This is a genomic window from Candidatus Oscillochloris fontis (assembly GCF_004138135.1).
Lineage (GTDB): Bacteria > Chloroflexota > Chloroflexia > Chloroflexales > Chloroflexaceae > Oscillochloris > Oscillochloris fontis.
Genome location: NZ_RYFD01000014.1, coordinates 1 through 57,671, shown reverse-complemented (window position 1 = coordinate 57,671; position 57,671 = coordinate 1). Strand labels below are relative to the sequence as shown.

53 protein-coding genes (1 of these 53 running past the window's edge) are annotated in these 57,671 nt (G+C 57.3%); 30 read left to right on the top strand and 23 right to left on the bottom strand.

The genetic code is table 11. From position 1 onward, the window contains the following. The 3 genes from EKD03_RS07590 to EKD03_RS07580 form a co-directional block, all read right to left on the bottom strand. Positions 1 to 46: the start of an ArnT family glycosyltransferase gene (locus EKD03_RS07590; protein WP_129629211.1), read on the bottom strand. Its footprint begins 1,493 nt before the window's first position; the window shows 46 of its 1,539 coding nt (coding positions 1-46); its start codon is at positions 44 to 46; its stop codon lies beyond the left edge, outside the window. A 381-nt stretch (positions 47 to 427) separates the two neighbouring features. After that, a complete protein-coding gene (locus tag EKD03_RS07585; RefSeq protein ID WP_129629209.1) occupies positions 428 to 991 on the bottom strand; it encodes an SH3 domain-containing protein in 564 nt (187 codons plus the stop codon). Positions 992 to 1,004: 13 nt separating this feature from the next. Next, complete coding sequence (locus tag EKD03_RS07580) at positions 1,005 to 1,904, bottom strand: GNAT family N-acetyltransferase (RefSeq protein ID WP_129629207.1); 900 nt, start codon at positions 1,902 to 1,904, stop codon at positions 1,005 to 1,007. An 83-nt stretch (positions 1,905 to 1,987) separates the two neighbouring features. Here EKD03_RS07580 and EKD03_RS07575 point away from each other — a divergent pair, with 83 nt between their 5' ends. The 9 genes from EKD03_RS07575 to EKD03_RS07535 all read left to right on the top strand — a co-directional run bounded on the left by EKD03_RS07575 (position 1,988) and on the right by EKD03_RS07535 (position 12,136). Then, entirely contained in the window at positions 1,988 to 2,467 is a 480-nt protein-coding gene (locus EKD03_RS07575; protein WP_129629205.1) for a dual specificity protein phosphatase family protein, read from the top strand. Next, a complete protein-coding gene (locus tag EKD03_RS07570) occupies positions 2,464 to 4,494 on the top strand; it encodes a hypothetical protein (RefSeq protein WP_129629203.1) in 2,031 nt (676 codons plus the stop codon). The genes EKD03_RS07575 and EKD03_RS07570 overlap by 4 nt, the downstream gene beginning before the upstream one ends. A gap of 55 nt (positions 4,495 to 4,549) precedes the next feature. Further along, positions 4,550 to 5,704 (top strand): glycosyltransferase, encoded by a 1,155-nt coding sequence (locus tag EKD03_RS07565; RefSeq protein ID WP_129629201.1) that lies wholly within the window; start codon positions 4,550 to 4,552, stop codon positions 5,702 to 5,704. A gap of 3 nt (positions 5,705 to 5,707) precedes the next feature. After that, positions 5,708 to 6,910: a glycosyltransferase family 4 protein gene (locus tag EKD03_RS07560; protein WP_238613434.1), complete on the top strand. Its 1,203-nt coding sequence runs from the start codon at positions 5,708 to 5,710 to the stop codon at positions 6,908 to 6,910. Continuing rightward, positions 6,907 to 7,821, top strand: a complete 915-nt coding sequence (locus tag EKD03_RS07555) for a glycosyltransferase family 2 protein (RefSeq protein WP_161569210.1) — start codon at positions 6,907 to 6,909, stop codon at positions 7,819 to 7,821. The genes EKD03_RS07560 and EKD03_RS07555 overlap by 4 nt, the downstream gene beginning before the upstream one ends. 101 nt (positions 7,822 to 7,922) lie before the next feature. Then, the gene (locus EKD03_RS07550) at positions 7,923 to 8,891 is read left to right on the top strand and encodes a hypothetical protein (protein ID WP_129629197.1); all 969 of its coding nucleotides are present in this window, start codon (positions 7,923 to 7,925) and stop codon (positions 8,889 to 8,891) included. Then, entirely contained in the window at positions 8,888 to 9,682 is a 795-nt protein-coding gene (locus tag EKD03_RS07545; protein WP_129629195.1) for a nucleotidyltransferase family protein, read from the top strand. The genes EKD03_RS07550 and EKD03_RS07545 overlap by 4 nt, the downstream gene beginning before the upstream one ends. A 165-nt stretch (positions 9,683 to 9,847) precedes the next feature. Then, positions 9,848 to 11,350, top strand: a complete 1,503-nt coding sequence (locus tag EKD03_RS07540; protein WP_129629193.1) for a hypothetical protein — start codon at positions 9,848 to 9,850, stop codon at positions 11,348 to 11,350. 423 nt (positions 11,351 to 11,773) lie between these two features. Then, positions 11,774 to 12,136, top strand: a complete 363-nt coding sequence (locus tag EKD03_RS07535) for a hypothetical protein (protein ID WP_129629191.1) — start codon at positions 11,774 to 11,776, stop codon at positions 12,134 to 12,136. 61 nt (positions 12,137 to 12,197) lie between these two features. On the opposite strand, the gene EKD03_RS07530 is transcribed toward EKD03_RS07535, so the two are convergent. Together EKD03_RS07530 and EKD03_RS07525 are read right to left on the bottom strand one after the other, a co-directional pair. Then, positions 12,198 to 12,761, bottom strand: coding sequence for a class I SAM-dependent methyltransferase (locus EKD03_RS07530; protein WP_129629189.1), 564 nt, complete (start codon positions 12,759 to 12,761; stop codon positions 12,198 to 12,200). A gap of 81 nt (positions 12,762 to 12,842) precedes the next feature. Further along, positions 12,843 to 14,222, bottom strand: coding sequence for a Kelch repeat-containing protein (locus tag EKD03_RS07525; protein WP_129629187.1), 1,380 nt, complete (start codon positions 14,220 to 14,222; stop codon positions 12,843 to 12,845). 275 nt (positions 14,223 to 14,497) lie between these two features. On the opposite strand from EKD03_RS07525, the gene EKD03_RS07520 reads away from it, so the two are divergent. The 9 genes from EKD03_RS07520 (at position 14,498) to EKD03_RS07475 (ending at position 24,325) form a co-directional block, all read left to right on the top strand. Beyond that, a complete protein-coding gene (locus tag EKD03_RS07520) occupies positions 14,498 to 15,295 on the top strand; it encodes a cyclic di-GMP-binding domain-containing protein, MshE-related (RefSeq protein ID WP_238613433.1) in 798 nt (265 codons plus the stop codon). A 276-nt stretch (positions 15,296 to 15,571) separates the two neighbouring features. Then, positions 15,572 to 15,817: an FmdB family zinc ribbon protein gene (locus EKD03_RS07510; protein WP_174842834.1), complete on the top strand. Its 246-nt coding sequence runs from the start codon at positions 15,572 to 15,574 to the stop codon at positions 15,815 to 15,817. A gap of 2 nt (positions 15,818 to 15,819) precedes the next feature. Next, positions 15,820 to 16,791 (top strand): sugar phosphate nucleotidyltransferase, encoded by a 972-nt coding sequence (locus tag EKD03_RS07505; protein WP_129629183.1) that lies wholly within the window; start codon positions 15,820 to 15,822, stop codon positions 16,789 to 16,791. Positions 16,792 to 16,799: 8 nt separating this feature from the next. Beyond that, positions 16,800 to 17,900: a hypothetical protein gene (locus tag EKD03_RS07500; RefSeq protein ID WP_129629182.1), complete on the top strand. Its 1,101-nt coding sequence runs from the start codon at positions 16,800 to 16,802 to the stop codon at positions 17,898 to 17,900. Positions 17,901 to 18,071: 171 nt separating this feature from the next. After that, positions 18,072 to 19,088 carry an ABC transporter ATP-binding protein gene (locus EKD03_RS07495; RefSeq protein ID WP_129629180.1) on the top strand — a complete coding sequence of 339 codons (1,017 nt, stop codon included), beginning with the start codon at positions 18,072 to 18,074 and terminating at the stop codon, positions 19,086 to 19,088. Positions 19,089 to 19,105: 17 nt separating this feature from the next. Then, positions 19,106 to 20,215, top strand: a complete 1,110-nt coding sequence (locus EKD03_RS07490) for an ABC transporter ATP-binding protein (RefSeq protein ID WP_129629178.1) — start codon at positions 19,106 to 19,108, stop codon at positions 20,213 to 20,215. A 266-nt stretch (positions 20,216 to 20,481) separates the two neighbouring features. Beyond that, positions 20,482 to 22,191, top strand: coding sequence for a peptide ABC transporter substrate-binding protein (locus tag EKD03_RS07485; protein ID WP_129629176.1), 1,710 nt, complete (start codon positions 20,482 to 20,484; stop codon positions 22,189 to 22,191). Positions 22,192 to 22,345: 154 nt separating this feature from the next. After that, positions 22,346 to 23,350 carry an ABC transporter permease gene (locus EKD03_RS07480; protein ID WP_129629174.1) on the top strand — a complete coding sequence of 335 codons (1,005 nt, stop codon included), beginning with the start codon at positions 22,346 to 22,348 and terminating at the stop codon, positions 23,348 to 23,350. A gap of 9 nt (positions 23,351 to 23,359) precedes the next feature. After that, positions 23,360 to 24,325 carry an ABC transporter permease gene (locus EKD03_RS07475; protein ID WP_129629172.1) on the top strand — a complete coding sequence of 322 codons (966 nt, stop codon included), beginning with the start codon at positions 23,360 to 23,362 and terminating at the stop codon, positions 24,323 to 24,325. A gap of 69 nt (positions 24,326 to 24,394) precedes the next feature. Here the strand turns inward: EKD03_RS07475 and EKD03_RS07470 are convergent, their stop codons facing one another. Both EKD03_RS07470 and EKD03_RS07465 read right to left on the bottom strand, forming a co-directional pair. Further along, a complete protein-coding gene (locus tag EKD03_RS07470) occupies positions 24,395 to 25,135 on the bottom strand; it encodes a YggS family pyridoxal phosphate-dependent enzyme (protein WP_129629170.1) in 741 nt (246 codons plus the stop codon). After that, on the bottom strand, positions 25,132 to 25,704 hold the full coding sequence (locus EKD03_RS07465; RefSeq protein WP_129629168.1) for a hypothetical protein: 573 nt from the start codon (positions 25,702 to 25,704) through the stop codon (positions 25,132 to 25,134). Before EKD03_RS07465 ends, EKD03_RS07470 begins: the two co-directional genes overlap by 4 nt. A gap of 567 nt (positions 25,705 to 26,271) precedes the next feature. Here EKD03_RS07465 and EKD03_RS07460 point away from each other — a divergent pair. From EKD03_RS07460 to EKD03_RS07440, 5 genes are all read left to right on the top strand, one after another. Further along, a complete protein-coding gene (locus tag EKD03_RS07460) occupies positions 26,272 to 27,681 on the top strand; it encodes a branched-chain amino acid ABC transporter substrate-binding protein (RefSeq protein ID WP_129629166.1) in 1,410 nt (469 codons plus the stop codon). Positions 27,682 to 27,893: 212 nt separating this feature from the next. Beyond that, a complete protein-coding gene (locus EKD03_RS07455; protein WP_174842833.1) occupies positions 27,894 to 29,063 on the top strand; it encodes a branched-chain amino acid ABC transporter permease in 1,170 nt (389 codons plus the stop codon). A 2-nt stretch (positions 29,064 to 29,065) separates the two neighbouring features. Continuing rightward, a complete protein-coding gene (locus tag EKD03_RS07450; protein ID WP_129629164.1) occupies positions 29,066 to 30,388 on the top strand; it encodes an ABC transporter permease subunit in 1,323 nt (440 codons plus the stop codon). A 44-nt stretch (positions 30,389 to 30,432) separates the two neighbouring features. Further along, entirely contained in the window at positions 30,433 to 31,209 is a 777-nt protein-coding gene (locus EKD03_RS07445; RefSeq protein ID WP_129629162.1) for an ABC transporter ATP-binding protein, read from the top strand. A gap of 16 nt (positions 31,210 to 31,225) precedes the next feature. Next, on the top strand, positions 31,226 to 31,942 hold the full coding sequence (locus EKD03_RS07440) for an ABC transporter ATP-binding protein (RefSeq protein WP_129629160.1): 717 nt from the start codon (positions 31,226 to 31,228) through the stop codon (positions 31,940 to 31,942). A gap of 113 nt (positions 31,943 to 32,055) precedes the next feature. Here the strand turns inward: EKD03_RS07440 and EKD03_RS07435 are convergent, their stop codons facing one another. The 9 genes from EKD03_RS07435 to EKD03_RS07395 form a co-directional block, all read right to left on the bottom strand. Beyond that, the gene (locus EKD03_RS07435; RefSeq protein ID WP_129629158.1) at positions 32,056 to 32,316 is read right to left on the bottom strand and encodes a hypothetical protein; all 261 of its coding nucleotides are present in this window, start codon (positions 32,314 to 32,316) and stop codon (positions 32,056 to 32,058) included. Between the two features lie 184 nt (positions 32,317 to 32,500). After that, complete coding sequence (locus EKD03_RS07430) at positions 32,501 to 32,830, bottom strand: ribbon-helix-helix domain-containing protein (RefSeq protein WP_161569209.1); 330 nt, start codon at positions 32,828 to 32,830, stop codon at positions 32,501 to 32,503. A 51-nt stretch (positions 32,831 to 32,881) separates the two neighbouring features. Continuing rightward, the gene (gene alr / locus EKD03_RS07425) at positions 32,882 to 35,404 is read right to left on the bottom strand and encodes an alanine racemase (RefSeq protein WP_129629154.1); all 2,523 of its coding nucleotides are present in this window, start codon (positions 35,402 to 35,404) and stop codon (positions 32,882 to 32,884) included. A gap of 233 nt (positions 35,405 to 35,637) precedes the next feature. Continuing rightward, positions 35,638 to 36,261, bottom strand: coding sequence for a ribonuclease HII (locus EKD03_RS07420; protein WP_129629152.1), 624 nt, complete (start codon positions 36,259 to 36,261; stop codon positions 35,638 to 35,640). 112 nt (positions 36,262 to 36,373) lie between these two features. Continuing rightward, positions 36,374 to 37,042, bottom strand: a complete 669-nt coding sequence (locus EKD03_RS07415; RefSeq protein ID WP_129629150.1) for a class I SAM-dependent methyltransferase — start codon at positions 37,040 to 37,042, stop codon at positions 36,374 to 36,376. Then, complete coding sequence (gene rplS, locus EKD03_RS07410) at positions 37,042 to 37,395, bottom strand: 50S ribosomal protein L19 (RefSeq protein ID WP_129629148.1); 354 nt, start codon at positions 37,393 to 37,395, stop codon at positions 37,042 to 37,044. The genes EKD03_RS07415 and rplS overlap by 1 nt, the downstream gene beginning before the upstream one ends. 330 nt (positions 37,396 to 37,725) lie before the next feature. Then, positions 37,726 to 38,007 (bottom strand): hypothetical protein, encoded by a 282-nt coding sequence (locus EKD03_RS07405; RefSeq protein WP_129629146.1) that lies wholly within the window; start codon positions 38,005 to 38,007, stop codon positions 37,726 to 37,728. A gap of 214 nt (positions 38,008 to 38,221) precedes the next feature. Beyond that, positions 38,222 to 39,562: an ammonium transporter gene (locus EKD03_RS07400; RefSeq protein WP_238613432.1), complete on the bottom strand. Its 1,341-nt coding sequence runs from the start codon at positions 39,560 to 39,562 to the stop codon at positions 38,222 to 38,224. 503 nt (positions 39,563 to 40,065) lie between these two features. Then, positions 40,066 to 42,264 (bottom strand): cyclic nucleotide-binding domain-containing protein, encoded by a 2,199-nt coding sequence (locus EKD03_RS07395; RefSeq protein ID WP_238613431.1) that lies wholly within the window; start codon positions 42,262 to 42,264, stop codon positions 40,066 to 40,068. 262 nt (positions 42,265 to 42,526) lie between these two features. Between EKD03_RS07395 and bcp the strand changes: the two genes are divergently transcribed. Further along, positions 42,527 to 42,994: a thioredoxin-dependent thiol peroxidase gene (gene bcp, locus EKD03_RS07390; RefSeq protein ID WP_129629142.1), complete on the top strand. Its 468-nt coding sequence runs from the start codon at positions 42,527 to 42,529 to the stop codon at positions 42,992 to 42,994. A 58-nt stretch (positions 42,995 to 43,052) separates the two neighbouring features. Beyond that, positions 43,053 to 45,143, top strand: a complete 2,091-nt coding sequence (locus EKD03_RS07385; protein WP_129629140.1) for a hypothetical protein — start codon at positions 43,053 to 43,055, stop codon at positions 45,141 to 45,143. Between the two features lie 253 nt (positions 45,144 to 45,396). On the opposite strand, the gene EKD03_RS07380 is transcribed toward EKD03_RS07385, so the two are convergent. The 5 genes from EKD03_RS07380 to EKD03_RS07360 form a co-directional block, all read right to left on the bottom strand. Then, positions 45,397 to 46,521: a trans-sulfuration enzyme family protein gene (locus EKD03_RS07380; RefSeq protein WP_129629138.1), complete on the bottom strand. Its 1,125-nt coding sequence runs from the start codon at positions 46,519 to 46,521 to the stop codon at positions 45,397 to 45,399. 144 nt (positions 46,522 to 46,665) lie between these two features. After that, positions 46,666 to 47,736 carry a calcium/sodium antiporter gene (locus EKD03_RS07375; RefSeq protein WP_174842832.1) on the bottom strand — a complete coding sequence of 357 codons (1,071 nt, stop codon included), beginning with the start codon at positions 47,734 to 47,736 and terminating at the stop codon, positions 46,666 to 46,668. 202 nt (positions 47,737 to 47,938) lie between these two features. Continuing rightward, a complete protein-coding gene (locus tag EKD03_RS07370) occupies positions 47,939 to 48,238 on the bottom strand; it encodes an RNA recognition motif domain-containing protein (protein WP_129629136.1) in 300 nt (99 codons plus the stop codon). A 371-nt stretch (positions 48,239 to 48,609) separates the two neighbouring features. Continuing rightward, a complete protein-coding gene (locus tag EKD03_RS07365) occupies positions 48,610 to 50,109 on the bottom strand; it encodes an amidase (RefSeq protein ID WP_129629134.1) in 1,500 nt (499 codons plus the stop codon). Beyond that, positions 50,106 to 51,560, bottom strand: a complete 1,455-nt coding sequence (locus EKD03_RS07360) for an NAD-dependent succinate-semialdehyde dehydrogenase (protein WP_129629132.1) — start codon at positions 51,558 to 51,560, stop codon at positions 50,106 to 50,108. The genes EKD03_RS07365 and EKD03_RS07360 overlap by 4 nt, the downstream gene beginning before the upstream one ends. A gap of 214 nt (positions 51,561 to 51,774) precedes the next feature. Here EKD03_RS07360 and can point away from each other — a divergent pair, with 214 nt between their 5' ends. Next, positions 51,775 to 52,443 carry a carbonate dehydratase gene (gene can / locus EKD03_RS07355; protein ID WP_129629130.1) on the top strand — a complete coding sequence of 223 codons (669 nt, stop codon included), beginning with the start codon at positions 51,775 to 51,777 and terminating at the stop codon, positions 52,441 to 52,443. 201 nt (positions 52,444 to 52,644) lie between these two features. Here the strand turns inward: can and EKD03_RS07350 are convergent, their stop codons facing one another. Then, a complete protein-coding gene (locus EKD03_RS07350) occupies positions 52,645 to 53,481 on the bottom strand; it encodes a hypothetical protein (protein WP_129629128.1) in 837 nt (278 codons plus the stop codon). A 224-nt stretch (positions 53,482 to 53,705) separates the two neighbouring features. Between EKD03_RS07350 and EKD03_RS07345 the strand changes: the two genes are divergently transcribed. The 3 genes from EKD03_RS07345 to EKD03_RS07335 all read left to right on the top strand — a co-directional run bounded on the left by EKD03_RS07345 (position 53,706) and on the right by EKD03_RS07335 (position 56,662). Further along, entirely contained in the window at positions 53,706 to 54,371 is a 666-nt protein-coding gene (locus tag EKD03_RS07345; protein ID WP_129629126.1) for a MerR family transcriptional regulator, read from the top strand. Between the two features lie 213 nt (positions 54,372 to 54,584). Beyond that, positions 54,585 to 55,922 carry a BCD family MFS transporter gene (locus tag EKD03_RS07340; RefSeq protein WP_129629124.1) on the top strand — a complete coding sequence of 446 codons (1,338 nt, stop codon included), beginning with the start codon at positions 54,585 to 54,587 and terminating at the stop codon, positions 55,920 to 55,922. Between the two features lie 8 nt (positions 55,923 to 55,930). Beyond that, complete coding sequence (locus EKD03_RS07335; protein ID WP_129629122.1) at positions 55,931 to 56,662, top strand: DsbA family protein; 732 nt, start codon at positions 55,931 to 55,933, stop codon at positions 56,660 to 56,662. Between the two features lie 196 nt (positions 56,663 to 56,858). On the opposite strand, the gene EKD03_RS07325 is transcribed toward EKD03_RS07335, so the two are convergent. Continuing rightward, positions 56,859 to 57,224: a hypothetical protein gene (locus EKD03_RS07325; protein WP_129629120.1), complete on the bottom strand. Its 366-nt coding sequence runs from the start codon at positions 57,222 to 57,224 to the stop codon at positions 56,859 to 56,861. Positions 57,225 to 57,392: 168 nt separating this feature from the next. Here EKD03_RS07325 and EKD03_RS18950 point away from each other — a divergent pair, with 168 nt between their 5' ends. Beyond that, entirely contained in the window at positions 57,393 to 57,518 is a 126-nt protein-coding gene (locus EKD03_RS18950; RefSeq protein WP_274542403.1) for a hypothetical protein, read from the top strand. The last annotated feature ends 153 nt before the right edge of the window (positions 57,519 to 57,671 follow it).

Genomic DNA, 57,671 nt, shown 5'->3' with positions numbered 1-57,671 from the left:
TCACGACGGAAAACACGAGCAGTACGGTTTTGTTAATCTTTTTCATTATGTAATCACCGTTATCTATAATATACTATGATACTTTTTCTTGATTAAAGCATCACGAATACCAGCATACAGGGTGTGTATTAGGTTGCATTATAGCATAAGGATACCCAGAGACTCGCCACCGCAGCCTAAGTAGAGACGGCATTGTAGTGTGAACCAAAAAACGGCTGCCGTGTGGCAGCCGTGCAAGAGGGGGGGAACCTGGTTAGCTTTGGGATGTCTGCAAGAGAGCTCTACCGCTAACCATGATCTATCTGTGGCCGATTGTACCAAAACGAGTTACACGCGAGATCAGCCTTGAGGCGGAGATGCTGAGGGGGAAAATCCCCACATGCCGTAATCTTCCGGGAAGCTTCAAGCTTCCCGGAAGATCGGGATACTACGGACTCAGCGGCCCCAGCAACGACGCACTCACCCACCCCACCACCCCCACCGCAGCCCGTTCGGCCACACATGGATTGGGGGCACTTATTACGCGCAGGCGGTACCAGCGCGCCCCGTTGGCCAGAGTCTGCTCCTCCAACACCTCCACCTGATCATTCACACACACCTGCCCAACCACCGTCTCAGGTGCCACCCGTGGCTCACTGCGCAGATTCCCGCCATTGATCACCGTTGCCCGGCCCAGAATAGGCTCGGCAGGCAGTGCCGGGGTCTCTGCAATCGCCGCCAAAGTAGGCGCGATAGTAGGTGTAGCTGCACGTGCAGTACGGGTAGCAATTGCCGCCGCAGTCGTCGTTTCAACCCTCCGCGATGCCGCCGCCGCCGTCTCTTGAGCCTGTTCACGCCCATAGTTCCAGGCAAAAAAACCAGCCCCACCCAAAATACCTAATGCCAGCATAATCAGCAGAATATTCGCCAATGTCTGAAGCGGGCCACCCCGGCGTGGAGCACCCGGACGAAAGTGGCGATCCCAATCGCGAGGATCTATTTTTGGTGGCACACGACCTCCTCAATCATTCACACGGCTGACCCAGCCGATAGGACAAGACCGGTTGGCGCTCGCCGGTGGGTGTAAACCCAAACCACCGGTAGAGTCGCTGGGCATGCGCATTATAGGCTTGTGTATTTAACGTAACCACCGTCGCTCCTTGACCAGCCGCGAACGAAACGACCGAGGCCAGCAGACGCACCCCGATCTGTACACCTTGGTGCCCCGGTTCCACCGCGATCCGCACCAGATGCAGCAAGCGCCCGGCGAAGTGGCTGGTCGCATAAGCATAGCCAACCACCTGGCCTTCCCATTCGGCGATCAGAAAGAGTGGCCCCTGAATAATTGCAGGAGCCAGAATCAGATCATCCTTCGTCCACTGCGGCTCAAAACAGGCGCGATCAATGCGCAACACCGCCTCAATATCTCCACTCAGGGCCGGGCGAATATGCACCGCTGGATTCCCCAGATCGGGGATGTGCAGATCGCGCTTCTCATACACTACCACATCGGTCTCTTGCGCATAGCCCTGTTGAAGCAACGCAGGGACAAGCCAAATATCACTCGCATCATCCCCGGCGTAATAGATCGTATCCAGGTTACGTTGGGCCAACATCGTATGCAGAAAGGGCAACAGCGCTTGCACCCCCGCGTGCAGATCAACCCCATCAGCCAGCGCCAAGCCCCGCAGCCAGCAGGTATGTTCGGCAGGCCAGTGGATCAAGACGACGCCCAACAACTCTTCACCAATACCCAAGACAGCCCCATAGCCTGCCGCCAGCAACCCCTCTAACTCAGATGCCGAGAAACCATAGTAGCGATAGTTGCCATCACGAAATAGCCGCGAGATCTTTGTAAGATCTTCGGCATGCACCATACGTGGGAGGGCACGGTTCAGATTGGGTGGTTTGCGAAAGAGCCACATAATCGTGGTATGATACCGCCGTGAGTACGGCATTGCATGGGTGAATGCTGGCTCTATTGTACCGCATGAGCATGCCGTAACACATGATCCGATCCTACGTTCAATCCCAACTCAGCCGCTTCTTTGGCCTGAATATCAGCCAAGTCGCCCCACTCCTCTATGTGGGGGGCGAATTTCGCGCCGATCAATGGCCACAACTTGCCGCGATGGGGATTCGTGCTGTCCTCAATCTCCAGGCCGAGCGAGTAGATCAGTTCCAGGGAACACCACCAGAACGCACTCTGCACTTGCTCATCCCGGATTTCCACCCGGCCACCTTCAGCCAATTTGATGCTGGCGTAGCCTTTATTGCCGCCGCGCACGCCGAAGGCATGCCGGTCTTTGTGCATTGCCATGCCGGGGTGGGGCGCGCCCCTTTAATGGCCGCCGCCTACTTAGTTGCGGTACACCATCTTTCAACCCGCAACGCACTCACCCTGATCCGCCGGGCGCGCCCGATTATCGCCCCCAATCCGCGTCAGGTGCTGCGGTTGCGCGAGTATGAGTTTCGTCTACGCTCATGAATAGCTTCACACGACTGCGTCCTTATCAGCACTGGATTGGCGCTGGCCTCTTTTTGCTCATGGGCCTACTGGCTTGGCTCATCAGCAATACGCTCCATGTGCAACCCAACCGTATTGGCGGAATGCGCGAATGGGGCGGAGCCTTGCTTGCCGCTATGTGGCTCTTCCTCCTACCCGGTTGGGCCATACTGCGCCTCTGGGATGGAGCGCAGCGCCTGACGCTGCCTGAGCAAGCCGGGTTGGCGGTGGGGCTTGGCCTCGCCATCTACCCCCTCTTCCTGCTCTTCACCGATCTGGTCGGGCTACACCTCGGCCCACTGAATGCGTGGCTGCCACCCCTGCTCGCACTTCCGCTCCTCGCATGGCAACTGAAGCAGCAACCCCTCACCCAACTCAGCGGCTGGCGGGCGCGTGAGCACGGCGGCAACCTGTGGCCCAACCTGGCCCTACTCATCGTGATCAGCGCCGTCGCTCTGGTTCGTTGCATCCCGGCTCATAGCATCAGCATCCCCTTCTGGGCCGATTCCGTACACCATACCATGATCACCCAACTGATCCTTGATCATGGCGGGCTTTTTAATTCGTGGCATCCCTATGCTGAACTCGAAACCCTCACCTACCACTTTGGGTTTCACAGTCAAGCGGCTGTATTCACATGGATCACCGGAGCCGAGACACCCCGCGCCGTGGTGCTCTTTGGTCAAATCGCCAATATTGCCGCCGTCTTTGCGCTCTACCCCTTTGCGCTACGGTTAGGCCAGACTCGTTGGGCGGGGGGGGCGGCCATCTTCTTAGCAGGGTTTATGGCGGCCATGCCCATGTACTATATCAACTGGGGCCGCTATACCCAGTTGGTTGGGCAAGTGATCATGCCGACGGCCCTGTACCTCGCATGGGAACTCCTCATCGTAGCCGAACGCCGCCCCAAGGCACTCATGCTGCTCAGCATCCTCAGCCTTGCCGGGATGCTGCTGACTCACTACCGCATTGCCATCTTTGCGGTCTGCTTCTTCCCCGCTTTTATTATTGTTGAGGGTGTGCGTTACCCATGGCGACAGTGGGTTGGGCGCGGGATGCTGTTAGGTGTCAGTAGCGGGTTGGTTGTACTGCCCTGGTTCCTGCGCATGCTGGAAGGCAACTTACTAGATATTGCCATAATGATCATCTCGGCGACAGCATCAACAGGGGGACGTTCTCCATCCATAGACGCAACCAATGCACTAGGTAATTATAGTTTCTTTCTACCACTCTTAATGTGGTATACCATACCAGTAAGCATCATTTGGGCACTCTGGAAGCGCAAGCATGCGATCAACCTCGTGGCTTTGTGGTGGGTATTTGTCACTATAATAGTCAACCCCCAATGGCTCCGCCTGCCCGGTGCAGCTATTCTCACCAACTTCGCCCTCTCAATAGCCGCCTATATACCGGCAGCATTACTGGCAGGCGTCAGTATTGGTTGGTTGGTCTATCGCTTGCGCCATCCGCTCCTGCAACTGCTCGTTGTATGCTGTATGCTTGGCGGCATATGGTGGGGATGGGACGCCCGATTCCAAGATGTTGGCGCTGAACCTACCAGTTATGTCACTGCGGCTGATATTGAGGCTGCCAATTGGATTGATGAAAACCTCCCTCCAGACGCACGCTTTTTAGTCAATGGGTATTATCTGAATGTAGTCTCGGTTATTGGCTCCGATGCCGGTTGGTGGTTACCCCTGCTGGCGCACCGAGAGGTCGTCTTACCACCGATGGTCTATGGTGCTGAACAGGGATCACGACCACAATATCAGGAATGGGTCAACCAAATTTATACTGCACTCTATACCCAAGGTATCAATGACCATCAGACCCTAGCGCTCTTACGCGAACGTGGGGTAACACATATCTATGTCGGCCAGCATCAAGGGACTATAGGGTATACTGGAACAAATCATGTCCTAGCACCAGATCTACTACGTAAAAACCCAGCATTACATCTGATCTATCATCAAGATAATGTCTGGATTTTTGAATTATTATCTAAATAAATAATAATATGCCTGCAAATCTGCACAACAAAGTAATTATTTGGAGGGTCTACTAGTGCGAATCAGTGTTGTTGGCCCGACCTACCCCTTTCGCGGTGGGATTGCACACTATACGACGCTGATGGTACGCCAGTTGCGTGCTAGCGGCTATGATACTCCGCTCTATTCGTTTACCCGCCAATATCCACGCTTACTCTACTCAGGGCGAACAGATCGCGATCCGAGTATGTCTCCTTTACGGGTAGATTGCGAATATATCCTCGACCCTATTGATCCGATCACGTGGTGGCGACTGTACCGTCGAGTACGTCATGATCGCCCCGACATCCTCATTTTGCAATGGTGGGTACCCTATTGGACGCCATGTCTGACCGCCATTGCAAGCATGATCAAGCGTAAAACCAATACCAAGATCATCTTTATCTGCCATAACGTGGTTCCCCACGATGGTGGTGGAACAATTGATCGTCGGTTGGCGCTAACCGTACTTCGGCGTGGTGATGCGATGATTGTACATAGCGAGGAAGACCGCCACCGCCTCCTCGCACTCTTGCCCCAAGCACGGGTCTTTAAGGCGCACCACCCAACCTATGCGGATCTTGCCCAACAGAGTCATGACAATCCGGCCCAGCTACGTCAGGGTCTTGGCTTACCCTCGGATGCGCATGTCATCCTCTTCTTCGGCTTTGTACGTCCATATAAAGGTTTGGAATTTCTGATCCATGCGCTGCATTTTGTACGCAAACATCTCAACGTGCATCTCTTGGTTGTGGGTGAGTTTTGGGTTAACCCCGACTTCTACCAACGCTACGCCGAGGAGTTTGGGGTCAGCGATATGATGACCGTCATCAATCGTTATGTGCCCAATGAGGAACTACGCCCCTTCTTTGATGCCGCTGATGTGGTTGTACTACCCTATATATCTGCAACCCAGAGTGGTGTCGTGCAGTTGGCCTTTGGTTTTGGAAAACCCGTCATCACCACCCGTGTTGGGGGTCTGTATGAGGTAGTTGAAGACGGGGTCAATGGGTTGGTGGTGCCTCCTCAGGATGAGCGTGCCCTCGCTGATGCGATTGTGCGCTATTTTCAGGAAGATCTAGGTTCCGGCTTTCGGGCTAATGTCTTGGCCAATGCTGTCCACAGCTTCTCGTGGCAGCAGTTGGTAGAGACGATCAAAGCGGCAGCCCATGAGTTAGGGGTAGAAGACTAGGCTATGCGCGTTACGATGCTTATTACCATGGGCATTGAACGCCCATCTGGGCGGCGTTATTTTCATCTTGCGCGTGGATTGGTACGCCAAGGCCACGCGGTACGCATCTTAGCACTGCATCCCGATCTGCCCAATTGCCCGCAGCGCCGCTTCATTCAAGATGGGGTTGAGGTCTGGTATGTGGGCCAGATGCATGCGCGTAAATCCGGCAGCCTACCCGAACGTTTTGGGCCACTCGCTCTGCTGCGTGTCGTAGTAACGGCAACGTTAGGGATGATCTGGGGCGTGATCTGTTCGCCTGCCGATGTCTATCATCTGGGTAAACCCCAACCGATCAATGGGATGGCGGCGTTGATCGCAGTCTCCCTGATTCGTCGCCAGCGCTTCTATGTGGATTGCGATGATGACGAAGTCTTAAGCAATCGCTTACCAGCCGCGTGGCAACGCGCCGTCTTTGGTTTCTGGCAATGGCTTTTACCTCGCCTTGCTGCTGGTGTTACGGTCAATACGCGCTATTTACAAGAAAGACTGCGCAAAGCCGGGGTTGATCCTATTGTGTTGGTACCCAATGGGGTTAACCTCGAACAATTTACCGTGCCACCACTAGTCCAGCGTGAAGCCCTTCGCGCAGCACTTGGATTGAGTGACCGCCGATTGGTCGCGTATGCTGGAACCCTCGCACTACAGAATCATCCTGTTGACCTCTTAATTCAGGCGTTTGGCGAGGTTGTACGTAGAATACCTACCGCTGCCCTCTTGATGATTGGTGGCGGTGAGGACCTTCCACTGCTCCAGCAACAGGTAGTGCAAGCTGATCTGCAAGATCTGGTATACTTTACCGGCGAGGTCTCACATCAGTCTGTGCCTACTCTATTGTCCATTGCAGACGTGAGTGTTGATCCTGTGTACGATAATAAGGTTGCTCAAGCACGTTCACCGCTCAAACTCGTGGAGAGTATGGCGCTTGGTATCCCAGTCATTACGGGTGATGTTGGTGATCGAGCAGATGTCTTACTCCATGGTGTGGCGGGAGTGCTGGTTCGACCTGGCGATGCGGCGGCATTGGCTGAGGCGATCATTGCTCTACTAACTGATTCACAGCGGCAACAAAGACTAAGCCGTGAGTCGTATATCCAGTCTCTCCACTATAGTTGGGAACGACTGGCAAAGATATGGGCAACAATCTATTCAACAAGGGCGCTATGAACGCACCGACTGTCGCGGCTCCATTGGTCTATCTGGTGATACTGAACTGGAATGGCTATGACGACACCCACGAATGTCTCGAATCACTACGTGGGTTAGCCTACCCGAATTGTCGGATCATTGTGGTTGACAATGCATCGAGCGACGATAGCCCGGATCGCATTGCGGCTGAGTATCCCGAAATTGAACTGGTGCGTTGCTCTCACAACCGTGGCATCGCTGGTGGCTACAACGCTGGTATTCAGGTAGCCCTCCAGCGCGGAGCCGATCATGTTGTCCCAATGAATAATGATCTGGAGTGTGACCCACTCTTTGTTACCCAGATGGTAGCAACCCAACAGCGTAACCCTGGCTGTGGCATGGTTATGCCCAAGATCTTCTACTATACAGATCGGGATCACATCTGTTCAGCGGGTGGCTATGCGCGCTGGATGCCCTCAAATATCGTCATGCGGGGGCGGAAACAGCGCGATAACCCCAGACTTGATATTGATACCGAAATCCAATTTGCCCCCAGCTACTGTCTGCTCTTCACCCGCGCCATGGCTGAACAGATCAGCTTTGATGAGGGCTACTTCTTCTACTACGATGATTGGGACATCTGCGTTGCCGCACGCAAGGCCGGTTTTCGCATCATCTACTCGGCCCAAGCTCGCCTCTGGCATAAAGTATCACGTAGCACCAAGAATAGCGCCATGGGACTGCGCTGGTGGAAGGTCTTTGGTCAGAGTTGTGTGCGCTATCACCGCAAACACCATGATCTTCGTACCTTCTATATCTACCTACTCTGGCTCATATTTCGTGAGACAGTGAAGGGTAATGTTCGAGTTTTTCCTAGCCTTTTTGCTGGTATCTATACTGCTCTCCGAGCCGATCTTAACGATGATCTCCGGCCAGAATGGGTAAAGTAGTCAAATTATCCCCGAAAAAACCTCTTTTTCCACTTCTGATTTGGCTATGATTTACTACGTCATATGTACATCTACCCGCCAGATTTATTGGGCCGTCTGATATGAATCAGGAAACATCAACAAATCTGGCCGAACGCATTCGCAGTCTCATTAGTCTATTACGTCATTATGTAGATAAACTTCTTCCATCAAGCATTCCACGTTGGTTTTGGTACCTCTTCCAGTGGGTAGCATTAGTGGTAGCTGCGATAGGGATCTATTATTCTTGGCAGAAATTTCCTCAGGATGTCCATATTGACCCCATCTACTTCAGCCTTGCCTTGGGGATCTATGTTATTTCCTTTGGGATGCATATACTTGGTTGGCATGCGCTTACGCGCATCTTCTTTGGTCATGTGACGTTACGTGTCAATATCGAAGCAATCGCAGGGAGTAATCTGGTCAAGTACCTGCCTACCATTGCTTGGTATATTGCCAACCGTTCCCACTTTTACCACGCACGTGGAGTTGCTCAAAAAACGGTGGTGGTTGCTTCACTGAGTGAATTAGCCCTGATGATCGGCTCAGGAGCAACGCTGCTCATCTCGCTATGGGTGAGTCACTGGGTGCCTCCATTTGTTGTGGTGATCGTGTTTGTGAGTGGGTTAAGTACCTTCATCTGGTTACTGGCACGCTATGCTGGTCATCGGAGTCTCAAAGAATTTGCCTATTGGCTTGTTGCACTCTTCTGGTATGGCACCTCATGGCCAATCGGAATATTGATCATGTGGTTCATTATGCGTGCGCTTGTTCCTATCAACTTTGATATGTGCTTGACTATCGCCCATATCTGGTTATTAGCGAGCTTAGCAAGTTATGCTATGAGCGTAACCTTGGGCGTATTTGGGATTATCCGCGAAATCACGTTCACCGTATTACTTGCTCAATATTGGCCAATTACGGTTGGTATTGCAGTGGCTATTATTGTCAAAGTGATTCTTACCTTTGGGCAGATCGGTTGTAGCCTCATCTTACTTGGAGCTATTCAGATCTATCGTCGCTTACGAACATACCAATACAAACCATCATGAATGATCTTATTGGTTTACTGCCTGCTGCTGGCCGAGGTTCACGGCTTGGCCCCATTCCATGCAGTAAAGAGATTATGCCGCTTGGCTTTCGCCCAACCCAAACCACATCCCTCGCATGGCATCCAGTGACTGCGATGGAACTACACCTCCATGCGCTGCGCCAAGCCGGTGCCCGTCGGGCAGTGGTGATTATTAGCGAGAGTAAGGCGGATATCGTGCGCTACATTGGCGATGGCTCCCGTTATGGGGTAGCAGTTGCTTATGTCTACCAACAACAATTGCAGGGATTGCCGTTCGCGCTGAGTCTTGCACGTGACTGGATTGGTTCGTCCACTACGCTCTTCTCGATGCCCGATACTCTCATTACTCCACCCGAAACCATGGCTCGTGTGAGCGCGTTTCATCAACGCCATGGGGTTGATGTGACGCTGGGGCTGTTTTCTACAACAACACCGCATAAATTCGGGATGGTGGAACAAGATGACCAAGGGCGTCTGGTCTATTTCATAGAGAAGCCCGCCCAGAGTAATTTGCATCTTATGTGGGGCATGGCGGCATGGTCGCCCAGATTTACCGAATTTCTTACCGCACACCTCGCCGATCAGCCGCCTCAAGATACTGAATATGTGATGAGTGGTGTCTTTAATGCAGCGCTGAAGGCAGGGCTTACTATTCAAGGCATTCCTCTACTAGAAGCACACTACCACGATATCGGAACGCCCGAAGATTTTCAGTCGGGTGTCTTGCGCCTAGCTCTTGAACAAGATTCTCGGTTTGATGATATGAGATAACCCTTTAGTATTAGTCGTCTTTTTGGCGTTCTGAAGCCAAATACTCCTTGTATGATTATATCCAAGGTGTTATTGAACTCCGGACGCAGTTTGCTATATTTGCTATAGTAGATACAAGGATCACCATCGGTTGTTGGATTAGTAGTCATTGAGGAGTCGTAGGCTATGCTAAAACGCATAATCATTCCGTTGATCGTTTTTACCCTCCTGTTAGGCACCTTGGCTTTGCGTCCGAATGCAGTACTCGCACAACGTGATACCACAGCCATTCCTGGTGTCTGGACAAACGCCGTTCTCATTCGCAATACCTCTGAAACTGCTGCCGCAGGGGTACGAATTGATTTCTATCAAGGGAGCAGCCTTGTTCTGTCCTACCCTGCACCTTCGGCCCCGGCATTGAATATTGACGCCAATGGCTTGCTCAATGTCTTCATCCCGGATTTGTCCCAACTCGGTCGTGGTCAGTACTCAGCAGTTGTGAGTAGCAATCAGAAGGTTGCGGTATCGGTGCAAATCTCTTCAGTGGATCAAATAACTGCTCCCTGGACGGCCTTCGCCTATGAGGGGGTTGATGCGGCGAATACCGCCCAGAAGCTCTTCTTCCCCGCCGCGATGAAGAGTTTCTATGGCTTCTTCTCTGAGGTGGTCATCCAGAATACCAGTGCAACGACTGCGACAACCCTTACCGCCGACTTCTACTCAGCTACTGGGACAAAACTCAATCTTATACCAATCCAACTTGGGACACTGGCCGCCAATGGTACCAAGACCTATGCAACGAGCGATGCGCTCTTCACGAGTTTGCCCAGTGGGCCTACTGGCTCGTTTGGTATGGTGGTCAATTCGAGTGCTACCAACATTGCTGGTATTGCTAATGTCTGGCGTACCACGCCCACCAATATGAGCGCCAGCTATAATGCCTTCATCAGCGGTAGCCGCACAGCCTATGCACCCAACCTGATGAACCGTTTCTATGGCTTTGGCTCGGCCCTCTCGATCCAGAATGTGGATCAAACCGATACTGCCGTAGGTACCGTGACCTACTCCGGTGGCGGGATTGAACGTTTCAGTCTTGCACCCAATGCCTCGATTATGTTTCTTCAGTTCAATCGTAACACGACCGAAGGTCAGACAATTCCTTCCGGTAATGTTAATGGTACGTTCTCAGCCAAGATTGAGGTTACATCTACCGGCGGAAGCATTGTGGCTGTAGTTGGCTATAGCCGCTCCCCAGAATTGAATGGTGGCGCAATCCTCGGCGACTACGCCTACTACAACTGCCCCTCACAGCCCACACCTAAGGTGATTGTTCCGAGTGTGATGAGCAACTTCTACGGCTTCTTTACCAACATTTCGGTACAGAATACGGGCGATCCTACGTACATTCAGCTTACCTATCAAGATGGTAAGACATGGCGCACTCCAGCACCGATCCCAACCAATGGTATCGCAAACTTTAATCACCTAGCGAAGAATCCCAATAATCCTTTCGGGAGTGTACGAACAAGCACGGCGGCTATTGCCAGTGCAGTTGATGTGAATGGTAATCCTACCACGTCGCCCCTCGTAGTACTGGTTCAGCATAATACTGACCCCAGTGTTCTAGGGTATAAAGGTAGAATACCAGGAGATTACCTGCATGTCTTTAGTGGTACACCGATGCAGTGATATTGCTCGTGACCTAGTCGTGTAATAGAGAATGGGTATGCAATTATCTCTTAAGAGATTGCATACCCATTTTGATTGAAAGGTGAAGATACGATGCTTTTCTCCTATCGGCGATCTATGATCGTTTTGCTACTGCTGTTATTGACAGCATGTAGCGCCGCTCCTCGTCCATCAGATTTACCCTATCAGGTAACTCCCATTGTCGTAACTCCAGATCACTCTGGCTATCCCTCTCCCACTGATTCTGGTGAACCGTATCCCGGGCCTACCTTAACTGCCTCGCCTTTTGGTCGCTCAGTTAGTGTTGCAAATAGTCTTGCTGCGGCTCAAACGGCAGTTGCTCAATCATTTAATCCTGAGGCTAAACTCTATGCAGTTGTGCCTTCGCAGATCATGTTGCGGAATATCGGATCACCACCGGTTGTGTCTGGGTGGTTCTTTAAGTTTAAGGTTGAAGGTACCTCCCGCGAGTTCTATGTCCAAGTTATTGATGGACAGGTTTCGGGAACTACCGAAGCTGAACCGGTTGTTCCGACGATACCGCAGGAGCTACCCATTGATATGGCGCTCGTCCAAGTGACCAGTGACCAGGTCTTTGCACGCTTTCTTGAAAAGGCACCAGCTCTGGGCCTCACTGTGAGTGATCCTACCTCCTACGATCTCGAATTGGTGCATCTCGAAGGGAAGTCCAACCCGATCTGGAGTGTGGTTGATCCGACAACCCTTGTGTGGCTCTATTCGCTTGATGCAAATACTGGCGAAGAAGTACCGAATCCACGGAGTTAAGCAAATAAATAAGGTTACGCTCATTCGAGCGTAACCTTGTCTGTCTGTCTGTCGTACCTCGCTACTTCCTCGCTACTATCAGTTGATTACAGCCAAATTCAAATTGACGGTACATCACTACCTCTAGTCCGGCATCCTGGCACATGTGGCGCAGATGGTTTTGATTCAGGCGGCTCTTATGGTCTTCCGCAGCTTCTTTGTAGAAGAGACCGAGTCGCGCACCCATCGCGTGAACCGTATGCCCCAGTGGCGTTGGTGTCGTCGCAACCAAGTACCCACCCGGTGCTAGTGCTGGTTCGAGGGCTGTGATCAATTGCGCAGGGTTGGCGAGATGTTCCAGTAGCGCAATGAGTAAAATCGTTTGAACAGGTTGCTCATATACATGGGCCGGTATATTTCCTCCCTCTAAGTTGCATATATGAAACTCATGGTGGGGAAAATATTCACGCCCCATGTTTAGCATAGGTTCATTGATGTCTAGGCCAATATAGCGCTCAACAGGTGGGATCGTTCTGAGTAAATACGCATTCCCACAACCAACATCCAGCATATTCTGCGAAAGAAATGGCTGGATGATCTTGTACCGACGATCACGGATATATGGTGAGAGCAGTGGAGGAATCATAATGTTAGTTCTGACTATGTCTGTCACTTTGATCAGGATATGACGCTACTTATAGTATACCATGTCTCGTTCATTCGTATCTCATCTGTATGGTGAAATGTATGTCGTAAATATTGCCTTATATCCGCTCATAATTCCGAAGGAATCCTCACTGATTATGTAAAAATCCGATCCAAGCAGGGTGGTTCTTGAAGAAATAACGACAAATTCTGGCACATCAACGCTGATCCAAACATCATTCATCTGGTTATACTCGAATATACTCTTGTTGACAGGATCGAGGACAAGAATCATACTGATTGCACTCACTACTCCAGTGTTTGCTATCGGAGATGGCAACGGTGCCTTCATCTGCCAACGCATTTCGCCCTCAGTCGGGTTCAACTCCAGCGTCTCCCTTAACCCCACCGCCCCGTCACTCCCGCCCACCACGTAGATCTGCCCCGCCACCACCGTCGCCCCCGCATCTTGGCGCGGGCTAGGTAGGGCTGTTCCCTCACTCCATGTGTCGCGCTGCGGGTCATAGATATAGACCTCGCTGCGCACCCGGTTTCCGTCCCATCCGCCAATCAGGTAGAGTTGCCCCTCCCACGCCACCAGTGCGTAGTTGCTGCGTGGGGCAGGTAGGGTCGCCCCGCTGTGCCAGCGCTGCTCACGCGGGTCAAAGATCTCCAGGATGTCACGTACTTGGCCAGTGGCATCAATCCCCCCCGGTACGTAGATCTTACCGCGTAATACCGCCGCCCCAATGTGGCTCACCGCCGTCGGCTTGTCGGTGAGCGAAACCCAGAGGTTGTTCTCCGGGTCAAAGCGATCAATCGCCGCACTTGGTTGGCCATCAATGCTGCCCCCGATCACATAGAGTTTGCGATCTAGATCATAGGCGGTGATTGCAAAGGCAGCGCGGGGTTGCGGCATGGGTGCCCGGCTAAACCAGCGCTGGTTGGGGTCGCTGCTCGGCACGGGGATGGGTGTCGGCGCGGCGGCAAGCGGTTCCGCTAGGCTGGGGTTGGCCCAGATGATGAGTCCGCCGACAACCAGGAGCAGCAGTACCGCCACCCCAACAAGCCGTAGCCACGGGGGCTGTGCTGGTGTGATTGTGGGTTGGAGGGCTTCAGGTGGATCGCTCTGGGCGAGCGCGGTAGCTGGTTCCGCTGGTTCCGCTGCTGGGGTAGGAGCGGGTGGGCGAGTCTCTTCGATAACCTCGGCCACCGGTGCAGCATCACTACTTGCGCTACTCGGCGCAAAACGTTCTGGCGTCACCAAGCCATGGTTGATCGCATAGATGGTCGCTTCGGTACGCGACATAACCCCAGTTTTGCTGAAGATGTTGCGTACATGCACCTTGACCGTATTGATGCTGATGTTGAGTTGTTGCGCGATCTGCTGGTTACTCGCGCCGGTGGCAACTAACTTCAGGATCTCGCGCTCACGTTCGCTGATGGGGCTTTCGTTGGTCATACTGGTAGAGTCTCTGCGTCTGCGTCTGCGCCGCAGCCGGATCATAGCATGAGCCTTGGGCTTGGGCAAGTAGTGATGATCTGTCAACAGGGCATGGGCAAAGTCCTTGGGGCTGCGCCCCAAACCCCCACCGGAAGCAACAGAGATCTACCAAAAAACCGCAGGTACTCGTTTACTAAAGCCCAACTAGTAGAAACGGCTCTGGTTGGAGCATCTGGTACGCACCCTGGGAAGGTTCCTTTTTTCGCCTTGTACTCCTAGGGAGGTGTTGTATAATGGCTAGTCCAACCCTTAAAATGCGTCCTCATTACGAGATCGTTGCAATGAAGCAGTGTTCGCATCCTTGTCCAGTTGTTACGAATAACCACACGAGTATCGAGCGGCTGCGTGCTCACTTAATCGAAGGGCACCAGTGTCTTGACGCTTGGTTAGCGTTGAGTGACCTGGTCAAAGATCCTCGGCAACGGCGTGATTGTCTGGAACGGGCATCCGTACTGGCACCCGAGAATGAACCGATCCAAATGGCCTATCTTCAGGCCCAACTGATTGTTGAGCCGGGTGATTTGGCGGCCCAACGCCGGATGGCCGAGATTCGCACCATGCAACTGATCGCCGATGTCAAGACCCTTCACTTCCACGAGCGGCCTCAGGCGCGCCTGATCGGGGATATTTTGGTGGAGATTGGGGCGATCTCGAACCAGGAGTTGCAAGAGGTCTTGCGTTATCAGAAGAGTGGTAGTGTCATCTCGGCAGATCGGCGGGTTGGGCAGATTTTACTCCAACGCGGACTGATTACCCCTAGTAAATTGGCCAAAGCCTTGATTATGCAGCAACAGGAGCGCAGTAATCTGCGTATTGCTCCTCAGGTGTTGGGCGAGTACTTGGTGGGGCAGAACTATATTACGCCTGAGCAGTTAGAATTGGCTTTAGCTGAACAACTGCGCCTCGATCAGCGGAACCAACGCTTGAGCCTAGGCCAGATCTTGGTGCGCCTGAATATGGTGACCCCGGATCGCATTGATGAAGCCTTGCAGGATCAAGAGCGCTCCTTCTGGTCGAAGTTTGGGTATTGATTCGTATGGGGCGCATCGCGATGCGCCCCCGAACCTCCACCGGATGGCATGGGCAAAGTCCTTGGGGCTGAAGCCCCAAACCCCGATTTTTGTTGTTTTTTGGCGGCGTAGCCGCCAAAAAACAACAAAGAAGATCTTCGGGGGGGGCGTAGCCGCACCCGAACCTCCACCGGAGGTGACTTTGCCCAAGATGTGCAAAAAGAGGTCATACCATGGACATTCTGCCATGGTATAATTGCATGGGAACGGCCGCGCCACCTAGTTTGAGGTAACACGATGCCGATGTATGAGTATGGCTGTCAAACGTGCAACAGCCGCTTTGATCGTTTGCGCCGTATGGATCAGGATGATACCGGAGTCACATGTCCGGTTTGCGATAGTGATCACGTTGAACGTCTGATTTCGGTCTTTGCCTCCTATTCGCGTGATACGTCTATCGGAGCCTTGGTCGAGTCTGGTTCAACATCGGGGACGAGTTGTGGTAAAGGGTGCCCTGGTTGTAGCTGTGGGCCAAGGAGTTAGCCATGCATGTGCTGATCTTGACCGCAGGGCTGGGAACGCGCCTCCGCCCACATACCTACAGCAAGCCCAAGCCGCTGCTGAGTGTGGCCGGGAAGCCGGTACTCGCGCATATCGTTGATGATCTACTCGATCTTCAGATCGATGAACTGATCTGTGTGACCGGGTATCTCGGCGATCAGATCGAGCGCTATGTACGCGAGCGCTACACCATGCCGCTGCGTTTCTTGGTGCAGACCGAGATGCGTGGCCAGGCCGACGCCGTCTATCTGGCGAAGGATGTGCAAGGCCCCATGTTGGTCGTCTTTGGCGACGGCTTAGTGGGAATTGACAAAGACTACCTTAATGCCCACCCCGAAGAGGGCGTTATCTACTGCCAAGAAGTTGAAGATCCCAGCCGGTTTGGTGTGGCTGTCATTGAGGATGGCCGCATTACCCGGTTAGTCGAGAAGCCAACCACGCCGGTCTCTAACCTTGCGGTAGTCGGGTTCTACTATGTGCCGGAGGCTCAACGCCTGATGGAAGCCATCAATTACATGATGGAACACAAGATCCAGACCAAGGGCGAGTACTACCTCGCTGATGCGATCCAGATCATGATTGATCGCGGCGAGCATTTTCGTTCCGAGGTGGTGCCGATGTGGCGTGACTGTGGCACCTTCGATGCGCTGCTCGATACCAACCGCTACCTCCTCGCCCATGGCCACAGCCGCAATGAAGCGGTGGTTGAGAGCGTGATCATCCCGCCGGTGCATCTTGGGCCGGGGGTACAGGTTGAAAACGCGGTGATTGGGCCGAATGTCTCGCTTGGCGCAGGCGCGGTGGTGCGCAACGCGGTGATCAGCGACTCGATCATCAACGCCGGAGCGACAGTCTATGGCGTAGTGTTGGCCGGGAGCGTGATTGGCGAGAAGGCCAACGTGACTGGTTCGGTTCATGAGCTCAATATTGGTGATGCAGCAAGTATATCTCTTTAGGTGAACCTATGATCGCCTACAACTTCCGCGCTGGCGGCAGTGTTGCCTCCAGCCAGGCCGGTGCGGGCCAGGGAAAGTCGGCATCTACCCCAGCCACTGCCTATCGCTCGATCCACCATGGCTACCGGGTTGCCCAGGCCAAGGCAAACGAGCAGGATCTCCTTGACCATGTGTGTGGGGCGTTGGGTGGCGCGTTTCCGCGTCAGTTGATCACCAGTTACTATGTCTCACTCAAAACCAATCCGTTGGTGGTGTTGACTGGCCCTGAGGGGGCTGGTAAGGCTGCGTTGGTGACGGGGTTTACCTCGGCGCTGGTGGGGCTTGAGAGTGAGCAGTTTGTTACGATTGGCTCGAATAGCTGGACAGAACAGAGCGGTGAGCAGAGCTACTACCAGGGTGTCCACGAACGCCTCGGTTCGTTACACTTCCTTGACACGTTGCACGAGGCAGCGAACCCGGCCAACCTCGGTAAGCTCTATATGGTGCTGCTGCGCGGGCTGACGCTCGATGAGCTACGTCACTATACCCGCGATCTGCTCCAGATTGATGCCAATGGTGAGCGTCGCTTGGCGCTCCCTGGTCTTGCGCCAGCGCAACGCCCCGTGCTACCACCCAACATCTTTATTACCGCGACGATCCATGGGCCACGCATGCTCAGTGAGGCTGACCGCGAAGTGTTACAGCTTGCGGGCCAGATCGCATTTGGCCCCGGTAGCCCCGATCTTGGCCCATTACCGATCATGCCGCCGCCAGCGGTGGGCTTGCAGCGCATTATGCTCGGTTCAGCAGGCAATAATCCCGCCGATGCCCGCGAACGCCTCGGTGCGATCCTCGGTCAGCGTGACCTACGTCGCCTGGGGCCGTCGGCTACGCTTGCGCGCCGCCTGCCCAATGCATCCGCCTTGGTACGCCAGTTGTCGGATACGATCATTGCCTATGTGGCCAACAGCTTCGATGGTGATGGCCGTGGTCTCTTCGACCCACGCGATGCGCGTCGCAATGCCCAGATTGCCTATGATGATCAGATGACCCAGCGGGCGTTGGATCGTATGCTGCCCGCCCGTCCCCGGCGCGGTCGGATTACGCCCTTCTCGCCCCTGGTGGTGTGATTGTTTGGGTGGTGCAATGTAGCGACGCAAGATCTTGCGTCGCTACATTGCGACGCAAGATCTTGCGTCGTTACGTGGCGTCGCTACATTGTGCTATAATTTCTGGTGTGGTGATCATCACCACACCCCCCTTGCGTGTGTGCATCGAAATCAGGAAGAACTGAGGAGCTCATGGCCCCACTGCTCGACGTGCGTAACTTGGAGACCCACTTTCATACTCAGGATGGAGTGGTGAAGGCGGTGGATACTGTCTCCTTCTACGTCAATCGTGGTGAGACACTGGGCATTGTGGGTGAGTCAGGGTGTGGTAAGAGTGTCACCTCGCTCTCGATCATGCGCCTCATTCCTAGCCCCCCCGGTAAGGTGGCCGGTGGCCAGATCTTCTTTGATGGTCAAGATCTGCTCCAAGCCAGCGAACAACAGATGCGCCATATTCGTGGCAATCGCATCGCTATGATCTTCCAGGACCCGATGACCTCGCTCAATCCGGTGTTAACGGTGGGGCGGCAGATTACCGAGTCGTTGGAGTTGCATCTCAAGCTCACCAAACGTGAGGCGCTGAGCCGCGCTGCTGAGTTGTTGGATATGGTCGGGATTCCGAGTGCCAGTAAGCGCCTCGATAATTATCCGCACCAGTTCTCCGGTGGGATGCGCCAGCGCGTCATGATCGCGATGGCGATCTCGTGTAATCCTGAATTGCTCATCGCCGATGAGCCGACGACGGCGCTTGATGTGACGATCCAGGCCCAGATCCTTGAACTGATCAACCGGCTTAAGGAGGAACTGGATACGGCGGTGATGATCATTACCCACGACTTGGGGGTGGTGGCGGGCATGACCGACCGGGTGACGGTGATGTATGCGGGGAAGGTGGTGGAGGAGGCGAAGACCGCCGAACTCTTCGCGAATCCGCGTATGCCCTATACCATCGGCTTGTTACGCTCGATCCCGCGCCTTGATGATGGGCGGGGGCGTAAACTTAACCCCATTCGGGGCTTGCCACCGAGCCTGATTGACCTGCCCCAGCTTTGCCCATTTAGCCCGCGCTGCGATTATGTGCGCGATGAGTGCCTGACGAAGACACCGCCGCTGCGGAGCGTTGCTGAGGATCATCGCGCCGCCTGCCTCTTTGATATTACGATGGAGACCCCGCTGCCTGCGCAGAAACCTGAGGGTGTCGCCGCCTAGATGTGAGAGTTCCAGCTATGACGTCATTACCTCCCCGTAGCGGTGATGCAGCTAATCTGATCGAAGTGCAGGACTTAGAGATGCACTTCCCGGTCACACGGGGGATTGTCTTTCAGCGTCGGGTAGGTACGATCAAGGCGGTGGATGGCCTTTCGTTCTCGATTAAGAAGGGCGAGACTTTGGGGTTGGTGGGCGAGTCGGGGTGTGGCAAGAGTACCACTGGGCGCGCCATTCTTCAACTCTATCGCCCAACCAATGGGCACGTGATCTTTGAGGGTCAGGATCTGACTACCCTGAAGGGTGATGCGCTGCGCAAGATGCGTCGCCGGGTGCAGATGATCTTCCAAGACCCGTATGCCTCGCTCAATCCGCGTATGACGGTTGGGGATATTATTGGCGAGCCGATCAAAGTCCATCGGCTCCGTGAAGGTAAGGCGGTGCGCGAGCGGGTTGATGAGTTGCTCGGCCTCGTGGGTCTCAATTCGGCCTTCGCCAACCGCTACCCGCACGAGTTTTCCGGTGGCCAGCGCCAGCGCATCGGCATTGCGCGCGCCTTGGCGGTTGAACCCCAGTTTGTCGTGTGTGATGAGCCGGTCTCGGCGCTTGATGTCTCCATCCAGGCCCAGGTGGTCAACCTGCTCGAAGAGTTGCAGCAGAAACTGGGCCTGACCTACCTCTTCATTGCCCACGACCTGAGCGTGGTGAAGCACATCTCCGACCGGGTGGCGGTGATGTATCTGGGTAAGATCGTTGAGCTATCCGAAGGCGCGAAGCTCTACAGTATGCCCCTACACCCCTACACCCAGGCGCTCCTCTCGGCGGTGCCGATCCCCGATCCCAAAGTTGAACAGCAACGGCGGCGCATCATTCTCGAAGGTGATGTCCCCAGCCCGCTCAATCCTCCCAGCGGCTGCCACTTCCATACCCGCTGTCCGATCATGATTCCCAAATGCAAAGAAGAAGAACCGCCCTTCACCGATTATGGCGATGGCCATTTTGCCGCCTGTTGGCGGGCGCGTGAGTCGGCGGAACTGATGCCGACAGTGGCACGCAAGCAGGCAGAGGCTATCGCGGCACGGATCGCGGCGGATATTGCCAAGGTGAAGGTGAAGTCGAAGGTGGGGTAGCTATTCCCATCTCCTCAGCTTTCGGGAAGCTACTAGCTTCCCGGAAGTTACGCTCAAACTCAGCTTCCCGGAAGTTTACGCTCCCAACGATGTAGCCCATGCGGCATCAAGGGGCTGATATGCACGCATCATAGCGATAGAGTTGGCCACGTACCAGCATCATCGTAGAAAGTAGCAGACACTATCGTAGCGCAGGTGTCCGTATCGCCCCGGATGGAGAATATCCTATATCGTTTGGCAGAAACTCCCCGTGGAAGGAGAACCGTATGTTTGTTCGCAGTCTGCGACGTAGCGCCGCTGTCGTCCTGATGCTCGCGTTGGTAGTTCCGCTGCTGGCCGCCTGTGGTGGCGCTCCCGCCGCATCCCCCACTGCCGTCCCTACCGATACTGGCTCGGCAGAGCCGGGGGTGCTGCGCATCAATGTCGGGAGTGAGCCGGACAATGTCGATCCGCAACTGGCCAGCTTCGTCGGTGAGATCCAGTACATCATGATGGCCTATCAGGGTCTGATGACCTTCGATCAGGACATGAATCCCATCCCTGGCGCGGCTGAGAGCGTCGAGGTTTCGGATGATGGTCTTACCTACACCTTCAAGATTCGCCCCGACAGCACCTACTCCGATGGCACGCCGCTGACGGCGAAGAACTTTGAGTATGCATGGAAGCGCCTTGCCAACCCGAAGACGGCTGGACAGTACCAGTCGCTGCCGTGTGGCATCATCAAGGGCTATAGCGAGTGGTCGGCTGCCGCCTGTCAGGGTCTCAGCATGACCGAGACGATGGCATTGGATCTGGCCACGCTTGAGGCTGACTATGGGGTCAAGGCGATTGACGACAGCACGTTGGAGATCGAACTGACCGCCCCCGCGCCCTACTTCTTGAGCATGGCGGCACTCTGGATCGGTGCCCCGGTGCGCGAAGCGGATGTGGCCAAGGGTGACGATTGGTGGTACGACGCCGAGAACTACATCGGCAATGGCCCGTTTGTGCTGAGCGAGTGGGACCACGGCAATAAGGCCGTCTGGGAAGCTAACCCCAACTACAACGGCCCGCTTGGCCCGGTCAAACTGAAGAAGGTTGAGTACTTCATGATCTCGGAAGGCCAGGTGGCCTTCCAGGCGTATCAGAACGGTGAGTTGGATATGCTGGGCATCTCACCGGAGGATCTGGCTGCGGTGGAGACCGATCCGGTGTTGAGCCAGGAGATTGTGAATGTCACCGGCTCCTGCACCTTCTACTTCGGTTTTAACACCAAGAAGGCTCCCTTCGAGGATACCAAGGTGCGCCAGGCATTTGCCCAAGCCTTCGACCGCGAAGCCTGGAATCGCGACATCTTCGGCAATATGGGTAGCGTGGCCTACAGCTTCATCCCGCCCGGTTTCCCTGGCTACGAGCCAGACCTGAATCTGTGGCCGTTTGATCCTGAGGCGGCCAAGGCGACCCTGGCCGAATCGAGCTATGGTTCGGTCGAGAATCTGCCAGAGATCAAGCTGACCTACAGTGCTAGTGCGCGCAATAACGCCCGCTTCGAGTGGGTGGCCGCGCAGTTGAAGACCAACCTGGGGATTGAGGCCGTGCTTGATCCGGTTGATCCGACTGCCTACACCGCGCTGACCAAGACTGATCCGCCGCAACTCTTCAACCTCGGCTGGTGCGCCGACTACCCCGATCCGCAGAACTGGATCTCGCTCTTCCAGACCGACGGGTTGCTCAGTTCGCGGGTGGGCTACTCCAACCCCGAATTTGATGCCCTCGTGCGTCAGGCCGACGTGGAGCAGGATGCGGCCAAGCGCGCCGAACTCTACGCCCAGGCCCAGGAGATGCTCGTGATTGATGCGCCGGTGACCTTCACGCGCAACGATGGTGGCCCGGTGTTGGTTAAGCCTTACGTCCAGGGAGTGAGCGAGGAGACGATCACCCCGATTGACTACTGGCTCGGTTTCTTCAACCTGGCCAATGTGGACGTGCAGCCGTAAACCCTAGCGGGGGTTTGGGGGCGGCGAAGCCGCCCCCGAAGAACTCTTTTTCGCTCATGTTGGCGGCGAAGCCGCCAACATGAGCGAAAAAAACAGGTTTGGGCGTAGCCCCCCCCGAACCTCCACCTAATGGCCAACCGAGGGGAAACATTCAATGACCGCCTACATCATTCGGCGCATCCTGTGGCAGATTCCCGTCTTGCTCATTGTCGGTATGATGACCTTTGGTATTGCCAAGATAACCCCCGGTGGCCCCTTCGATACTGATCCCGACCGACGCCAACTCTCGCCGGCTGTGGAGAAGATTCTGCGCCAAAAGTTTGGTATGGATCTGCCCTTCTGGCGTCAGTTCACGCGCTATATGTTCTTTGACTTTGTTGAGAACCCCAAGACGGGGGAGACCGAGTTGCAGTGGGGGGCGATTGGCGGCAATTTCGGGCCGACCTACTCTTCACGCGGCAACCGCACCGTGCAACAGGAGTTGTTCGAGGAGCGTTCGGGCAAGCCTTCGCGCTTCTACTATTCGGCACGTTTAGGCATTCAGGCGCTCATCTTTGCGGTGGTGCTGGGAATTCCCATGGGCGTGCTGGCCGCGTTGCGCCAAAATACGATCATTGATTATCTGATCCTCTTTATCTCTACCTTTTTTGTCTCGCTCTCAACCCTGATCGTTGGCTTTTTGCTGGTGATCGTCTTTGCGGTCAATCTGAATTGGTTCACGGTGATTGCCGATTGGCAAGATCCGATCCGGCCCTGGATCTTGCCCACGATTGCGCTCGGTTCAACCTCGCTTGGCTTTATTACCCGGCTCACCCGTTCGAGTGTGCTGGAGGTGAAGCGCCAAGACTATATTCGTACTGCACAGGCCAAAGGTCTCGCCGACCAGATCGTGATTTGGCGGCATATGCTCAAGAATGCGCTCTTGCCCGTCGTGACGGTGCTGGGGCCACTGGCAGCCGGGTTGATCACCGGAACGCTCTACACCGAGATCATCTTCCAGGTGCCGGGGATGGGCAATCTGTTGGTAGAGGCGATTTCCAAACGCGACTACTCGATGATCACATCGGGCGCACTCATCTTTGTCTTTTTCCTGGGGGTCGCCAACCTGCTGGTTGATATTGCCTATGGCGCAATTGACCCACGCATTAGCTACAAATGAGGCGTGGTTATGACCGTCGCTGCCCCAACTCTTAACGACCTCAACATCCAAAAGCCGCGTAGTCTGTGGGCCGATGCGTTCCGGCGGCTGAGCCGCAATCGTGCCGCGATGGTGGGTCTGGTGGTAGTGGTGATCTATGTGCTGATCGCCATCTTTGCGCCACTGATCGCGCCCAAGAACCCGGTGGAGCAGACATCGGGAAATAGCCTGCGCCCGCCGGTTTGGGTGACGGACAACCCCAAGCGCATGCCGAACCCAGAGAATCTATTTGGCACCGACACCAATGGGCGCGACATTCTCTCGCGCTTGATCTATGGGGTGCGGGTCTCCCTGATTGTCGGCCTTGTTCCCCAACTGATCATTGTCACCATCGGTATCACCATCGGCCTGATCTCTGGTTTTGCCGAGCGGTGGCTAGACAATCTGCTCATGCGCATCACCGAGATTGTGGCCTCCTTCCCCGATCTGCTCTTTATCATCACGCTCACGGTGGCCTTCCGTGATACCGCGTTTGGCAAAGCCTTCAACGGCCTCTTGCTGATCTTCACCGCGCTGGCAGCGGTGGGATGGACGGGCATGGCGCGGCTGGTGCGGGGGCAGGTACTTTCGCTCAAGGAGAAGGAGTTTATCGAAGCGGCACGCGCCTTGGGCATTCCCACGCCTACCATCCTCTTCCGCCACATTCTGCCCAACACCATGGCCCCGATCATCGTGGCGATCTCCTTCAGCATCCCCGGCCTGATCCTGGCCGAGGCCATTCTGACCTTCTTGGGCGTAGGTATGAAGCCTTCGGTTGATTCAACCAATGCGCTACCCACCAGCCTGGGTCAGATGATGTCGGAGGGCTTCTCCAACCTCAGTTCTGGCCCCTGGATGTTGCTCTTCCCGGTGGTGATGATCTCGACGCTGGTGCTCTCGTTCACCTTCCTGGGCGATGGGTTGCGTGACGCGCTCGATCCGCGTGATAGCGCGTAGGAGGCGAAGCATCGCCGGTGAACGCCCCTCCGTAGGGCGTTTACCAGCGATGCTTCGCGCCCCTACAGATCACCGTTCTCCAAAGATCGCCCGCCCAACCCGAATGATCGTCGCCTCCTCGCTGATGGCGACCTCAAAATCATCACTCATGCCCATGGAGAGATCGTTCCAGCGTGTCTGCGGCAAACGGCGGGCCAGATCGGCCCGCAGTTCGCGCAACAGGCGGAAGTAGGGCCGTGACTCCTCCGGGTCATCAGTGAGGGGCGGGATGGTCATGAGGCCGCGCACTTCAAGTTGGGGTAAGGCGGCAATCTGCTCGATCTCGCTCAAGAGTTGGGCGTAGGCAGCGTGGTTGGCGATACCACCAGGGAGCACGAAGCCCTCCTTACTGGCTTCACCACTCACATTGATTTGGAGCAGAATCGGCACGCGCCGTCCGAGTTCGTGGGCGTGTTGATTGAGCGTCTCGGCGAGGCGCAGGCTATCCACCGACTGGATCAGATCGAAGAGTTCGACGGCCAGACGGGCCTTGTTGCGTTGGAGATGCCCGATCATATGCCAACGCGGGCGGCGTGGCAGATCGTGGAGCGCAGCAATCTTAGGGGCCGCCTCTTGCACGCGGTTCTCACCGAAGGTGTAGGTGCCGGCGGCCACGGCAGCCCGCACATGGTCGGGGCTATGGGTCTTACTTACCGCGACGAGCATAATATCGGCGGGGTGGCGGGCGGCGCGGTGGGCGGCTACGGTCATGCGCTCGTGGACATGAGCGAGGCGCGTCGCGATATCTTGGAATGATGAATCAGGCTTCACGGATTACTCACTATCAACTTCTGTTCAGCAGGCGGATCGGGAGGCAGACGAGTAATCAGGAGCAGACCGCGCTCTGGTGGCAGGGGCACCGTCAACTCCAGGGGCGTATCTTCACCGGGTTGCAGTGCGGCGCTCCCGCTGCCACCGGCGATATACGAAGCCCCCGTACTATCGCGCAGTTCAAAGGCGCTAATTGGCACCGTAACCACCGTAGTGCTGATATTCGTCACCCGCCCAATCACCCGCAGGCCGGTCTCTTCGGGACGCAGTTCAGTCACCTCGATCCGCAGGCGCGGGGTGGTTGCCAGCGGTTCGAGCGGGCGACCGCTATTACCCAAGCCGATCTGGCGCAGGAGGCTCTGGGCCTGGGCTTGCAGATCGGGGGAGAGATTGCCGATCTGGAGATCGGGCAAGGGCAGCGCGATGTTTGGTGTGGGTTGCATAGCAAACTGCTGGCTGAGGGCCGGGTTGCCCACCAGCCGCCCACGGCTACTCACGATGATCAAGAGCAGGGCGACCAGCGCACCCCACATCCAGATCGGGATGTTATGTGATGACTCACTATCCATGTGGTTCCTAGCGTGTGCGCATGGTTCGTGCGGGATCTATTGTACCCTATGTAGGGGCGAAGCATCGCCTCTACGGGATGATCAGGGAACCCGGTGATGATGGGGGAATTGGGGAACAGGTAACTGTTCACACTTCTCCTAGCTTCCAGTTTTTGACGCAAAGACGCAGAGGCGCAAAGCCTGCAACAAAACCTTTGCGTCCTTGCGCCTTTGCGTCAATACGAGATTTCTTTTACCCCAAGTGTGAATAGTTACGGGAACAGGGCCTCTTGACAAAGATTTTCGCTTCGGGTAGACTGCGCACTTGTATACCCCGGAGTGTTGGGTTTTTTGAACATGCCATATGGGCGTAGCGACCTACTGCTACGTCTATCTCCAACTCTGCGTCCAATGCTGCTCCTCTCCCGCTGTCAGGGAGCGCGACTCCGAAAGGGGGTGTTTCACGCTATCTTGCGTAGCGCGGCGCGCCTGGCGCATGGTGGGTTAGCAACCCAACTTGGTCTAAACAGGTGCAGGTACCCACAAATTCCCTCTACGTTAACTGGAACTTCAAGGAGCTAACAAGTAATGAAGCGTATCATGAGTCTGATCGTCCTGGTCGGCGTGCTGATGTCGCTGCTGGCTGCCTGTGGCAGCGCCCCGGCAGCGTCACCGACCACCGCCCCGGCGACCACCGCCCCGGCCACTGCTGAGGCCACTGTTGCGGCCACCACCGAGGCCACTGTCGAGGCCACTGTTGAGGCCACTGTCGAGGCCACTGTCGAGGCCACCGTCGCACCAACCGAGGCCACCGCCGAGCCAACCCCGGCCGCGATGACCGTCGTTGAGTACATCATGGCCACCGCCGCCGGGATGACCCCGGAGGCTGCGGCTGCCCTGGGCACGATCACGATCGCCTCGCAGAGCCCGCTCTCCGGCGACCAGGCTGCGCTGGGTACCGGCATCCGCAACGGTGTTGAGTTGGCCATCGAGCAGGCCAACGTCGCCCTGGCCGGTTCGGGCGTCGAGATTGGCTTCACCCCCTTCGATGATCAGGCCCAGCCTGAGGTTGGTTCGGCCAACGCCAAGAACATCGTCTCCGACCCCGACATCCTCTGCGTGGTTGGCCACCTCAATTCGGGTGTGGCGCTGGCTTCGCTGCCCGACTACAGCAACTCTAGCTTGGTGATGATCTCGCCTGCGAACACCAACCCCAAGATCACCGAGAGCGGCTACGCCAACGCCTTCCGCGTGGTGGGTCGTGACGACCTCCAGGGTCCGATTGGCGCCCGCTTCGCCGAGGAAATTGGCGTAAAGACCGTCTACATCCTCCACGACAAGACCGACTACGGTCAGGGCGTGGCTGAGTTCTTCAAGCTTGAGGCCGAGCGCCTCGGCCTCGAAGTGCTGGCCTTCGAGGGCACCGATGAGAAGAGCGACTTCTCCTCGATCCTGACCCCCCTCCAGGCCGCCAACCCGGACATGATCTACTTCGGTGGCCTCTACCCGCAGGCTGGCCCGCTGCTGCGTCAGGCCCGCGACCGTGGCATCATGGCGCAGTTCCTCGGCCCGGACGGCCTGGATTCGCCTGAGTTGGCCAAGCTGGCTGGTGATGCCCTTGAGGGCACCTACTACACCACCGTGGCCGCCCCGGTGAGCCAGTTCCCCAACGCTGCTCAGTATGCGACTGACTACACCGCCAAGTTCAACGGTTCCGCTCCGCCCTTCTCGGCCCAGGCGTATGACTCGGCTGCCTTCTGTCAGGCTGCTATCGTCACCGCAGCGGTTGAGGCCAACGGCAAGCCGACCCGCGAGCAGGTGTTGACCGCGATGAAGAGCCTGCCGGCGCTCAGTGGTATCACTGGCACCTACAGCTTCAGCGAGAAGGGTGACCCGAACCCGGCCACCTACTACATCTTCGCCACCAACTCTGATCCGGCCATGTGGGATCAGAACGAGTTGACCTCGAAGATCGAGAGCGCTCCGCCCACCGAGTAATCGGTATTTCACCTATGCTGCCAGGGCATTGCCCTGGCAGCATAGTTTCGAGTGTTGCCAGAGTATGGTGCTTGGACGGGTGTGATTACCTGCTCATCCCGCCTGCTCCAAGACCACGTGGAGTTGCTACGAATACCTCCGCTTTCTACACAAGGGCAATACTGACGTAGTCCTCCTCTCCAACAACGTTGTGAGCAGACAGAGAGTGCATCATGGTAGCCGAGGCAAACGTCAGCAAACAAGATCTACAACGACAGCGGACGCTCCAAACCTTGCGTACCGTCTTTATGCCGTTGGGCCAACTCATCCTCTTTATTATTGGGAGTGCCGTTGTTCTGGGTTTGATCGTTGTTGTTGTGGCCTTCTTTCTTAGCCGCTCCGACCCCAAGATCATGCAGACGGCGATAGCTATTCTGCCACAGGTGATGATTGACGGTATGGTGCGTGGCTTTCTCTTTGCCACCATCGCACTGGGCTACACCATGGTCTATGGTGTGCTGGAGTTTATCAACTTTGCCCATGGTGAGATCTTCATGGTGGGTGGTTTTGTTGGGGCTGGTGTGGCCTACCTGCTGATGCAGTGGGGCTTGCTCTCGACCCTCCCCTGGCTGGTCTTTGTGGTGATTGCGCTGGTCGTGGGTATGACGGTGAGTGGCCTCTTGGCCATGGCAACCGAACGGGTAGCCTATCGTCCCTTGCGCAATTCCCCGCGCCTCGTCCCGCTGATCTCCGCGATTGGTATGTCGCTGGTGTTGCAAGATGTGGTACGCCTAATTGCGACCAGTTCGCCACTCGGTTTTAATGCGCGCTTCGAGACGCCCAATTTTGGCAAGCCGTTCCAGATTGCCAGCATTCCTCTGGGTGAACGCGCAATTCCGGTGCAGATCAGCCCCAAAGCGGTGATCTTTATTGTGGCCGCGTTGTTGATGCTGTTGGCGCTCAACTACTTGGTGAATGCGACTCGTCTGGGTAAGGCGATTCGTGCCGTAGCCCAAGATCGCGCTACGGCTAGCCTGATGGGTATCAATGTCAATCAGATCATCTCACTCACCTTCCTCATCGGTGGGGCACTAGGTGGAGCAGCGGGTGTTCTGTTTGGTATGAATATCGGCACCGTAAACCCCTACATGGGCTTTATTCCGGGCCTCAAGGCATTTACCGCAGCGGTGTTGGGGGGCATTGGCAATATCACCGGCGCGATGGTGGGAGGGATTGTATTGGGCTTCCTGGAAGCCTTTGTGGCCTCCTACCTCTCGCTCTTTACCGGCGGTGCCTTCTCCGGCGCGAGTTATGCCGATATTGCCGCCTTTAGCATCCTCATCCTGATCCTGATCTTCCGTCCTGAGGGCCTCCTCGGCGAATCAACGACCCAAAAGGTGTAGCGATGGCCAAGAATCCTCCCCACACCCCAGAGACGGGTCTCTGGAATCAGTTGAATGCGTGGATGACGAAGGGGCCGGCGGGGTATACGTTCTTGTCGCTCTATACCCTGATCACCTCGGCTCTGTTGATTACCAATCCACGTACCAGCCTCTTTACCGACATCGTCTTTGTGCTCTTCTTGCTGCTCATTCTGGCCATCTACCGTTCGCGGGTGGCGCTGGGCTTCAAGATCGCCCTCGCGGTGGTTGCGTTGGGTTTCGTGCTGCCCTACTTTGGTACGCTTAACCCCTACTACATTGATGTGGCTACCCAGGCGGGTATCTTTGCCACCTTGGCGATGGGCCTGAATGTGGTGGTCGGTTTTGCGGGTCTGCTCGACTTAGGCTATGTGGCCTTCTATGCGGTTGGTGCCTATCTCTGGTCTATCTTTAGTACCGATCAGATCGGCAATATGATCAGTGGGGCCACGCCGGTTGGCGCGGGCTGGTTCTATCTCTTCATCATTATTGGTCTGGTGGTCGGCGGCGTGTTTGGGGTGATGCTCGGCCTGCCGGTGTTGCGCCTACGCGGCGACTACCTAGCGATTGTGACGCTGGGCTTCGGTGAGGTGATCCGGGTGCTGGCGGTCAACCTGGATAAGCCGGTCAATATCACCAATGGTGCCCAGGGGATCAAGGATATTGAGCGTCCGCCGCTCTTCTTTGCGCCTGCACTCAAGGCGCTCGGCTTCAATCTTGATAATAATCAACTCTACCAGATCTTCTTCTACTTCATGGTGCTGGTGGTGGTCTTGATAACGATGCTGGTGGTCAGCCGTCTGAAGAACTCGCGCATCGGGCGCGCTTGGACGGCCATCCGTGAGGATGAGACCGCTGCAATCGCCCAGGGGATTCCGCTGGTGCGCATGAAGCTCATGGCCTTTGCGGTGGGAGCATCCTTCGCTGGGGCAATGGGAGTCATCTTCGCCTCGAAGCAACTCTTCATTAACCCGCCCACCTTCGATCTGCTGCGTTCGATTAGTATCTTGTCCATGGTCATTCTGGGTGGTCTGGGTAATATTCCCGGCGTGATCCTAGGGGCGGTGCTGGTGACACTGCTCAACATCCAGATCCTGCCGCGTATCGCCGAGGTTCTGCGTAGCGCCAAGGATGCGGGGTTGCCCATCCCGCAGTCGTTCGATCCTACCCAGTACCAACGACTACTTTTTGGTCTGCTGATGATCCTGATGATGATCTTCCGACCTGAAGGTATCTTGCCCGAAGATCGACGCCGCCAGGAACTGCATGATCATGATGACGACCCGGTTGAGGTGAGTACGTCGTAGGGATGTCTACAACACGACGACTACCAAACCGATAAGGAGAGGCGATGGCCCTGCTTGAAGCCAACAATATTACCAAGGTCTTCGGTGGCCTCACGGCGGTCAACGATGTTACCCTGACGATAGAACAGGGTAACATCGTGAGTGTGATCGGGCCGAATGGTGCCGGGAAGACCACCTTCTTCAACATTCTAACCGGCATCTACAAGCCGGATACGGGTGGTGTGCTCTTTAATGGCCAGACCATCACGGGGCTGCGTCCAGACCAGATCGCCGCGTTGGGGATGCGGCGTACCTTCCAGAATATTCGGCTCTTCCCCAACATGACGGTGTTGGAGAATGTGTTGGTGGGCATGCATACTCATCTGCATGCACCGTTCTGGAACATTCTGTTGCGCAACCGCAGCCTGCGCCTAGAGGAGGGCAAGGCGCGTGACACGAGCCGCGATCTGTTGCGCTTTGTCGGCCTGGATGAGAAACGCGACAATCTGGCCAAGAACTTGCCCTATGGCGATCAGCGCCGCCTGGAGATTGCCCGCGCTTTGGCGGGTGATCCCAAGCTGATTCTGCTCGACGAGCCGACCGCTGGGATGAACCCCAACGAGACGGTCGAGGCGACCCACCTCATCCGCCGTCTGCGCGATGAGCGTGGGGTGACGGTGGTGTTGATCGAACATGACATGCGCTTGGTGATGAGCATCTCGGAGCGTATTTCGGTACTCGATTATGGCACCAAGATTGCCGAGGGTGATGGACAGGTGATCCGCAGCAACCCACGGGTGATCGAAGCCTATCTCGGTAAGGCCGCCGGGCATCACGGGTGATAGCGAAGGAAGCCACATGGCGCTACTAGAACTCCGCAACGTTCATACCTACTATGGCAAGATCCACGCCCTCAAGGGGATCTCGATCAAAATTAACCAGGGTGAGATTGTGACGCTGATCGGCTCCAACGGGGCTGGTAAGAGTACGACCCTGCGCACGATCTCTGGGTTGCTCAACCCGCGTCAGGGTGAGGTGTTGCTGGACGATAAGCCGATCCACAACATCCCCGCCCACGAGATCGTGAAGATGGGAGTGGCCCAGTCGCCTGAGGGGCGCAAGATCTTCCCGCGCCTAACCGTGCTGGAGAATCTGGAACTGGGAGCCTACCTGCATGATACGCACAGCGAGGCGTACCAAAATGATCTCGAACGGGCGATGACGCTCTTCCCGCGTCTGCGCGAGCGGGTCAACCAGAAGGGTGGCACACTCTCCGGCGGTGAGCAGCAGATGTTGGCCATCGCCCGTGCCCTGATGACCCGCCCGCGCATCCTGCTACTTGACGAGCCGAGCATGGGTTTGGCCCCGGTGTTAGTCGAGCAGATCTTCGAGATTGTGCAGGAGATCAACGCTCAGGGCATGACGGTGCTGCTGGTGGAGCAGAACGCACTCCAGGCGCTCAGTATCGCTCACCGGGGTTATGTGTTGCAGAGCGGCGAGATCGTGCTGGAGAACCAGGCCAAGGCACTGATCGAAGATCCGATGGTGCAAAAGGCGTACCTGGGGTTGGAATAGGGTGAGAGATCACATTTCAACACGGTGAATGATCGCAGCCAGCGCACGAACCATGACTGTTGGGAAAAAAGAGGGGCATCGGGGTCTACCCGATGCCCCTTCCGTGTGTCACGTTAGGACTCTTCGTAGTCTGCGATACCAGGGAGATCGGATGGTGCTACATCGAAGATTCGGGCAATGAGGCTGCGTCCATCTTCTGCCAGAGTGAATAAGATCCGCACGGTAAGTCCATAGGCAACCCAGACGGCACGGGTGGTGCCATCCCGTTGAGTGGCGGTATGGTAATAGTGCGCCGCACGGGGCGAAACCTTGATCGTCTGAACCAGATTGCGGGCACTCTGCTGTTGGGGCGGAGTAAGGGTGTAACTGTTCACACTTCTCCTAGCTTCCAGTTTTTGACGCAAAGACGCAGAGGCGCAAAGCCTGCAACAAAGCCTTTGCGTCCTTGCGCCTTTGCGTCAATACGAGATTTCCTTTACCCAAGTGTGAATAGTTACGTAAGGGTTGCATATTGACGGGTTGCGGTTTCGCTCCAAGCTATGACTACTTGCATGCGGCCTACCCTTCAAGCTCTGCGAGTCGCTGATCATGTACCGGGGCTTCATCACCAGCAGGGGTAAAGAAAATTGTCCCTGGTCCCCCATCGGGATCGGCAAACACATAGGACTCATTCGTACCCAATCGCTCCAGCGCTGCTCCGACATGCGGGTCGGAATCGAGCGCCGCCCGTTGACGGGGTGTAAGTGGGATCGCAAGGTGACGCCGCTTTGCCTCTTCACGTACTAACAGTTCAAACATGGCCGTGCGCGACAGATCCTCTTGACGTGCGAGGGTGTCGAGCAAGGTGTAGGTGGATTCCTTTAACCGAAAAGTTGTCGGTTTGCGCATAGTTGCCCCCATCTCGTGTATTGACAACGTATGTACAGTGTAGCACATTCTCTACGCCACCTCACGCGGCACACGCGGCAGAATACTAGTCAACACCTCGTAACTGATCGTCCCCAACCACTCGGCAACCTCATCGGCGCTGATCGCGGCTTCACCCTGGTGCCCGATCAGGACGACGGCATCGCCGCGCCGCACGCCGGGGATATGGCTCACATCCACCATGGTGTAGTCCATACAGATGCGCCCAACCACTGAAGCCCGCTGGCCCGCGATCAACACGCTCTGCCATGGTGGGGCGCGGCGGACACCATCGGCGTAGCCCGCCGGGATGGTGGCGATGCGCGTCGGCTTGTGGGTAATGTAGGTACCGCCATAGGAGACGGGCACTCCGGCGGGGAGTTCGCGCACTTGGGCCACTTCGCTATGGAAACTGAGGACGGGGTGGAAACCGGGTGGTAGGGGGGCATGCGGGCTAGGGCGGAGGCCGTAGCAGGCGATCCCTGGGCGCACCATGTCGAAGCGGGCCGCCGGGAGGCGCAACGTGGCGGCACTATTGGCCGCATGCACCAGGGGTGGGCGCAGTCCAGCCGCGATCAGGCTATTCAGCAGATGATTGAAGCGCTCCAACTGCGCCAGCGCTGCACTCAGATCAGCCTCATCGGCGCTGGCAAAGTGGGTATAGAGGCCGTGGATCTCCAAGCCGGGAAGGTGCTGCAATGCAGCCAGGAACGGGCCGACTTCAGATGGAGCCAGGCCCAATCGCGCCATACCGGTATCAACCTTGACATGCACCCGCACCGGACGGCCAGCACTCTGCGCGGCATTACTCAGCGCGAGTGCCGAGTCGTGGTCGAAGAGCGTACAATCCAGCCCCAAGCGCACCGTCTCATCGGCCTGCCAGGGGGGGGTATAGCCGAGCAGCAGGATACGCGCCGTTATGCCTTGAGTGCGCAGCGTGCGCGCCTCACCGAGTGTGGCTACCGCCAGCGCCTCGGCACCCGCCCCCAGCGCCGCCCGCGCCGCCCGAATAGCCCCATGGCCATAGGCGTCGGCCTTGAGCACCGCCATCAGCGGCACCCCGGCCAGTTCGCGCAGGCGGCGCACATTGTCGGCGAGGGCATCAAGATTGATGCGTAACCACGTCGGGCGGTCGGGATCACCAACGCGCACGCTACGCCACGCCGGTTCTTGGCGCACCAAGGGCGGGGCGAAGGCCGCATCTACCAAGCGGGCGACCACTCGTTCCATGCGCGACTCAGCGCCGCCCTTCACCAGCACCAAATCGCCCGCGCCAAGATCCGGGGGCAACGCGGCCAACGTCGCCTCGGTGGTATCCACCACCTGCACCGCAATATTCGGGTTGATGTGGCGGGCAGCGCGTTCCATCACCACACCCCAGTCACCCTTCACAATCAGCAGGTCGGCGCTACTGGCAGCACGGGTACCTAGCTCGCGGTAGAACGGCTCCTCGCTGCCGACCGGCAACTCCGCGAGGCTGCCGATGACCGCGATGCGGCGGCGGGCGGGTAGGACGGCAAGCGTATCCAGCGCGGCCAAGGCGGCGGGCGGCGCGGCACTAAAACTATCATCAAGCAGGGCCGCGCCACCCAGCGCAGAGAGCGGGCGCAAGCGACCAGCCACTGGCTCTAGGTGGGGGAGTGCGGCGACACAATCTTCCAGATCCATGCCACAAGCCAAGCCGACCGCCACCCCAGCCAGCGCCGCGTACAGGCCAGGAATACCGATCAGCGGGGTATGAACATCCAGTTCGGTACCGCACCAGCGCAAGCGCACCATAGTGCCATCGAGATCATAGTGCAAGCCGCGACCACTTAGATCGCAACTGCGCCCCTGGCCATAGGTGATCGTATGCGCCTTGGTGCGCCCCATCAAGGCGCGGGCAAGCGGGCTATCGCCATTGATGATCGCCACACCCTTCGGGGGCAGCGCCGCCAACAGATCGCCCTTCTCAGCCGCAATCGCCTCCAGCGTCCCAAAGCTCCGCAGATGCGCTGCCTCTACTGCCGTCACCAGCGCAATCTGCGGCGGGAAGAAGGTCGCGAGGTGCGCAATCTCACCACGGCGATCACTCCCCAGTTCGAGCACCGCGAAGCGGTGTTGATCTTCTAAACGCGCCAGTGCGACCGGCAAGCCCAGCAGTGAATTGAAACTGCGCCGACTCTGAAAGGTGGCCGCACGGCGTGCGAGCACCGCCGCCGCAGCGCGGCGGGCAGTCGTCTTGCCCACACTCCCGGTAATACCCACCACCGTCGGCTGCACATTAGCGAGGCGCTCGGCAGCCCAGCCCAGCAATGTGGCCTGAGGATCATCGCAGAGGAGCACAGTTGCCCCAGCGGGATCGGCAGGCGGCCAGGAGCAGAGAATGCCGGTCGCACCAGCAGCAATCGCAGCGGGGATGAAATCGTGGCCATCGGCGCGGGGGGTACGCAGGGCCACAAAGCACTCACCCGACGCGGTCAGGCGCGAGTCATAGCTCCAGTCCATAAAACTGGTTGCCTGGGCGGAGCCATGCAGGCGGGCACCAGCGGCGAGCAGGTCATCTAGCGTGATCATAAGAGTAACTATTCACGATGGGGGTAAACGGATTATCATTCCTACGCAAAACGACAGGTTGATGCAAAGGCGCGAAGACGCAAAGATTGGAGTTGGTTCTCCAATATAATGCTTTGCGTCTTTGCGTCTTTGCGTCTTTGCGTCAAAACCCCGATGTTCGGGGCAGTGTGAACAGTTACGCGCCTTGGCGTCTTAGCGTTAATAACCTTAGGTTCTTGAGCAAGTGTGAACAGTCACATATCATAAACCAACAATGGCTGGAAGGTGCGCCGATGCAACGCACATGGCCCGTGAGTTGCGAGGGCACGTTGATGTACCGCAGTGCCGTAGCCCTTATGGGCCGCGAAGCCATAGCCCGGAACGGCGCGATCCGCCGTCTGCATCAGGCGGTCACGGGTGACCTTCGCGATGATCGAAGCCGCTGCAATCGAGAGGCTGCGCGCATCACCCTTGATGAGCGCCTCTTGGGGCAGGCTAAGATCGGGCAGGATAAGCGCATCTATGAGAAGTGCATCAACCGGGCAGGGCAGGCTGAGCAAGGCACTCGTCATGGCGAGGCGGGTAGCGGGAACGATCCCATAGGCATCAATCAGGTAGGCCGGAACGATACCGACACCCACCCCCAAGGCGTAGTGGTGGATCTGAACAAAGAGGCGGCTACGGGTAGCGGCATCGAGTTGCTTGGAATCGTTAACCCCGGCGAGTAGATCAGGTTGCTGGAAGATGCTGGGGGCCAGCACCACCGCCGCCGCCACGACCGGGCCAGCCCAACAGCCCCGACCGGCCTCATCAATCCCGGCGCAGTTGGGGAAGCCACGGGCGTGCAGTGCTCGTTCATGCGTAATCGTGGGTAACATTAAGTAAGCTGGTTATCTGCTTGACGCTAAGGCGCAAAGACGCAAAGGATGTGATTATGTATGCGCTAAGAAAACTTTGCGCCTTGGCGTCTTTGCGTCAAAACCGGGAGGCTTAAGAAACAAAGATCAAGATGCGACTCGGCCCCACCGCGACCCAGTGGGGATAAAGGGGCAGATCGGCTACCCAGAAGGGCTGGGGATCGGGTTGTGGGTTCCGTGCTGCTGTCGCCCCCAACAGCCGATAGGCCAGCGCAACCAGATGAGCATAGCGACCGGGAGCGAGTTCAGCTTGGGGTAGGAGCACCACCCGACCAGCGGGAGCCAGCACGCGCCGGATCTCGTTGTGGCTGCGGGGGTCTAGAATATACGCGGCTGGGAAGGTTGCCAGCACGGTATCAAACGCTGCTGCCGCAAAGGGCAGATGTTGGGCGTAGGCGTGGCTGAGGTGGGCGGAGCAACCGGCGCGCCGGAGGCGTTGGCGGGCGAGGGCCAGCATCTGGGGCGAGGAATCCACCCCACACGCAGCAATACCCGCCTGCGCCATAGCCAATTGCAGGTGGCCGGGGCCAAAGCCGAGTTCCAGCACCCGCCCGTGGAGGAAGGGCAGCACCGCCAAGCCCCAGCGTTGCCACAAGCCAGCGGAGACCATTGCGGCCACCCAATCATAGCTCCAGGCAAACTCGCGGTAGAGACGCTCAAAGCCCCAGTTGACCAGACGCGCAAAGGCGCAGCCACCGCCGAACGATGACTGCGCCCTCAGAGAACCGTCGTACTCGGACACTAGACGCGGCGCTCTTTGATACGTGCGGCCTTACCAGTAAGCCCACGCAGGTAGTAGAGCTTAGCCCGGCGTACCTTACCACGGCGCATCACCTTGATGCTATCCAGGCGGGGCGCGTGGAGCAGGAAGGTACGCTCAACGCCGATGCCGTGTGAAGCGATCCGGCGCACCGTAAAGTTCTCGTTGATCCCACCGCTACGGCGGCGAATGACCACACCCTCGAACTCCTGGACGCGCTCGCGGCTGCCTTCAACCACCTTCACACCGACGCGAACCGTGTCACCCACCCGAAATTCGGGAATCTCCTGCTTGTACTGACGCTGAGCCAGCTCAGTAAGGATCTGTTGCGACATAACCCCTCGACGATCCTTTCTCAGACGGCTCCCCAGGCGCCCGCACGCACGCGGGACTGGCGGGCCGTGACACAGAAAACATAGAAATCTGGCAGACGAAACGGCGTCTGCCAGACGTGCATGCTGGCGGGGATTATAGCACAATCTGGAGTGGTGGGCAACCTAGTGGTGTGCGGTAACTATTCACCCTTGGGGTAAAAGAAATCTCGTATTGGCGCAAAGGCGCAAGGACGCAAAGGTTTTGTTGCAGGCTTTGCGCCTCTGCGTCTTGGCGTCAAAACTAGGAAAAGTGTGAACAGTTACGATGCTAGGAGAAGTGTGAACAGCTACCTAGTGATGCGTGCGCGTGCGCGTGCGCCGTGCAGAAGCCATCACAACCAAGCCCAGGGCAACGGTTGAGACACCACAATAGATCGCGGCAGTACTGGTCGTCATCAGGCCACGATAGACCAGGGTGCCGAAGGCAAAGATCATCCAGAGTAGCCAGTTGCAGACGAGCATAGCGCGGCGATCCGTGATGGTCAAGCGGCTTGTTCCCATGACGACCATTCCGGTCGCTGCCCATCCCAACAGGCCAAGTAGAATGCTTTGCAGAGCATATAGGGTGTCCATCGTTACCTCCTCCAGACTGCTTCGTTGCAGATCCTCTGGTACGTATCGTAACAGATGGTTTGGTTATTTTCAACAGTCTGAGGGTGGATTTCTTTGTACGTTTTGTCTAAATTTGATCACTTCTGTTTAATTCCCTTCCAGGGGCGGGCACAGCAATACCCCCCTCGCCCGTGTACGGGCGAGGGGGGCGAGGAGGGTGAGGGCCGCGATTTTCTTACTTAGTCGGAGCCGTCGCTACTGCACCGGAAGGAGCGGTTGCTGTCGCGCCACTCAGATCGGGCAGTTTCTGGAAGTCGGGGTAGGCGACCGCGTTGTGCTCACCGATGTCCAGGCCAACTTCCTCTTCCTCCTTGCTGACCCGCAGGCCAACCGTTGCCTTGAGGAGGTAGAACATCGCACCGGAGAGCGCTGCCGTCCAGAGGCCAACCGCCGCGACACCAACAAACTGGGAGATCAGGAGGGTCATACCACCGCCATAGAAGAGGCCGAGCGTCCCGGTGTTACCCTCAATCGAGGCAAAGAGGCCAACCGCGAGCGTGCCCCAGATACCATTGGCGAGGTGGACCGGAACGGCGCTTACTGGATCGTCAATCTTCAGCTTCTCCAGCAGGTCGCAACCGAGCACCACCACTGGGCCAGCAATTGCACCAATGATGACTGCCGACATCGGATCGACATAGGCACAACCAGCGGTAATCGCAACGAGGCCAGCCAGGGTACCATTGAGGGTCATGCCTAGCTCCGGCTTACCAGCACGGAACCACGTGACCATCATCGCGGTGAGGGCACCAGCGGCGGCGGCCAAGTTGGTATTCATCGCCACCAGCGCAACCGCGTTGGCATCAGCCTGCGAGGAGAGCGCCAATTGCGAACCGGGGTTGAAGCCGAACCAACCGAGCCAGAGGATGAAGACACCCAGCGCTGCGAGCGACATGTTGTGGCCGGGGATGGACTTGGGCTTGCCATCAGGCCCGAACTTACCCAGACGCGGCCCAAGGATGAGTGCGCCCATGAGTGCCGCCCAGCCACCCACACTATGGACGACCGTGCTACCCGCAAAGTCGGTGAAGCCCCAGTTGCCCTCGGTGCTACCGGCGTAGTGGTTGAGCCAACCAGCACCGCTCCAGCTCCAGTGGACGACCACGGGATAGATAAAGATCGAGATGACCGCGCTGTAGATGAGGTAGGAGGTGAACTTGGTGCGTTCGGCCATTGCGCCGGAGACAATCGTCGCCGCAGTTCCAGCGAAGACCACCTGGAAGAGCCAGCTTGCCAGCACAGGTGTACCGGTAGCTTCCGCATCATAGCTCAGGAAGAAATGATCGATCCCGATGAAGCCGCCAGCTGATGTTCCATAGGCAAACGCCCAGCCAACCATCCAGAAGACAATCGAGGCGATGGCAAAATCCATCAAATTCTTCATCAGGATATTGACCGTGCTCTTAGAGCGGGTCATTCCGGCTTCAATCAGGGCAAAACCTGCCTGCATGAAGAAGACTAGGGACGCAGCGATCAGCAACCACATCGTATCAAGTGCGATAGCAAGTTCTTCCATGCTTGGACCACTTTCTTGGGCAAATGCCTTCCCACCCGATGCCATCCAAAGCCCAAAGGCACCCGCAGCAACCATTCCTGTTTTGCGCCAGTTCACCTTCATGGTTCTGTCTCCTCAAACCAGAACTTTCCCGTGCGACGAGAAAGGATACGTTTCGGAAAACGACTAGACATAGACCATTTGAACGAGGCACACCAGAACCGAGCTGCACCATCGCAGGGGCAATAGGAGTACCTGGGCATTCACCCCCTCATCAATGAGGCATACGGAGCCTCGTTAGATCACTATCAACCTCCGACTGGGCATAACGTGATAGTAACAAATTGGGTTGGGGAATACCACGGTGATCTTGTCTAAAGCGGGGTAGGGATTTCCTAGACGATCTGACTAAGCCGGGGGGATGCACGTAGAGACGCAACATGTTGCGTCTCTACTCTACGACGCAATATCTTGCGTCTCTACGACGCAACATGTTGCGTCTCTACCATACATTGCGTCTTCGATCAAGAATCAAGCGGTGTTTTGCGGTTGCGCTGCAACTCGGCCTCGACTGCGCGCAGGTGCATGAGGATATTGGGGTAGAGCAGATTGAGGCGCTGGATCGCGGGAGCAGAGAGTTCCCAGATCTCAGAATCAACGACGGCGCGCGCTGAGGCACTGCGGGGGGTGCCGTAGAGTGCCGAGCGCCCACCGAAGAACTGCCCTGGCACACTCATCATGCCGATCAGGGTTCCATTGGCATCGCTAAAGGCGATCTCGCCGAGCACTAACACATAGCCATCGTAGCCAGGATCGCCGTAGTTGAAGAGCAATTCGCCACTTGCGACTTGGCGCGGTTGGAAGTCGAGGGCCAGATCAAGCAGACTGGCCCAGGGCAGATCACGCAACACCGGGATCTTCGCCAGCCAATCGGCGCGCGCAAAGGCATCGGCGAGGCCAAGTTGTTCGGCGATGGGTTGGAAGATGTCGGGGGGGAACCGCACCAACTGCACCCGACCACGAGCCTTCATGGTGCTGCTGCGGCTATCGCCCCAGATTGCCCCGCGCTCCCCGATACTACTCCCGCGCCCCAAGATACGCACCTGTGCCCCACCGATCCAGATCTCGACCAGACCTGAATGGACGATATAGGCCGAGCGATCCGAAGGGTCACCCTCTTGCATGATCGTGGCCCCATCGGCCCATTCCATCGTCTCCACCTGGAGCGCGAGGCTCAAGCGTTTGGCGACCGAAAGGCGCGCAAAGAGCGGGCAGGCCGAGATAGTCTCGACCATCTCGATGCGTTCATCATCGGGCAGCACTTCACCCATAGCCACCACATGGCCACTCTGGGCAAACTCGATCCGCCCATCTATACCTTCGAGATCGCTGGGGAGCATATGCTTACTGGTATGGGCTAAGACAAGGCGTTGGCTTTTGGCCGTAAGCGCTTGGAGCAGCCGGGGGGTAATGGTGCTATGGATCGCACCTCCGCCAACATCCTGCACCAGCACACTCGCACCCTCGGCAAAGCGCAGCAACTCCTGATGCCGCTCCGCCGAGAGTACCCCACGCGATTCGAGCTCGGTGAACCAATCCTCATCGTAGCGCATATCGCCCGAATAGCAAATCCCATTCACACGCACCGCAATCGTGGGGATGGAGTGGATGGCATAGATTGCTTCAAAGCGCCGTCCCTCAATCTCAACAGGCATGCCAGGGTTGAGCGGGTAGTAGTCAAAGAGTGTGGCAACCTCTTCTTCGGGCAGCGCCAGCATTGCGCCCAACATGCGTAGCAGACTGGTATAGATGATGTCCGAGGTGAGTAACCGCACCCGGTGGCTCCCCATCAGAATAAGTTCGGGCAACCCGGCCACATGATCCTCGTGTAAGTGCGAGAGCACCACCTCAGAGATGTGGTGCGAGGACATGCCCAGGTGCCCCAAGCGCACCAAGACATACGCCGCCGCATCAAACAGAGTCGCCTGGGTCTGCACATCATTCCCTAGGTAGGCCAAAAAGCAGGTCGTGATCCCAGCGGGATCAAAGCCATCGCTGCCACCAATAAATTGGAGCGTCAATTCTTGGCGGTGCAATGGACGCGGTGGTGCTACCGTGAGCGGTAGCGCCATCTGGATCATCTGGGTACTCACCTCAGCAATGACCATATCGGCTTCAACAAAGACGAAATGGTTACCCACTAGGCGGATCTGGGTTGGCCCTAGATTACCGCCACCCATCTCTAGGCTGACCACATCAACCATGTCATCGGGGCAAGGCGAGCGACCAAAGGAGGGGTAGTAACTGACCGCAGCGCACTCACGGCGCACCCAAAGGTAGGAGCCATAGTCGGCATCATGTTCCGGGCCATTCATCGTTTCGGCGAGGATTGTCCGTAAGCGCCGCGCCTGATCCTCAGTCACGGTGATAAGGCGGGCGCGTTGGTTGCGCACAAAAAAGTTGGAGTAGATGATAAACTCAACACTGGCATAGTTAATTCCCCGCCGCACAAACCCACTCGATCCCAACTCTTGCCCACCGGCAACATCAGGAGGTAGTAGGATATAGGCTGGGGGTGTAATCCCGGCAGAGAGCAGGTATTTGAGTGTTTCGGGAGGGGAATTGACCAGAATTGCGCCCGCCTGCGTCTCTACCACAAAGATGTTATTGGGTAGAATATGTACATGGTTGCTCTGACTGGTTAGCGCAGGTGTGTCACTCATCGAACCGTCATCCTTTCACGGGCACCCAACATACTGGCATCCGGTGGGGATGCGCAAACGCCCTTCCATAAAGGGTATATGTGTGAACGTAGGCATGGTTCCCATTTGCGTAGAGCATTATCGCATACTCGCCGCCAGGATGGGAGAGGGATGCGTTGTCTCATCTTAGCGTTTAAGGTGACGCTAGGAAGTTCCATCCCAGCCGCCTCCATGTTCGTGTAGAATCAAGCGCACAGGTTGTCATTTTACAAGGAGCATCCCCATGTCCGAACCTCGGATTACAGTTGGCATGTTGGCTCCCGATTTTGAACTCATCAGCGATAACGGCACACCGATCAGGCTCTCTAGTTTGCGTGGACAGAAGGTGATCCTCTATTTCTACCCCAAGGACGATACCTCTGGTTGTACCACCCAGGCGTGTGGATTTCGCGACGCCTATCCGCAGATTGAGGAGCAGCATGCCGTGGTGCTGGGAGTTAGCCCCGATGGGGTCAAGTCGCACCTCAAGTTCAAGACCAAGCATCATCTGCCCTTTACGCTGCTGGTGGATGCCGACCATGCCGTAGCTGAATTGTATGGGCTGTGGGTTGAGAAGAGTATGTATGGTAAGAAGTATATGGGCATTGAGCGCTCGCACTTCGTGATTGATGCGAACGGTGTGATCATCGCTGCCGCGATCAAGGTCAAACCGGCTGAGAGTGTTGCCCAGGCGCTGGCGGCCTTGGGGTAAGTAGGGGCGAAGCATCGCCCGCCATGGAGCAGGGGAACCCGACCAAGGTTGGTGGGCGATGCATCGCCCCAACATGAACAACCCGTTTACCCCGATCATGAAGAGTTATAACACGACCACCCTCACCGCAGGCAGGCGGGCGCTGCTGGCGGGTTTGATTTGTGCCGGGGTGCTCGGCCTCATGGGGCCGCTGGGGCGTATGTTGCTGGGACTCCCGCTGCTGCTCCTGGCTCCCGGCTATCTGATCGAGCGCCATAGTGCGACCCGCGATCTGCTTGGGCTGCCGCGCCTGACGATCTGGATCGGGCTGAGTCTGAGCCTGTGGCCACTGCTCTATCTCTGGATCACCAGCCTGGGTTTGCGCCTTGGCGATCCCGTGCTGTGGCTGCTGGCCATCCTGCTTGCGCTGGGTAGCGCTGCCGCTGCATGGCGCGATCTTGGTTGGGAAGGGCAAGCGACGGCCCACGGGGAGGCGCGTGAGACGGCCCACCGGGCCGTCTCTACTGGTTTGCTTCTCCTCACCCTCTGGGTGCGTATGGAGCAGATCAAAGATCTCGCCCTGCCCGCCTGGGTTGACTCGGTGCATCACGCGCTGATGATCCGTGTCGCCGCAGAACAGGGGGCTGCGCCCTTTACCTTACGCCCCTACTTGCCCGTGGATGATCTGCCCTACCACTGGGGCTACCACGTGCTCATGGCGACCCTGATGCGGCTGAGTGGGCTGGATCTGGTGACGCTGATGCTCGTGCCTGGGCAGATGCTCAACGTGCTGTGTGGCCTGGTGGTGGCCGGATTGGCTCAGTACCTCTGGCGTCGCCCGGTTGCGGCGCTGGGGGCGCTGCTGGTGGTGGGCTTGCTCTCGATCATGCCGGCCTACTATGTCTCTTGGGGGCGCTATACTCAACTGTGTGGATTGGTGTTGCTCCCCGGTTTGGCGATCACCTGGGGTGAGGCGCTGCGGGTCGGGCGACCGAGCCATTGGGCGTTTATCGCGCTCCAGCTTGCCGGGTTGAGCCTCGTCCACTTCCGGGTGCTGATCTTTGCTCTGGCGCTCTTGGCGGTGCAGGCGGCGCTCTGGGCTGTCGTGGCGCGTTGGCCCCAGATCCGCCAACGTGGCTTGGCCATGGCGTTCAGTGGCATCGCCGTGCTGCTCCTCACCGCGCCCTGGCTCTGGCTCTTGGCCCGCCGCACCCTGATGCCTGCGCTGGCTACTAACGGGCTGGCCGGTGGTGGCAACTACAATGCCTTCAGTAGTGGACTGCTTTGGTCGGGGCAGAATGAGTGGCTGGTGGGCATGGCGCTACTGGGCGCGTTGATTGGGCTGTGGCAGCGCAAGCATGCCGCCCTCGTGATGCTGCTCTGGACGGGGTTGCTGCTCATCCTCAGTAACCCCTGGCTACTCACCTACCTCGCTCCAGCGCTGGGCTTGGCGCTGCTGCTCTGGTCACTACGTGGGCACAACGTGCCGACTGGCATCATCGGATTGGGTCTATTGCTGATCAATCCGTGGCTGGTGGCGCTGCCCTATCTCTGGCTGATCACCAACGATGTGGTGATCATCAGTCTCTTTGTGCCGATTGCGGTGCTGATCGGTGGTGGCACGGCGCTCTTTTGGGATTCGCTCATCCTGCGTATCCGCTGGCCGCGCATCCTCGCGTTGGGTGCGAGCGCCCTGCTGCTGGGCCTCGGCTTGTGGGGCGGGCTGGCCCAGCGCAGCGTGATCAACCAGGTGACGATTTTGGCCACCCCCGCCGACCGCGCCGCGCTGACATGGGTCGAAGTCAACACGCCACCAGAGGCCGTCTTTCTGATCAACCATAGTGGCTGGCTGCCCGGCGCACAGCGCGGGGTGGATGGGGGATGGTGGATTCTGCCGCTCACCGGGCGCCAGACCAGCACCCCGCCGGTGCTCTACATGTATGGTGATCCCGCCTATGTGGCCCATGTCCAGGCGGTTGAGCAGCAGATCGCCGCCTTCACCCCCGGTCAAGAAGCCGCGCTCTTCGATCTGATCGCCCGTGAGGGCATCACCCACCTCTACTTTGGGCCACAGGCGGGCACATTGAAGCCGGAGATCTTTGTGGGGCATCCGGGCTTTGAGGTGGTGTATCAGGTTGATGGGGTGACGATCATCATGCTACGCCGGTAGCAACGCTGTTCATACAGATCCGAGACCCCGATTTTGACGCAAAGACGCCAAGACGGGTAAGGGTTCACACTTGGGGTAAAAGAAATCTCGTATTGACGCAAAGGCGCAAGGACGCAAAGGTTGTATTGCAGACTTTGCGCCTCTGCGTCTTTGCGTCAAAACCTGGAAGCAAGGAGAAGTGTGAACTCTTACCAAGACGCCAAGATTTTGATAGGGTCTTTTATTGAAGACTTTGCGCCTTGGCGTCTTTGCGTCAATCAAAGACCAACGCCTGCTCCAGATCCGCCAGCAGATCATCGGGGTGTTCAAGCCCCACCGCGAGGCGCAGCAGATTAGCCGGGGTGGTGCTGTGTGGCCCCTCTACCGAAGCGCGATGTTCGATCAAGCTCTCCGCCCCACCCAGGCTGGTAGCACGGGTAAAGATCTTCACTCGCGCTGCCACCCGCATCGCCGCCGCCTCGCCACCACGCACCTGGATCGAGAGCATCCCGCCAAAATCGCGCATCTGGCGCGCCGCCACGCCATGGCCGGGGTGATCGGGCAGGCCGGGGTAGTGGACCGCCTCGATCTGGGGGTGCTGGGCCAGAAAACCGGCGATCTGGCTGGCGTGGGCGCAGTGGGCGCGCATACGGTAGGCGAGCGTGCGTACCCCGCGCAGGATGAGCCAACAATCAAAGGGCGACGGCACCGCCCCGCCGTTGGCCTGGAGAAAGCGTAGCCGCTCCCAGACTGGCCCCACCTCGCGCCCGATCACCGCGCCGCCCAAGACATCACTATGCCCACCGAGATACTTGGTGGTGGCGTGGATGACCAGATCTGCCCCCAAATCCAACGGGCGCTGCAAGATCGGCGTGGCCCAGGTGTTATCCACCGCACACAGCGCGCCCGCCGCGTGCGCGATTGCCGCAACAGCGGCAATATCCGCCACCTTCAACAATGGGTTGGAGGGCGTCTCCATCCAGACTAGCCGCGTATTCGGGCGCAGCGCCGCCTGCACATTGGCCGGATCATTCATATCCACCAAGGTATACTCCACGCCCCAGGTGGTCATCAACTCACGCAACAGCCGCGTCACCCCGTGGTACGCATCATCGGGAGCCACCACATGATCGCCGGGGCGCAAGGTCTGAAAGACACTCATCGCCGCCGCTTGGCCGGAGCTAAAGGCGGCACACTCCGCGCCACCCTCAAGCGCTGCGAGACACTCCTCTAGCATCGTGCGGTTGGGGTTGCCCAAGCGGGTATAGATATAACCTTGCGGAAAGGAACCATCCTCGGCACGTTCAAAGGTGGTCGAGAGGTGGATCGGCGGAATCACCGCCCCGGTTGTGGGGTCGGGTGTCTGCCCCATGTGGATCGCCATTGTCTCAAGTTTCATAAAAGGATATCCTTACACTTCCTCTAGCATCCATGTTTTGACGCAAAGATGCCAAGGCGCAAAGTCTTTAGGCATAGACGCCTATCACAACCTTTGCGTCTTTGCGCCTTGGCGTCAATCTGAAAGCTAGGCGATGCTTCGCGCCTACTTCGCCACCGTGCGCCGCCGCTCGGTCGCGAGAAAATGCAACGTCCGTACCACCAGCAGCGCTACCACCAGCGGGATAACCACCAGCAGCATGAACAACCCATACGGGCCAACCAGCGCACTTCCCGCCGCCCCCAGGATCAGGTAGAGCGTGTAGGCGACATAGAGGCCCAGCAACATCAACCCTTCGCGCCGCGAGACCAGATAGCGGGTAAAGAAGACCGGCAGACAGAGTAGCGCCACACCCACCATCACCGGCAGATCGAGGCGCAACGCAGAGCTCGGCACCTCCAACGCCATCGGGCTGAGCACCATGGTCAGCCCCAGCACCAGAAGGAGATTGAGCGTATTACTGCCCACCACATTCCCGACCGCAATATCGCGTTCACCGCGCAGGCCCGCGATAACCGAGGTGGCAATTTCGGGGAGGGACGTACCCACGGCAACAATCGTTAAGCCGATGATCAATTCGCTCACCCCCAGGGTCGCGGCAAAGATCTTGGCCCCATCCACCAACCAATTCGCGCCGATGATCAGCAGCGCCAAGCCACCGATCACCAGACCCAGGTTGCGCAGCAGGATCAGCAACGTGATCGGAGGCCGAGGTTCTGCACTCCTCGTACTTTCAACCATCGCCCCACGGATGGTGAAGATCATATACCCGGCCAACCCCAGCAGCATCAAGAACCCATCAATCTGGCTCAATCGGCCATCCAGCGCGAGGAGCAGCGTCAAGATTGATGCTGCCAGCATCACCGGCACATCGCGGGTGAGCAACTGCTTGGCCACCGGCAGACTACCAAAGAGTGAAGCGATACCCAGGATGAGCAGGACATTGGCAATATTACTCCCGACCACATTACCCAGCGTGATCGCCCCCTCGCCGATCAGCGCGGCCTGAAGACTGACCGCCAACTCCGGCGCACTTGTGCCCATCGCCACCACTGTCAACCCGATCAGCAGCGCCGAAACCCCAAACCCCGCCGCCAGTTGGGAGGCTCCGCGCACCAACAGATCGGCACCAAAGATGAGGAGGACAATTCCCACAATAAAGAGCATAACAGTCATGCGATTCACTCCTGGTATTGTTCTTTATTTGTTATTTTTTGGCGGCGAACCGCCAAAAAATAACAAAAATGGAGGTTTGGGGCGCAGCCCCAAGGATTTTGCCCATACCCTAACCCAAAAACCCTCTGCTCACAAGAGCAGAGGGTTCGTAGTATACCATCAGGAGTTGGCCGAGGCGCCAACCCAGCTCAATTCGGGCAGTTTAGTAGCGCCGGCTGTAACCCTCATCGCGGTCACGGCGCGGGCCACGCGGGCCGCCCTTATCTTCCGCCTCGTTCACCCGAATCGGGCGGCCATCCACTTCCAAGCCATCAGTGGCTCGAATGACCGTGCTGACATCTGGGACATCCATCTCGACAAAGCCAAACCCACGCGAGCGACCCGTATCGCGGTCGTGGATGACCCGCGCACTCTGGACATTGCCATGGGCACGGAAGACACTATCGAGCTTCTGATCGTCGATACTCCAGGCGAGATTGCCAACAAAGAGCTTCACTTGCATTCCGGTCTCACTCCTCATATGCCAGGCATACCCGGCACCACGTCCGCAGGAACATCCCTGCATACTTCACAACCAACCACGCCAATCTGGCACGCCAACCACGCCACGCCTCGTATGGCGAGTGGCGCTGTCGTTTCACAACGTCCCCGTGCTGTGCCTCAGGCGCGGAGGTCGTGCGGGCCGAGGAGACCATAGAAGGAGAACTCTCGCGGCGACGTGACGCTGCTCAACGTCTTTAGTTTAGCACAGTGCGTTAGATTTGAGAAGCCCCTTGATCTGATTTTTTAGGGCAATCTTAGCGCTCTGTACGAGCAACATTAGAGGTTATTTTAATGAAATATAAATAGTTACAGTGTTCACATAATTTTATATCAACGACGGAATGTAGGAAGGTAGATTGGTGGACGACGTGGCGGTAGTGCGTGTTCGAGGGCATAGGCAAGGCGCAGCAGATGTGGTTCACTGAACGCCCGGCCCATCAGGGATATGCCCACTGGTAAGCCATGGATGTAACCCGCAGGGATGTTCACCAGCGGGTAGCCTGCACGGGCAGCGAGCGCAGCACTTCCACCCAAAAAGTGATCACCATTCACAAGGTCAATCGTCCATGCTGGTGAACCACCCGGCATCACGAGTGCATCAAGATCGTGGGTCGCCATGGTTGTATCAATGAAGCTGCGTGCTTGATCGTGGCTCTGCGCACGGGCTGCGTGGTAGGCAGGTGTCGCCAAGTCACCTTTAGCTTCGGCTAAGAGGAAGATCTCTTGGCCAAAGTAGGGCATCTCTTGATCGCTATGGGCGAGGTTGAAGGCGATCAGATCGGCGAGGCTGCGCGGTCGTTCCCCCTGGCACTTGGTAAGGTAGTCATTCAACCCGGCTTTAAATTCGTAGAGCAGCAGATCGAATTCTGCTTGCTCCGCCTCGATGATGTTTGCAGGCAGTTCAATCGGATCAATGAGTGTGGCCCCACACGCTTGTATTTGGGCCAGCACTGCGCTCGCAATGCGATCCGTACCGGGATGGTAGCCCCAGAGCTTGCCACCCCGAAGCACCCCGATCCGTGCCCCGCGCAACCCGTCTGGATCGAGCATCTGGGTGTAGTCTAGATCGCGGTCAGGGCATGCGGCAGTCGCTGGATCAGCCGGATCACCCCCGGCAATGACCGTGAGCACCAGCGCGGCATCGTGGAGACTGCGGGCATGCACCCCAACACTATCCTGGGTGGTGGAGATCGGGATCACCCCGGCCCGGCTGGTGAGGCCAACGGTAGGTTTGAGTCCCACAACCCCACAGACGGAGGCCGGGCAGACGATGGAGCCATCGGTTTCGGTGCTGAGGGCCGCCGCACACAGGCTGGCCGCCACGGCCACTGCCGAGCCAGAGCTAGATCCACACGGGCTACGGTCGAGCAGGTAGGGGTTGCGGGTCTGGCCGCCCCGCGCACTCCAGCCACTGCTTGAGCGGGTGGAGCGAAAGTTGGCCCACTCGCTCATGTTGGTCTTGCCGAGGATGATCGCCCCCGCTTGGCGTAAGCGGGTAACGACACTCGCCTCATGGGCTGGGCGTGTCTGGAGCAGTGCGAGCGATCCGGCTGTGGTCTGCATGGTATCGGTCGTGGCGATGTTATCCTTGAGCAGAATGGGGATGCCATGCAGGGGGCCGCGCACGCGCCCAAATGCCCGTTCCACATCGGATTGGGCCGCCAGCGCTAGTGCCTCAGGGTTGAGTTCCAGCACCGCGTGGAGGCCGTTCGCGCCCTGATCAAGCTGGGCGATCCGCTCTTGGTAGGCCGTGACGATCTGCTGGGCGCTGAGGTGACCATTGGCCATCGCGGTGGCCAGATCGGTGATCGTGGCTTCATAGATGTTCATGCTAAACCCAGCGAGACATACTTCACATCCAGGTATTCATCTATCCCCTGCGGGCCACCTTCGCGCCCCATGCCACTCTGTTTGACCCCACCAAACGGGGCTTGGGCAGTTGAAGGGAGGGCGTCGTTGGCTCCGATGATGCCATACTCCAACCCTTCAGCCACGCGGAAGACACGGCTGACATCGCGGGTGTAGAAGTAGGCCGCCAGGCCATAGTTGGTTGCGTTGGCCATACGCAAGCCGTCTTCCTCGTGCTCAAAGGGGATGAGCGGTGCCACCGGGCCAAAGGTCTCCTCGCGGGCCACCAACATTCCGGCATCCACGTCGGTGAGCACCGTCGGCGTCCAGAAGAGCCCGCCCTGCGCTGCCGCGCTCCCGCCAACCATGACGTGTGCGCCATTGGCGGCGGCTTCGCCCACATGCTGCTGCACCTTCGCCATGGCCGCACTATCAATCAGCGGGCCAACGTGTACGCCTGGCTCTAAGCCGTTGCCCACCCGCAGATTGCGCACCTGAGCCGCAAAGCGCTCGGCAAACTGCGCATAGATGCCACGCTGCACAAAGATGCGATTGGCACACACGCAGGTCTGGCCGGCATTGCGGAACTTCGAACTGATCGCCCCGGCGACCGCCGCATCCAGATCCGCATCGTCAAAGATGAGGAACGGCGCATTGCCACCCAACTCCAACGACACCCGCTTGACCGTCTCAGCCGAGTGGCGGATGAGGAGTTTGCCCACCTCAGTCGAGCCGGTGAAGCTTACCTTCCGCACCCGCGCATCCGCAAAGATGGTATCGGCGAAGGGCTGAGGGTCGTTGCAGGTAACAATATTGACCACTCCCGCCGGAGCGCCCGCCTGCCCGACGATCCTGCCCAGTTCGAGGGCGGAGAGCGGGGTCTGTTCAGCGGGCTTGCAGATGGTGGTACAGCCTGCGGCGAGCGCCGCCGCCAGCTTGCGTGCGAGCATGGCACTCGGAAAGTTCCAGGGTGTAATCAGCGCCACCACGCCCACCGGCTGGCGCAAGAGCAACAGGCGTTTATTGGCCACACTCGCTGGAATAGTCTGGCCATAGATCCGCTCGGCCTCCCCGGCAAACCAACTGAAGAAAGAGGCCGCATAGGCAATCTCGCCACGAGCCTCGGCCAACGGCTTACCCTGCTCCAAGGTCATGATCGTTGCGAGGCGCTCTTGCTGTTCGAGCATCAGTGCCGCGACGCGCCGCAACACCCCGGCGCGTTGGGGTGCGGGCGTGGCCGCCCAACCCGGTAATGCAGCCACCGCCGCCTCAATCGCCGCCTGGGCATCCGCCGCTCCGCCATCGGGAACCTCGGTGAGTTGGGCATCCGTAGCCGGGTTAGTAACCGGGAAACGGGCGTTGGTATGAGCCTCAACCCATTCACCAGCAATCAGTTGGCGGTATGGTTCATCTGATAGAACTGAGGCTGCCATAGCATGCGTATCCACCAGAAATCGCCTTTCTGTTTGTGCAATGTTGTTGGGGCTGCGCCCCAGACTCACTTTTTTCTCTCATTTTGGCGGCGAAGCCGCCAAAATGAGAGAAAAAGAGTTCTTCGGGAGAGGCGAAGCCGCTCTCGAAGCCCCACCGAAGGTGGCACATTCCTAACGCATCAAATTGTAACACCGTATGCTACTATACAGCACCATGGAACACAACACTGACGATCTGAGTCCACTGCTGCAAAAAAACCGCGCATGGGCGGCCAAGATGACCGCTGAAGATCCTGAGTTCTTCCAGCGGCTCATCAATCAGCAGAGTCCGGCCTACCTCTGGATCGGCTGTTCCGACAGCCGCGTACCCTCAACCCAACTCGTCGGTCTCCAACCCGGTGATATGTTCGTTCATCGGAATATCGCCAATGTTGTCGTCCATTCGGATCTGAATTGCCTATCGGTTTTACACTATGGTGTAACAGCACTTAAAGTGCGCCACATTATTGTGTGTGGGCACTACAGTTGTGGTGGGGTGCAGGCCGCCCTCGCCGACACGCGGGGGGGCATGGTGGATAACTGGTTGCGCCATGTGCAGGATGTACGCAACAAACATGCCGCGATCATTAATGCTTGCCCGAATACGACCATGCAAGTTCACCGGCTGTGTGAACTGAATGTAGTCGAGCAGGTGGTCAATGTGTGTCAGACAACGGTCGTGCAGCATGCCTGGGAACGTGGCCAGCGGGTGACGGTTCATGGCCTGATCTATGACATTACCGATGGCTTACTCCAGGATCTTTCGCTCCAGGTCAGTGCGCCCCAGGATCTGAATGATCAGTATGAGCGGGCGATTGCCCAGATCGCCGCTTCTAACCGCTAATACCCTAGGGCAGCCGTAGAGACGGCCCTATAGAACGCAAGCTAAGCCTGTAGCGGGAGGGTGGGGGTCTGCGGCCTCCACGGAAAAGGTGCGGTTGGCCGCTTTGCGGCCAACCGCACCAGCAAAACCATGGGTTTGGGGCGTAGCCCCAAGCAGAGATCCCCTTAGCTTGAGGGGTATAGGGCGCGTTGCGATGCGCCCCTACCCAAACATCCCCAAGATTAGTTGAATTGCCCCTAGTGCGGCCATAACGATCCAGAACTTGCTCTTGCTCAGGTTGGCCTCCCAGACCCATATCAGCGTCATCATGCCAAAAAAGAAGAAGGCACTGAATGGGTCAAAGGACATAAACACCCCCATACCGAAGGTCATGACCAAGGCCATGGCATGCAGTGCTTTCCGGTAGCCTACCTTGAGTCTCCCCGGCCATGTATTGGCCGCCCAGTGGTAGAGCGGGATCAGTGGCACCGTCGCCCAGAGGGTTAGCCCATAGGATGCGCGTAGCGAGTTGAAGATGGCCGATTTCCACATGGGTAGCAAGATGATCACTACCAGTAGGGCGAGGCCCGCCACTGGGCTACGCCATGCCCCCAAGCGCTCAAATTGGCCCTGGTGAATCTGCCAGAAGACCCAACTGGCAACGCCCATAACGATGGCATAGGTGACGACGGCTGTTTGGGCCAAGAAGAGCGAGGCGAGAATGCTCAGCCCACTCAGGATGATCACCAGCGGCAGTAATGTCCAGATGAGTTGACCATCTTCGCTGGCGTTGTGCGTCATCCATGCCGTATAGATCGCGGCTAGGATGGCGGCAATACTGGCCGTCAGGCTCCCCGATACCGATGATGAGACAGGGAGTAATTCAACGGCAAAGAAGAGGACGAAGGGCAGACCAATCGCGCCTAAGGCTGAAGTGATGACCGAGAGGCGTTGGGTTGTGAGGGTGAGGAACCCGATAGAGAGGGCTAAAAGCCCTCCCGCAGCCAGTGCATCCGAACTACCGAGAACCTGGGTGATTTGGTTGATGGGTAACAACATAGACAATCTCCCTCGCTGATGATTCGGTTATAGCGATACCGTTTGGGCAAGGGGAAAAGTTACGCTGCTTGGGTAATTCCTTGGGGCTACGCCCCAAACCCTCATTTTTGTTATTGTTTGGTGGCACAGCCGCCCCCGTACCCCCACCGGATGAGCATTGACATGATCCCCCCTGCCCCCTATAATCCATCTATCGCATAGCCAGTTTTACCTAAAATTTACCAATGCCCCCCGAACCCTCAGCGACCTATCTGTCACTTTCGGCGGCCAGCGAGTTGCTTGGTGTCCACAGCACTACGCTTCGTCGCTGGGCCGACACGGGCGCGGTGCCGGTCTACATCACGCCCGGCGGACATCGCCGTTTTGCCCGCGCCGACATCGAGGCGCTCGCGGCACGCCGCCCGATTCCCGGCCAGACGATTGCAACCACCTGGGCGCGTAAGGCGTTGGCGACGACTCGTAGTGAACTGGCCCATGGCCATACCCGTCTCTACTGGGTTAATGATCTCCCCGATGATGATCGCGCCGCATGGCGTCGGACGGGCTACAAGCTGATGGGGGTTGTCCTACGCTCGATTAATAGCCCCGATGAGGACGAGATTCTTCTCGCTGAAGCGCGGATGATTGGGGCCGATTATGCGCGCTACGCGCTACATTTGGGTCTCTCGCTCACTGCCGCGCTCGAAGCGGCACTCTATTTCCGCGACTCGCTGGTGGAGGCGGCGATGGATATGCCAGCCGAATCGCATATCCGCCCCGAAGCAAGTGCGCGCCTGCTACGCCGTATCAGTCGGATTGCGAATGAGGTGCAACTTGTGGTGGCCGCTAGTTATCAGGCGATGATCAATGTCCAATCTCCTGTCAATGACCAGACGTTGATCGATCCGTAGGCATCCCATATTCGTTTGGGTCGTATCGTGCAACCTTACTTGGGGCGGCGCAGCCGCCCATTGACATGAACGTAAGCCTCCCCCGAAGAACTTTTTTTCTCGTATGTTGGCGGCGCAGCCGCCAACATACGAGAAGAAAGCAGGTCTGGGGCGCAGCCCCAGACCTGCCACCGAAGGTGATCCGCTTCGTATCTCGATGCAAAGGACAGAGACGTGGCCCAACGCTTCAGTTTCCTGCGTACACTCAAGATCGGTTCGTTTCATATTGGTTCGGCGTTTACCGATCTGCTCACCTCAGGCGTGCTCAACCGGGTGCTGATTGGTGATCTGGGTATTGCGGCCACGCCGGTTGCGTTCCTTTCCGCTCTGCGCTATCTACTTGCCCCAATCAGTATTTGGATCGGCTATCGCTCGGATACCAAACCGGTGTTCGGCCTGCATCGCTTGCCCTACATCTGGCTTGGCCGCTTGCCGATGGTGATCTCGTTGCCGTTGCTCCCGCTGGTGGCGATCTTGCTTGCCACTGATCCACGCTCGATCTTGGGCTGGACATTAGCCACGATCTCCTTCGTGGTCTATGGGCTTGGTACGCTCTTCTCTGGTAGCCCCTTCTTGGCATTGGTGCGCGATACGAACCCGCCGGCTAAACGCGGCATCGCGATGAGTATCGTGCAGATGTTCCTGATTGTCAGTTTTCCGCTGGCGGCGATTGTCTATGCGCGGATGATGCCCCATTATGATCCGGTCGCCTTCTGGAAGATAATGCTGTCCGGAATGGGCATCGCGGCTTTCTTCTTCATCTTCTCGGTCTTTGGCGAGGAGCGCCGTGGCCAGGGGATTGAGGTGGATGAACCCCATGAACATCTACCCTTCAAGGAGTTGCTGCGTGAAATGTGGGCCGATCAGCGCACGCGCTATTTCTTCCTCTTCCTCGCCTTGGGGGCGGCCAGCGCTTCGGCTCAGGATGCCATCCTCGAACCCTTTGGCTTCCATGTCTTCAATATGTCGGCTGGTGAGACGACGCGCTTCAATGCCTATTGGGGTGGCGGGGTTTTGGTCAGTCTGCCGCTGACGATCTTTTTTACCCGGCGACGCATGGCCTATGAGCAGAGCCTGACCAACAATATTGGCTTGGTGGTGACTGCCGTTGCCTTGATCCTGTTGGGTGCTGTTGCTGTTACAGCTAACCGCAGTTTGTTGGTGCCGGTGCTCTTCCTGTTTGGGCTGGGTTATGGGATCTATACGGTCGGGGCGCTTTCGTTGCTCATGGCGATGACCTCGGATCGCCGCGCTGGAGCTTATCTCGGTCTGTGGACGGTGGGCCAGCTCGTCTTTCGCGGTCTGGGGATCTTCTTGGGTGGGGCCGGGTATGATCTCTTCTATCGGCTTACTGGTGCGCACACGATTGCTTACGGGACGGTCTTCTTCATTGAGGCGATTGGTATGCTGGCATGTATCTGGTTGGTGATCAAGACCGATGTGCCCGCGTTTGCGCGCAACGAGGAGGTTCGTAAGATCAAGGCGGCATCATTGGCAGCGGTTGATCTATAATTGATCGCATGAAAAACTTCTCTTTGCTGATCATCTTGGCCGCACTTGCTCTGGCTGGGTGCGGAACGGTCGCCCCGCCCGCCCCCACCGTCTCGGTGGTGGAGGAGCGCCAGACGAGCGTGGCCATTAGTGCCCGCCCGACGCTGGCACCCGTGCCGACTTCGCCCCCGCCGACGCCACGGCCCTTCCCGGCGCTGCTCGCCACCTCCGCCGATGACCCGCGTGCATTGGGTGATCCCAACGCGCCGATCACGATCTATGAGTTCACCGATTACGAGTGCCCGTTCTGTAAGCAGTTCTATGCTGAAACCCGCCCGCAGATTATCGCGGAGTATGTGGAGACGGGCAAGGTGCGTTTTGTCAGCCGCGACCTACCGCTGGAGATTCATGCTTCGGCGATGTTGGCGGCAGTCGCCGGGCACTGTGCAGCGGCCCAGCAGAACTTCTGGCCGATGTATGAGACGCTTTTTGAGACGCATCAGGTGGAGTGGGGCGGGGTGCCGAAGCGGGATCGGGAGACGATGATTGATTTGGCGACCCAGATCGGGATCGAGCCGGTGGCATTTACGGCGTGTCTGGATGATCCGGCCACCGAGCAGGCGGTTCAGGCTGAGATGCAGGCGGCGATGCAGTTGGGGGTTAACTCAACGCCTAACTTTATCGTGAATGGAACTGTGTTGCGTGGGGCGTTGCCGTTTAGTAATTTTCGCCAGTTGATTGATTCGCTGATCGCGGAGTAATTTGTTGGGGTGAGGTTTTTTCGGGGGCCTGCGGCCCCCGAAGCCCCCGCTTAGGAATACTATTCTTGGAACGATATGCTCAATCTCTAGGCGAGCCATAACAAGATGCTGGGGACTCAGACAGTAGCCACAGCGATTTCCCGCTGTTAAACGGATATGCTGCGCAAGTTCAATAGGAATGACTCTGCGTGCCATATCAGTTTTGGATCGGTGGCTGGAGTCCACGTTTGACGGCAACGTTGAGTGCCTGAGCCTTGCGCACCATCCCGATACGATAGATGTGGAGCAACGATTCAAGTCGCTGCCGACTTGTTGCGGTAAGCTCGCCTTCGCGTTGTTGATCGAGCAAATCACTCAATTCGCGTTGTTCTGCATCACTCATCTGCTGATCACGCACAGCCAACACCTGATTATCAGGCAGTTGGTCAACTGGAATTGTAGCGGCTGCACGCTCAAGCCACTCGATTACCACTGCTTCGACCCGTCGGTTGGTCTGAATGGCTACCGTTCGAGCGCTGTGGATGATCGTATCGGGTAGTTCTAGACTTAATCGCTCACTCATAACTACCTCAGGTGTTGGTATTTGCCACTAACGATGTAGGTTTGCTCAATAGTGTTTCAGTAAGCTACTGTTTGGTATTTGCGAATCATTATAGCACCGGAAGGAACGAAAGTGCTATACTAGCTATGCTATAATTCCACCGATCTTCCCCCTACCTGCGAGGTACCTATGGCTGACTGGCTGCTCTACCCCCTCGTTGGCGCTGCGGTCGTGTTGGTGCTCCTGCTGGTTGTTCTCATGCTCAAAGGCAAAATAGTCATCGGTGAGATTGAGCTTGGCTGGCCACCAACGTAATCGTTGGTTCCGAAAACCGGTGCGCCTGCGGATCTTGGTTCGCATGACCAGATTAGGACGGCTGATGCGGCCAAGGGGCGGGTGTCGAGTTTGAAAGCAAACTGCCCGGTCTGAGTATTGATGCCCGTGGTACGAGCGAGGTTTCGCAGATCA

Excerpts from the sequence above, each read along its gene's own strand:
- EKD03_RS07430 (WP_161569209.1), bottom strand. The coding sequence starts at position 32,830 with ATGCGCAAACCGACAACTTTTCGGTTAAAGGAATCCACCTACACCTTG.
- EKD03_RS07440 (WP_129629160.1), top strand. The coding sequence starts at position 31,226 with ATGGCGCTACTAGAACTCCGCAACGTTCATACCTACTATGGCAAGATC.
- EKD03_RS07375 (WP_174842832.1), bottom strand. The coding sequence starts at position 47,736 with ATGACTGTTATGCTCTTTATTGTGGGAATTGTCCTCCTCATCTTTGGT.
- EKD03_RS07540 (WP_129629193.1), top strand. The coding sequence starts at position 9,848 with ATGCTAAAACGCATAATCATTCCGTTGATCGTTTTTACCCTCCTGTTA.
- EKD03_RS07490 (WP_129629178.1), top strand. The coding sequence starts at position 19,106 with ATGACGTCATTACCTCCCCGTAGCGGTGATGCAGCTAATCTGATCGAA.
- EKD03_RS07570 (WP_129629203.1), top strand. The coding sequence starts at position 2,464 with ATGAATAGCTTCACACGACTGCGTCCTTATCAGCACTGGATTGGCGCT.
- EKD03_RS07380 (WP_129629138.1), bottom strand. The coding sequence starts at position 46,521 with ATGAAACTTGAGACAATGGCGATCCACATGGGGCAGACACCCGACCCC.
- EKD03_RS07400 (WP_238613432.1), bottom strand. The coding sequence starts at position 39,562 with ATGGAAGAACTTGCTATCGCACTTGATACGATGTGGTTGCTGATCGCT.
- EKD03_RS07500 (WP_129629182.1), top strand. The coding sequence starts at position 16,800 with ATGATCGCCTACAACTTCCGCGCTGGCGGCAGTGTTGCCTCCAGCCAG.
- EKD03_RS07545 (WP_129629195.1), top strand. The coding sequence starts at position 8,888 with ATGAATGATCTTATTGGTTTACTGCCTGCTGCTGGCCGAGGTTCACGG.
- EKD03_RS07505 (WP_129629183.1), top strand. The coding sequence starts at position 15,820 with ATGCATGTGCTGATCTTGACCGCAGGGCTGGGAACGCGCCTCCGCCCA.
- EKD03_RS07370 (WP_129629136.1), bottom strand. The coding sequence starts at position 48,238 with ATGCAAGTGAAGCTCTTTGTTGGCAATCTCGCCTGGAGTATCGACGAT.
- EKD03_RS07510 (WP_174842834.1), top strand. The coding sequence starts at position 15,572 with ATGCCGATGTATGAGTATGGCTGTCAAACGTGCAACAGCCGCTTTGAT.
- EKD03_RS07450 (WP_129629164.1), top strand. The coding sequence starts at position 29,066 with ATGGCCAAGAATCCTCCCCACACCCCAGAGACGGGTCTCTGGAATCAG.
- EKD03_RS07405 (WP_129629146.1), bottom strand. The coding sequence starts at position 38,007 with ATGGACACCCTATATGCTCTGCAAAGCATTCTACTTGGCCTGTTGGGA.
- EKD03_RS07460 (WP_129629166.1), top strand. The coding sequence starts at position 26,272 with ATGAAGCGTATCATGAGTCTGATCGTCCTGGTCGGCGTGCTGATGTCG.
- EKD03_RS07480 (WP_129629174.1), top strand. The coding sequence starts at position 22,346 with ATGACCGCCTACATCATTCGGCGCATCCTGTGGCAGATTCCCGTCTTG.
- EKD03_RS07455 (WP_174842833.1), top strand. The coding sequence starts at position 27,894 with ATGGTAGCCGAGGCAAACGTCAGCAAACAAGATCTACAACGACAGCGG.
- EKD03_RS07420 (WP_129629152.1), bottom strand. The coding sequence starts at position 36,261 with ATGTTACCCACGATTACGCATGAACGAGCACTGCACGCCCGTGGCTTC.
- EKD03_RS07395 (WP_238613431.1), bottom strand. The coding sequence starts at position 42,264 with ATGAGTGACACACCTGCGCTAACCAGTCAGAGCAACCATGTACATATT.
- EKD03_RS07525 (WP_129629187.1), bottom strand. The coding sequence starts at position 14,222 with ATGACCAACGAAAGCCCCATCAGCGAACGTGAGCGCGAGATCCTGAAG.
- EKD03_RS07350 (WP_129629128.1), bottom strand. The coding sequence starts at position 53,481 with ATGTTGTTACCCATCAACCAAATCACCCAGGTTCTCGGTAGTTCGGAT.
- EKD03_RS07465 (WP_129629168.1), bottom strand. The coding sequence starts at position 25,704 with ATGGATAGTGAGTCATCACATAACATCCCGATCTGGATGTGGGGTGCG.
- EKD03_RS07550 (WP_129629197.1), top strand. The coding sequence starts at position 7,923 with ATGAATCAGGAAACATCAACAAATCTGGCCGAACGCATTCGCAGTCTC.
- EKD03_RS07555 (WP_161569210.1), top strand. The coding sequence starts at position 6,907 with ATGAACGCACCGACTGTCGCGGCTCCATTGGTCTATCTGGTGATACTG.
- EKD03_RS07475 (WP_129629172.1), top strand. The coding sequence starts at position 23,360 with ATGACCGTCGCTGCCCCAACTCTTAACGACCTCAACATCCAAAAGCCG.
- EKD03_RS07325 (WP_129629120.1), bottom strand. The coding sequence starts at position 57,224 with ATGAGTGAGCGATTAAGTCTAGAACTACCCGATACGATCATCCACAGC.
- EKD03_RS07575 (WP_129629205.1), top strand. The coding sequence starts at position 1,988 with ATGATCCGATCCTACGTTCAATCCCAACTCAGCCGCTTCTTTGGCCTG.
- EKD03_RS18950 (WP_274542403.1), top strand. The coding sequence starts at position 57,393 with ATGGCTGACTGGCTGCTCTACCCCCTCGTTGGCGCTGCGGTCGTGTTG.
- bcp (WP_129629142.1), top strand. The coding sequence starts at position 42,527 with ATGTCCGAACCTCGGATTACAGTTGGCATGTTGGCTCCCGATTTTGAA.
- EKD03_RS07485 (WP_129629176.1), top strand. The coding sequence starts at position 20,482 with ATGTTTGTTCGCAGTCTGCGACGTAGCGCCGCTGTCGTCCTGATGCTC.
- EKD03_RS07385 (WP_129629140.1), top strand. The coding sequence starts at position 43,053 with ATGCATCGCCCCAACATGAACAACCCGTTTACCCCGATCATGAAGAGT.
- EKD03_RS07365 (WP_129629134.1), bottom strand. The coding sequence starts at position 50,109 with ATGAACATCTATGAAGCCACGATCACCGATCTGGCCACCGCGATGGCC.
- rplS (WP_129629148.1), bottom strand. The coding sequence starts at position 37,395 with ATGTCGCAACAGATCCTTACTGAGCTGGCTCAGCGTCAGTACAAGCAG.
- EKD03_RS07445 (WP_129629162.1), top strand. The coding sequence starts at position 30,433 with ATGGCCCTGCTTGAAGCCAACAATATTACCAAGGTCTTCGGTGGCCTC.
- EKD03_RS07560 (WP_238613434.1), top strand. The coding sequence starts at position 5,708 with ATGCGCGTTACGATGCTTATTACCATGGGCATTGAACGCCCATCTGGG.
- EKD03_RS07495 (WP_129629180.1), top strand. The coding sequence starts at position 18,072 with ATGGCCCCACTGCTCGACGTGCGTAACTTGGAGACCCACTTTCATACT.
- can (WP_129629130.1), top strand. The coding sequence starts at position 51,775 with ATGGAACACAACACTGACGATCTGAGTCCACTGCTGCAAAAAAACCGC.
- EKD03_RS07520 (WP_238613433.1), top strand. The coding sequence starts at position 14,498 with ATGGCTAGTCCAACCCTTAAAATGCGTCCTCATTACGAGATCGTTGCA.
- alr (WP_129629154.1), bottom strand. The coding sequence starts at position 35,404 with ATGATCACGCTAGATGACCTGCTCGCCGCTGGTGCCCGCCTGCATGGC.
- EKD03_RS07580 (WP_129629207.1), bottom strand. The coding sequence starts at position 1,904 with ATGTGGCTCTTTCGCAAACCACCCAATCTGAACCGTGCCCTCCCACGT.
- EKD03_RS07530 (WP_129629189.1), bottom strand. The coding sequence starts at position 12,761 with ATGATTCCTCCACTGCTCTCACCATATATCCGTGATCGTCGGTACAAG.
- EKD03_RS07345 (WP_129629126.1), top strand. The coding sequence starts at position 53,706 with ATGCCCCCCGAACCCTCAGCGACCTATCTGTCACTTTCGGCGGCCAGC.
- EKD03_RS07335 (WP_129629122.1), top strand. The coding sequence starts at position 55,931 with ATGAAAAACTTCTCTTTGCTGATCATCTTGGCCGCACTTGCTCTGGCT.
- EKD03_RS07360 (WP_129629132.1), bottom strand. The coding sequence starts at position 51,560 with ATGGCAGCCTCAGTTCTATCAGATGAACCATACCGCCAACTGATTGCT.